We start from the raw sequence: 57671 nt of genomic DNA on the forward strand, positions 1-57671 counted from the left end.
ACAGTTACAGCCATCTGCGTTGCCATGCGGCAACTAAAGGCATATTTTTTTATCATGACGATAATTTTACATCTTGATATGCGTATTTAATTTATTTTAGTACGATGAAACTACAAATTGCCGACCTTGAATTTGAGCCGCTGATAAGTTACGAGCAGATACAACAACGCATTGCCGAAGTTGCGCAGGATATCAACAACGATTTCGAAGGAAAAGAACCCATATTTGTAGGTATACTCAACGGTAGTTTCATGTTTTTTGCCGACCTGGTGAAAGAGATCACCTTGCCCTGCCAGGTAACCTTCACCAAACTTGCTTCGTACTTCGGCGGTGTATCTACCAGCCAATCCATTCGCGACGATTTTGACCTTACGGGAGACATTAAAGGCCGCGACGTGATATTAGTGGAAGACATTATTGATTCGGGCAATACCATCCGCTACCTTATCCAAAAATTAATGGTGCGCGAGCCGGCTTCTATTACCGTTGTTTCGCTTTTGTTTAAACCCGATGCAGTAGTTTACAGCATTGAAGAACTGCGCTACGTGGCATTCCAGATACCTAACGATTTTGTGGTTGGCTACGGATTAGATTACCGTGAGCTGGGCAGGAACCTGCGGGGGATATACCGGAAGAAATAGGCTGATTACTAATGCAATAGCCGGTACCCATGGCCAGTAAACGCCGAAAGCTATTTATAGTCAGCTTAATGGTAATTGTTGTAATTGCGACATTGCCGACCTTGCTAGGCTACAATATAGTCATTCCCACCTCGGAAATGATGAATGATAAGGTTAATGGCCGCCTGCCGAAGAGAAAAACAGGCGACACACTCCAATTATTTAGGAGCTACGACTTTAGCGACGGCAAATGGGCGGCGTATTTGGTTGTAGCAGCCGATGACCGTGCTGATATTCACCCAAAGCTTGCCGGACGAACCTGCTGGAAAACCACCGATATTGCAGTTTTGAAAGAAATGCAACAGCGCTGGACATTCAAGATCAATAGCGATGCCGATATAGCAACAGTTACCAGTACCTTTTATTTGATAAGAGACGGGGTGGTGGTTTTTGATTCGGGCATTGTAGCGGATAGTGGTACGCAAGGGATTCAAATGCGTGAATATGGCTGGATGCAGCCAACAGATAAACAAGCTGTAATGGACGTTTTGACGAAATTTAAAGCGGTGAAATGGCCTGTTGTGTTTATCTGATCGGATCGGAATCGGGGACATTAGTCATCCTTAAAATATTTTTTGCAGATATCAAAAACAGCGCTACATTTACCGCGCAAATCGCATACCGGATATCTTCCCCGATCGTCCTCAAAACCCTCCCCGGAACCTACAGGCAGGCGATAAGTTCATTAAACATTTAAAACATCATGTATTTACTTATTGGTTTAGCTATCGCCATTGTGCTGATAGGAATTAGTGCGCACATTGCACAGGAGTATCAACGCGCCATTGTTTTCCGTTTGGGCCGCTACCATCGTACCGCCGGCCCCGGGCTGTATTTTATTATTCCCTTTATCGACAGGCAGATAACGGTAGACATCCGTACCCGCACTGTAGATCTGGAGCAACAGGAAACCATCACCAAAGACAGTGTAACCATAAAAGTGAACGCTGTGCTATGGTTCAAGGTAACCAACCCCGAGGATGCCATTATTAAAGTGGCCAATTACAATATGGCGGTTTACCAATTTGCGGTTACTGCCTTGCGTAATATAATAGGCCAGCACCTGCTTGATGAGGTATTGCGCGAGCGCGAAGAGATAAACGCCACTATGCAAAAAATTGTAGATGCCGCCACCGAGCCATGGGGTATTAAAATTGTGATGGTAGAGATGAAGGACGTAGAGATACCCGAATCGATGCAGCGCGCCATGGCCCGCGAGGCGGAAGCTATCCGCGAGAAACGCGCCCGCATCATAAAAGCCGAAGCTGAACTGGAAGCATCAATGAAACTCACCCAGGGCGCCAAACAAATGGAAGAAAGCCCCATAGCGCTGGAGCTTCGCCGTATGCAAATGTTATCGGAGATCGGTATAGATAATAATACCACTACCATTGTGTTAGTGCCTTCTGATTTTACCAATGCCGCTAAGAGTTTTACGGAGTTAGTGGGGAAGAAAGACAAGGGGCAAAGTACGCAGAACGAGTAGATCTGCGCTAAAAATAGATGATCGTTTCTTATATTTGTTAAGGGGAAAACATACGATTTTTCCCTTAACAAACACCACCTTATTACATTCATGAAATCAAATTCCAAGTTCGTTTGGTTGCTACTATCCGTAATTGCCCAATGTTTGAGCTTTCGCGCCTTTGCGCAAAGCCAGGATTCAACTATTTATTTATTCAGGAATGTTGGCATTGCCGAAGAGCTTGTGTCGGCGATAGATAGCGCCGATTTTTACAGGGTGATCCCTCCTTTTACTTTGGACGGCGACCTGGTTGAGGTTAACGAATATTATATCAACGGTAGATTACGTTCTGCAGGGAAAGTTAAACCGGAGACGATAAAAATGAAATATGGGAAAGGTAACTACGAGGGGACTTACATAAAATTTGATTCGATAGGCAAACGACAAGTAATAATTAACTATTCGGAAGGAGTAAAGATCGGCCTGGAATACAGATATTATCCAGATGGAAAAACTTATGCTATTATAAATAATACAGACGAGTTTGATAGAGATATGTACCGTATAGCAAAAGTTGTGGCCTTTTATGACAGAACGGGCAATCAAATTTGTACGGATGGTGAGGGAATGGGAGTTTTGTATGATAGAGATTTTAAGCCATTATGGAAGGGGCCTATCAAAAATGGAAAAATGGAAGGTAATTGGGTCATGGCGAAGCCCTTGCTCGAAGGGATTATAGTTAAGCTAATATACAAAGATGGCATTTTTCAGTCTGGGGAAACCTTAGAACCAGGAAATGCTAAGCCATATTTGTTTGATTGGCCGCTTGTGAAAGCTAAGCCCCAAATGGATCTGCTAGAGTTTGTTCAAAAATTGAAGAAGAAAATTAAGCTTTCTTCTAAGTCAGCGATAACAAGTAAAATAATAGATTCTATGTCAGTCTCGTTCGAGGTAAAACCCGATGGAGAGATAGCTGATATTGAAACAGTGACCCCGGTATCTGAAGAGCTGATGAATGCTCTGAAATTAGCCATGGGGCAAAGCACGAAATGGGAGGCTACTAAGGTGTATGGAATACCGCTAAGAACGCGGGTTACAATATCGCTCGGGTATAAAAGACAAATTTTTTATGGATATGCCAGATCAAGAGTTGTTTTTAAGACGGTAGATAACTTGCAAGAGGCTTATTACGATGGCATTGAGGTCGAGAACTTACCTGCTATTTCCAGGCGTATTAATTAAAGCCTACACGCCAACAACCATCAATTCTTCCAACACTTCCAACGCCTCGTTGATATTTCCAACCCTATCTACACTAATACGCAACGTGTTTTTAACCTCTTTAAGGTTAGTGCGCCTTGGGTTGCGTTGTACAAAATTGAGCACCTCGTGGAAGGCCGCTGTTTCGAAATAGGGCGATTGCTGGTTGCTGATGAAATAGCCTCGCAGCACATTGTTTTTGAGCGACAACTTCTCGAAGCCTATAGCCTTGGCCGCCCATTGCAGGCGCATCGAGTTCAGCAGGTCGTCTACCTGGCGGGGTACGGGACCAAACCTGTCCTGCAGTTGTTGTTTAAAGGCGGTTAACTCTGTTTCGTTCTCCAGCTTAGATAGCTCAGTGTATAGGTTATAACGCTCGCCAATATTGGTTACGTACTCATCGGGGATAAGTATTTCCTGGTCGGTATCTATTTGGGTGAAGCTGATGTATGGCTTCGGTTTCTCCTCGGGGAATACGCCTTTAAACTCATCTTCTTTGAGCTCTTGTATGGCTTCATCCAATATCTTATGATACATATCGAAACCGATCTCGGCAATAAAACCGCTTTGCTCAGCACCCAGCAGGTTACCGCTGCCTCGAATGTCCAAGTCGCGCATGGCTACGTTGAAGCCGCTGCCTAAGTCGCTAAACTCTTCGATTGCGCTCAGGCGTTTGCGCGCCTCGTTAGTAAGGGTTGATAGTGGCGGGCTCAACAAATAACAAAAAGCTTTTTTGTTGCTTCGCCCCACGCGACCGCGCATTTGGTGAAGGTCGCTAAGCCCGAACATATGGGCGTAGTTAATGATGATGGTATTGGCGTTGGGTATATCCAAACCGGCTTCGATGATGGTTGTGGCCACTAATACATCGTACTCGTGGTTCACAAATTTCAGCATCACATCTTCCAGCGCGTCGCCCTCTAACTGCCCATGGGCAATGCCTATACGTGCTTTAGGCACCAATTTGCGTATCAAGCCGCCTAATTGCGGCAGATCGGCTACGCGGTTGTGGATGAAGAACACCTGCCCGTCGCGCTCCATTTCAAACTCAACGGCTTCTTTTATCAGCGTATCGTTAAACACATGCAACTCGGTAACTACCGGCTGGCGGTTCGGCGGCGGGGTAGATATGATCGAAAGGTCGCGCGCGCCCATTAGCGAGAAGTGCAGCGTGCGCGGGATAGGCGTTGCCGTAAGCGTAAGCGTATCTACATTGGCGCGCATCTGCTTCAGCTTCTCTTTTACCGTTACGCCAAATTTTTGCTCCTCGTCAATGATCATCAGGCCGAGGTCCTTAAACTTCACGTCCTTGCTCACCAGCCGATGTGTGCCGATGATGATATCTACCTTGCCTTCCTTCAGCTTGGTAAGGGTATCCTTTATCTGCTTAGTAGTTTTAAAGCGGTTAATGTAATCGATATTGGCCGGGAAGCCCTTCAGTCGGTCGCTAAATGTTTTGTAGTGCTGGGCGGCAAGGATAGTGGTCGGTACCAATATGGCAACCTGCTTGCTATCGGCAACGGCTTTAAATGCCGCGCGAACGGCAACTTCGGTTTTGCCGAAACCCACGTCGCCGCAAATGAGGCGGTCCATTGGGTGCGGCGATTCCATATCTTTCTTGAAATCTGCCGTGGCTTTCTCCTGGTCCGGCGTGTCTTCGTACAGGAAGGAAGCCTCCAGCTCGGTTTGCAGGTAACTATCGCGAGAGAAGGCATTGCCATGCTGCGCCTTGCGTAAAGCATAAAGCTTTATCAGGTCGCGGGCTATGTCTTTAACTTTTTTTTTTGTGGTTTTCTTCAGCCGCTCCCAGGTGTCGGTGCCCAGCTTGTTCATGCGAGGCTCAGTTCCCTCTTTGCCGCTGTATTTGCTAATGCGGTTAAGCGAGTTGATGTTTACGTAAAGCAGGTCGTTATCGGCATATATCAGCCTTATCATTTCCTGCACCTTGCCGTTCACTTCCACTTTTTCCAGGCCGGCGTATTTGCCAATGCCGTGGTCAATGTGGGTAATAAAATCGCCCGGCTTCAGGTCGCGCAGTTCCTTCAAGGTAATGGCCTGCGATTTTTGGTAGCCTTTTTTAAGCTTGTATTTATAGTAGCGGTCAAATATCTGGTGGTCGGTATAGCAGGCGAGTTTTTGCTCGCGGTCTATAAACCCTTCGCGGATAGAAACGTTGATTGGCGTAAACTTTACCGTTTTATCCAAATCCTCCAAAATAGCGTAAAGGCGCTCTACTTGACGAGGCGAATCGGTAAGGATATAGTTCTCTATCTTATCTATCTCGTTGTTTTTGAAATTGTGGATAAGCAGGCTAAAATCTTTATTGAACGATGGCTGCGGGCGCATATCAAAATTGATTTGCTGGGCATCGTTATAAAAAAACTGCTTGCCAAATTCAACCAGCGGGAAATCGTGCAGTTGGTCGGCTATCAGTTTTTCGTCGGTAAAGCTAAATTTAGGGTCTATCCATTCGGGGTTCTGTTGCTTCTCTTCTGCAGAAAGCGCTTTCCACAATTGGGTAGCCTTTTTATGCCCGGTTTGGATGATATCCAGCGTGAACTGAACATCTTTTATCCACACCTGGGTGCCGGCATCCACATATTCCAATAACGAAATATTATTCTCCGTCAAAAACTTCGATTGTACGTTGGGTACTATCGTAATGTTCTTTACGCGCTCAGCAGATAGCTGGCTCTCTATCTCAAAGGTGCGGATAGATTCGATGAAGTCGCCAAAGAACTCGATGCGATAAGGCAGATCGTGCGAGAAGGAGAAGATATCAACTATACCCCCGCGGACAGAGAATTGCCCCGGCTCATACACAAAATCAACACGGTCGAAATCGTACTCAACCAAAAACTCGGCAATAAAATCGATGCTGAGTTTATTGTTCACCTCTATCTCGAGCGTGTTTTTCTCAAGAGAATTGCGGTCTATCACCTTTTCGGCAAGCGCTTCTGGGTAGGTAACGATGAGCTGCCCGTATTCGGTAGAGTGGTTAAGCTCGTTCAGTACTTCGGCGCGGGCCAAAACATTGCTGCTATCGGGTTGAGTAAATTCAAAAGGCTTGCGGTACGATGAGGGGAAAAGCAGAACATCTTTCCCGGTGAGGTTCTCCAGGTCGGCCTGGAAGTAAGCCGCTTCTTCGCGCTCAGGCAATACAAACACCATGTGCTTGTGCTGCAAAAAATACAATGCTGACGCCATGGCCGCATCGCCCGATCCGACTAACCCTCTAAGCTGTACTCTCGGGCTTTTACCTGCATTAAGCGCTTGCGCCAATGCTTTCACCCGTTCGTCGGCTTTATACTTATCTAAAATATCGCGGATATTCAAAACTGTGCAAATATAGCTAAAAATGGGCGCATGGCCGAAACCGCGCCTTTATCAAAAAATATAGCAAACAAAAAAGGGCATTGTTTACTTTCTAATGATAAATCGCCTAAGATAAATGGCGCAACAACAATTATAAACTACAGATACCAAACCATATACTACCATGAAGAACTCAGTAATATTCGGATTATTAATTGGCGTGTTAAGCCTTGTGTGGCTTTTTGTAATGCGCAGCACCGGTTATAATTTATCAGATAGTAAAGCATCGCCCATAGAATACGTCTCGGTTTTAATACCGCTTATCGGTTTATACTTCGGCGTTAAAAACTTCCGCGATGGCGAACTTAAAGGGCAGATGGGTTTTTTTGAAGCACTGATTCAAAGCTTTAAAATATTACTTGTCGGCGGTGCACTTGCCGTGTTTGCCGGCATTGTATTTATTAACTGGGGCAGCCCCGAAACCGGCGATGTTACTTTTCAGAGCTTTAGCGGGCGCATATTTGGCGCGCTGCTGGTTGGCGTAATAATGGCAATTGGCGTATCTTTACTGCTCACCACCAGGAGCAATAAAGTTGATTAAAAAGCTGTTCAATCGCTACTTCGAACTTGTTATTTGGATAACTGCATTGGCCTGCCTGGCGTTTAGTGACCCGGCGAGCCATTCGCATTTTAGCCTGTGCCCTTTAAAGCAATTGGGCTTTAGCTGGTGCCCCGGTTGCGGCCTGGGCCATTCTATTGCTTATCTCTTCCACGGCGATATTGCCAATTCTTTCCATAGTCATTGGCTGGGTATACCTGTAACCATCGCGCTGTTTTATCGCATATATACCCTTGCCCGCCCTGTAAACTACCTGCAAAAGATACAGAACGGTTAATTTACCGCCGTTTTCACCGACAGCGTTTTCCGACACCCATATTCACCGTAAAAACTACTTGGTTTACCGATGGTTTAGCTTATGCTGCCTATTATAGATTGGCGTTTTTTGCCGGCGGCTATACCTTTACATCATTAAACATCACCAACACTAAAAAATTAAGACAATGAACATGTATCAAGATCCTTATATGACTTTCTCGGACATGACCTCCGAAGAAATGAGTTTCCTGAGCCAGGCTACAAATGGGCTTAGCGACAGGCAGAAACAATACTTTTACATGGTTTATTCCGGTAAAAGGCGTACCCCGCAAGAAGTACTTATTTTTACCCTCCTTGGTTTTATATGTATCGCCGGTGTACAAAGGTTTATTACGGGCCAAACGGCAATGGGTATATTCTTTCTGTTAACCGGTGGCTTCTGCGGCATCGGTACAATAGTCGACCTGATCAACCACCGCTCAATGGCTAACGAGTACAATCAAAAAATGGCTTACGAGGCTTTCCAGATCACCAAAATGGCTGTTCAGGAATAATTAACAAAAAAGATCAACCACACATAAATATACATTACAATGAATACCTTAAATAATAACACCCAGGAGTTGACCGTAGCGTTCGATAAAGAACTATTGAACCTTTTAAAAAACGATCTGCAGGCAGCAAAAGCAAAAAAGGCATAAGCTGACAAATTATAAGGGGCCTGACGCCCCGGTAAGGCTGAAACGAGTGTAAGCATTGGGAAGGGCAAGGGAGGCCCGGGGCGATTGGCCCACCAAAGAAAATATTACATGCGTTTTGGCCTTTGTATTTGGGCGATTTGATGAGTGAACACGAATTGCACGAATCTGGTCGAATTACACAAATCGAAGCAGTAAAAATTTTAGCCAATTTTCAGGATTCGTGAAATTCGAAATAATTAGAGAAATTAGTGTTCACTCAAATAAAAACCCTGTTAATCCTTTTCTATCCTGCTAATCCTGTCCTACCTTAGCCTTTATGAAATTAGGAATGCTTACTGCATACCTGGAGAGTTTAGCTCCGCTGGCTTACCAGGAAGATTATGATAACTCGGGCCTGATAGTTGGTAACCCGGATGCTGAAGTTACCCAGGCATTAATATCGCTCGATTGTACCGAAGCCGTGGTTGACGAGGCCATTGCCACACGCTGCCAGGTGATCGTATCGCACCACCCTATAGTTTTTAAGGGGCTAAAGCGCTTCAACGGTAAAACCTACGTGGAGCGAGTGGTAGAAAAGGCCATCCGCAATAATATTGCAATCTATGCTATCCACACCAACTTGGATAGTGTTATGACGGGGGTGAACGCCCGCATTTGCCAAACACTCGGATTAAAGAATACTCGCATACTGGCACCCAAACAACACCTGCTTAAAAAGTTGGTGACTTTTGTACCGGTAGCGCAAGCCGAGGCGGTACGCAATGCTTTATTTGCCGCAGGTGCCGGCCACATTGGCAATTACAGCGAAACCAGTTTCAGTAACGAGGGCTTTGGTACGTTTAAGGGTAATGAACAAACCAACCCCTATGTCGGTGAACCCGGCAAGCGCCACCGCGAGCACGAGATACGTGTTGAAACTATTTACCCCGCCAATTTAGAAAGCAAAATTATTATGGCGCTGGTGCTGGCCCACCCGTACGAAGAAGTGGCCTATGACCTTTACCCCATAACCAACCAAAACCAACAGGTGGGCAGCGGTATGGTAGGGGAGTTGGATACTCCGCAAAATGCCGAAGCGTTTTTAGCATTAGTGAAAGAAAGGATGCGCGCAAGCGTGATAAGGCATACGGCTTTTACCGGCAAACCCATCAAAAAAGTAGCGGTTTGCGGTGGCTCGGGAGGCTTTCTTTTAAAGCATGCTATAGCTGCCGGAGCGGACATTTTTATTACCGCCGACTACAAATACCACGAGTTTTTTGATGCCGAAGGAAAGATAGTTATTGCCGACATCGGACATTTTGAAAGTGAGCAATTTACGCAACAATTATTGTATGAAATTATTCAAAATAAATTTGTTAACTTTGCGGTCCGTTTAACAACAGTGAATACAAACCCCGTCAAATATTATATTTAATGGAACAAACCGTAGAACAAAAGCTTAAAGCTTTATACGACCTGCAAACCATCCACACAAAAATTGACAGAATCCGCCAGGTACGCGGCGAGTTGCCAATGGAAGTTGCCGATCTGGAAGACGACGTTGCCGGATTGGAAACCCGCATACAAAAAATAAAAAACGAGCTTGACGACTTAGAGGACGAAATTGTAACCCGCAAAAACCTCATTAAAGAAGCGCAAGCCAACACCAAAAAATACGAAGCTCAGCTGAACGAGGTTAAAAACAACCGCGAGTACGACGCTATTTCGAAAGAGATAGAGATACAAGGCCTGGATATACAGGTAAGCGAGAAGAAAATTCGTGAGTTTGGTTTCGAGATATCATCAAAAACAGGCATTTACGACAAAGCACAAGCCGACCTTGATGCTCGCCGCGCCGACCTGGATGCCAAAAAAGAAGAGTTGGGCACCATTACTGCCGAAACTGAAAAAGAAGAAAGCGAACTGAATGCTTTAGCTGAAAAAGCTACCGAAAATATTGAAGAGCGTTTACTTACTGCTTATACTCGCCTGCGCAAAAATGCAAAGAACGGTTTGGCTGTAGTAACTATCCAGCGCGATTCATGCTCGGGCTGCTTTAACCAGATCCCGCCTCAACGCCAATCAGACATCCGCCAGCGCAAAAAGATCATTGTTTGCGAGCACTGCGGCCGTATATTGGTTGACGAGCAAATGGCTTTGGAAGAAGAACAAGCATAATAAGCAACCAACTACAAACTTATATTTGAAAGGCCCCAGCGATGGGGCCTTTTTTTGTTGGGAAAGGACTTGCGGGGAAAACTGTCCATGCACTTGCGTCCTTCGTCCATTTACAAGAGTATCCGCGTGTTGCACCTTTGTATTGTCAATAACGACAATTAAAAAACAAAGAAAATGAAAAAGCAATTTTTAGTGCCCACCCGCGACGAAGTAAGCCCGGCCAACCAGGTTATATTTGACAGCTTGAATAAAACGTTAGGTTTTGTTCCAAATTTATACGCCACCATTGCTTATTCCGATGCTGGACTTGGCCGTTACCTCGCATATCAAAACGCGAAAACCACGCTATCTAACAAAGAGAAAGAAGCAGTTAACTTAATAGTGAGCCAGGTTAATAACTGCCGGTATTGTATAAGTGCGCATACGCTTTTGGCTAAAATGAATGGTTTTACTGATGAGCAAATAGTAGATATTCGAAATGGTAAAAGTGCTACGCCCAAGCTGAACGCTTTGGTGCAATTGGCTGCAGATGTAACACGCAACCGGGGAAAGGTAGCTGACGCTATTGTTAATGAATTTTACGCGAACGGTTACACCAACGAAAATCTGGTAGATCTGATTTTACAGGTAAGCGATAAAACGGCTATGAACTACCTGCATAATTTAACCGATATTGCCATAGATTTTCCGCTGGCTCCCGAGCTTTAAAATAACTCGATCCTAATCATCTTATGATATGAACGCAGAGACAAAACGATATCCCATACCTCCATTTAATATGGAAACCGCACTGCAAAAAGTGCAAATGGCAGAAGACGCTTGGAATACCCGTGACCCTGAAACAGTTAGTTTGGCGTACACCATTGATTCGGAGTGGCGTAACCGAACTGAGTTTATAAACGGGCGGGACGAGATAAAGGCTTTTTTAACCCGCAAATGGCAGAAAGAATTGGGCTACAAGCTAAAAAAAGAACTTTGGGGTTTTAGGGAAAACCGTATGGCTGTGCGTTTTGAATACGAATGGCATGATGAAAACAACCAATGGTACCGTAGTTATGGCAACGAGCTTTGGGAGTTTGATGAGAACGGTTACATGCAAAAAAGATACGCCAGCATTAATGACATGCCCATAAGCGAAAGTGAACGTAAGCTGTAACAACATGGACGGCAAACAGAGCTTTACATTGGTAAACCCGCTAACCGGGAACCTGGCGTTCAAATTATTCAGTTTCAGCGATAATAGTTATTTTGATCATATACAGCGAAATAATTATTATTCGCTTATTTGGATAAAACAAGGGGAAGGTATCGTGAAAGCAGACTTTAGTGAATACTCTTTCATGCCCGGTATGCTTTTCGCTTTTTCGCCTTATCAACCTTTTATGATAAGTCCGCAGGATGGTATATATGGTGTAGCACTTAATTTTCACCCGGATTTCTTCTGCATTCATAAGCATCAAAAAGAAATAGCATGCAATGGGGTTTTATTCAACAATATATACGATCCGCCATTTTTGCGCCTTGATGAAGCAACCACTGCATCCCTGGAGCTGATGTTAGGGCAGATAAAAGCCGAAATGCAAAACGTAGCCCTGGCACAATACGAGTTGTTACTTTCGTACCTAAAGATTGTTTTAATAACAGCTTCACGCCTTAAAGCACGGCAACAAACAGCCGAAGGACAGATTATTACAAATGAGGTTAAGCAGCCTTTTATACTGAAAAAACTAAAAGATAATATAGAACAGCATTTTAGAACGCACCATACTGCCAGCGAGTACGCCAATCTTTTAAATATTACACCCAAAGCGTTGGCAAAAATTACAAAGGCGCATTTTAATAAAACGCTTACAGATCTTATAACAGAGCGCATAGTAATAGAAGCCAAACGCGAACTGTATCTTACCAATAAACCGGTAAAAGAAATTGCCTACGAACTTGGCTATACCGACGAGAGCTATTTTAGCCGGTTTTTTAAAACGAATGCTGATATAAGCCCGCAAATTTATCGGGATACAGTGGGTTTTAACAGGGCAAACATATCCTCCTAAAACAACCCCATCTGTTTCCCACCTTTCGGCCTGAACAAACTCAGGTCGTATTGCGGCATTTCCCTTCCTGAAAGAAAGCGTACGCAAGCCATGCGGTATAGTTGATGTATAGAGTTGGCTATGTGCCCGTCGCCGCTCATGCGTCGGCCAAAGTCGCTCTCGTTCAGGTTGCCGTTGTGGCAGGCGCGTACCATGTTCAGTACCTTCTCAGCACGGTCGGGGAAGGCTTTGTGTACCCAGTCGGTAAATATTTCGGCAATGCTGCCGTTGAGGCGTACTATCGTAAAGCCTGCAGCCAATGCGCCCCGGTCGGCAGCAGCTTTAATAATATCAGGCATTTCGTTACTGTTCAATCCGGGGATAATGGGCGCTACCATTACACGCACAGGTATGCCTTTTTCGGATAGTTTTTCTATTACAGCCAGCCGCCCGATCCCGGTTACCGTACGGGGTTCCAGTTTTTGCCGTAGCGCTTCGTTCAACGAATTGAGCGATACATTTACATGCACCAGTTTCATGGCCGCCATTTCGGTTAAAATATCCAAATCGCGTAGCACCAGGTTGTTTTTGGTGATAATACTTACCGGGTTACGATATTGCAGAAAAACCTGCAGCAGACCCCGGGTTATCTTCAGTTTACGCTCTATGGGCTGGTAACAATCGGTATTGCCCGACAATACCATGGCAACCGGCTCGTACCCTCGTTTGTTAAAATGTTTTTCGAGAAGTTCGGGCGCGTTGCGTTTTACAATTATCTTTCGCTCGAAATCGAGCCCGGCGCTAAAGCCATAATACTCGTGGGTATTGCGAGCATAACAATAAATACAGCCATGCTCGCAGCCTTGGTAGGGGTTTATAGATACAAAACGCCCGAGGTCGGGGCTGTTAGATTCGCTGACGATCTTCTTGGGGCTTTCCTCAAAAAGCTGCGTGCGGGTATCTTCCAGCAATTGTTCGTCCAGCCCCTCAACGTGGTCCAGTACGTATTTGTTCTTCAGAAATTTGTTGTGCGTGTTTACCTGCGCCCCTCTTCCCTTAAAAAAATCGGGATTCTCCTCATGTGCCATGAGAACAAATTTGCTAATTTTATTAGCAAATTACAAAGATATGAGATTGTTTTTTACCGCATAAAGTGCCAGGCCAACACGGCTTTTAATCTCCAGTTTTTCGAAAAGCTGGTCGCGGTAACCGTCAACGGTGCGGGCGCTAACGTTCATTTCGTCAGCAATTTCTTTATAGGTGAGTTCGGTTGCTGCCAGTTTTAAAAACTCGAGCTCGCGGGCATTTAGTTTAATATTGGCAGCCGAGTGGCTAAAACTATTTACAAGGTGGCGGGTAACAAAATCGGGGTAGTATATTTCGCCCTGCGCAACTTTGGTAAGGGCTGTTTCAAACTCCAGGGGTTCAGCATCTTTTAACAAATAGCCTTTTACGCCAAGTTTTACCATTGCCAAAACTTTCTCAGCATCCTCATACATCGATAGTATGATCACCGCAATATCGGGGTAATTGCTTCGCAGCCATTGGGCGGTTTCTATGCCACCCATTACGGGCATGTTTATATCTAAAATAATAATATCCGGCTTTAGCTGGGGCGATAGCTTTCGGGTAAGTTCCAACCCGTTGTCGGCCTCGAAAATGATCTTATAATTGCCCAGGCTTTGTATAAGCGATACAAGCCCGCCCCTAAAAAGGCGATGATCATCAACCAGCACTATCTCGACGGCATCCGTTGGCATACGTTTGTTGTAAGAGGGGACAATAATTATTGCATACAAAAACCTTTGCCGGTTAAGCGGACGCTACCGCCCGCTGCCATTTTAAGGCGATTATTAATTGCTAATTTTTTAACCCCTTTCTTGTTGACTATCAATATACAATAGTAAAATAAAGGAGCCGGCATTCGCGATGGTTAAATTAACTAAACATAAATGAAATTGCAATAGCATAAAACCATCAATCACCTTATACGAGGTTAACGGGTTGAGGGTTTAACGTATAAAAAACAGGCAATAAGGCAGCCGTACAATAAAACGTTTGCTATGCTGCTAACCACCATCCAAAATTGCAGGTAGGCAAAGCTGTTTTTGTAAGCCAGATAGCTAAACGATGCAAAAAATAAAAACTCGCCAAGGTAAAAGAACAATACTCCGGTATTGAGCCAAAACCCGGGCTGCTTTAATAAGTTGAACGCTTGTGCCGAGGGGAGCGATATCAGTTGGCGGAAATAGACCCCGCAGGCAACTATAATTACCAGCGTTTGCAGTAATATACCGCTGATATTGAGTTTCCAAAAACCATGTATAAGCAGCAAACTCAACACGCTATAGATTATTGAACCTACGATAGCTATTAAAATAGGCCTTTTATAGCGTGCCGTACCTAAATTAGTATAAATGCTGAACGAATAAAACATAAACTCGATGAGCTCTACTATATTAACTGCCCATAGGTTGCTATGGTTTACCGAGAATACTTTGTAAAACGAGGCTGTTTCGTAAGCAACTATAAATAACAAAAAGAGGGGGAAATACCGGTACCGGGAAGCTGAAAGCTGCTTAATTTTGATAAAGGCCGTTAGTAGGGCCAAAAGCTCAAAGCAATAATAAATTTTTATCTCCATACCACTAATACCTGCAACACGTCGCGAAGATATGTTTAACTTTCAAAATAACATACCTGTTTATGCCGGTTGTTAATGGGGCTGTGCTACTGTGCTACGGAGTTGTGTTTAGCTTTTGGTTATTAACTTTAAAAAAACAGATCGCTAAACAACTATATAAAATGGCAATAGCGATATTGGAGATGCTGGCAAACATAATGAAGTAGCTGTAATCGTTGTTGTAGGCTCCGTAGGCAAATGAGCTGTAAACCAAAAAATTAAGCAGGCAAAAAAATAACAAGCCGGTATTGAGCCAAAAGCCCGGCAGTTGAATGATAGATAAGCGCTCGTGCGAATACCGCAATAGTTCGTGATAATACAGGCCGGATAAAACGATGATGATCACATATTAAAGCAGTATAGTAGCGGTATCGAGCCGCCAAAAACCTTGAAAAAACGCCATATTAATAGCGGCAAAAGGTATGGATAGTATAATTGCGATTTTTGCGGCCTTTTTAAAACGAGGCGTTTTTAAAAGCGATGTTAAAAATAAGCTGTTAAAAAAGAAAGCAATGGATATGTTAATGTTTGCGATATACAGGTTTGAGTGGTTGATAACAAACCAATCTTGCAGGCTGCCGTACTCATAAATAACTACATATAATAGATAAGGCACGAAATATTTATAGGGAGTGCCTTGCATTTTTGGCCATCGCCACAATGCAGCCAAAAAAGCCAATACTTCAAAAATAAAATATGTGTAAACCAGCATTGTAACAAAAGTGGGTATTTGTACCGAATTAATGTGCCTGTACCGGCGAGGAAATGGTGACGGTTACTTTGCTGCCTTTACCCGGTTGGCTGTTAATTGCTGCTGTTGCGCCCACCATTGCAGCCCTGTTTTGCATATTCCGCAAGCCCGAACCGTTTGCTGTGGTAGCATTCATTTCAAAACCGGCGCCGTCATCGATAATGGCCATCTCAAATAACTCGGGCTGGTATTGCAGCGATATATTGAACTGTTTGGCGCCCGAATGTTTAAGCACATTATTAAGCGCTTCCTGAAAAATGCGGAACAATACCAACTCGCGTTCGTTGCCCAACGAGAACGAGTTGCCCTGAACATCCAGCGAGGAACCCATTATACTGCTTTTATTCAATCGCTCTACCTCTATGCCGATGGTTTTTACCAAACCTAAGTGTGCAATGTGTTCAAAACTGAGGCTTTTAGATAGGTCGCGAAGATCGGTTATAGCTTGCGAAACCAGTTTGCGGCTTTCGTCTATTTTGCTTGTTCGTGCGGTTTCACTGAGGTTGCCTGTTAAGGCCAGGTTCATTTTAACGAAAGACAATACCTGGGTTATATTGTCGTGAATTTCCTGGCTTACATAGTGCAGGGTTTGTTCCTGCATTTCTATTTGCGTTTTTAACAGCTCTTGCTTAAAAGCTGCCTGTTGTTGTTCTTTTTCGGTAATATGGTTATTGTGCTTACGCTGGTAAAAAAACAAAAAGCTGATGATAAATATGCCCAGCAACAGCAGCATTATAGTGCCTGCAATAATAATTACAATAAGCTGTTGACTTTCCGGGCGCATAAAAACGAAACTGTTAAACAGGAGTATAATATAGCAATTGCAAGGTTAGCTACAATTGTAAATAATAAATTAAACTCCATAAGTTGTTGATATGCTAAGAAAGCAAATGATGCGTAAATTAAAAAGTTAACGAGGCAGAAAAACAGTAAGCCGGTATTTAACCAAAATCCGGGTAACGAAACAATGGATAAATGCACGTGCGTATAATTCATTAATTCGTAAAAGTACACGCAGGTTATAATTACCAGTATGGCAAATTGTAATAGGATGGTTGCAGAGTCTAATTTGAAAAAGCCCTGAAAAAAAATATTGTTGATGATGGAGCAAAAAACGGATAACAGTATAGCTGCTGATACCCATTTTTTAAATACAGGTGTTTTAATAAGCCTGCGCAGAAAAAGGCTGTAGAATAGGAAAAAAATAAATAACGTGATGTTGGCCGCCCACAAATTACTTCCGTTTATGCCAAACCACCTGTTTATGGTGCCAAACTCGTAAACTAAAATAAACAGAAGGTAGGGCGCAAAGTATTTATAGGCGGTGTTTTTAAGCCTCGGCAATTGAATAACCGAAACAATAAAGGCCAGCGCTTCAAAAAATAAATATAACTGGTCGAGCATTGCCACTAATATAGGTATTAAAGGGCTATTAACAACCTATGTTGGGCGGGCACAGTTTTCCGTTATCCAACCCTTTTCCCGCTATGGAGGCATCGTCGTTAATGTTTTCTACCTGCCCGCTGGTGGTTATCAACACTACCATCAACTTGTTTTGATAATCGGTGCTATTATCATCCGGCAACGGGAAAATCTCCTTGTCGTGCAAGCCAAAATAAACCTTAAGCCCGTCGCAACCAGGATTTGCCGCAAAAAGGGCTTCTACATCTTTTCTATTAAAAATAACAGCACGGGTGTCGCCTTTTTCCGGGTGCCTGCTATCCGAACAATCTATAGAGCGGTGGCGGCCATTATCCAATACCTGAAGTTTTGAAAAGAAGTTTTTTGATAAGGCGTTCAATTGTGTTTTGGTTACCATCCCTTTAGAGAGTGGCGATAAACCGGTGTGTTTTTCTGACATGGTTGAGGGAATTTAAATTAATACAGGAAATGCGCTTTCTAAGGTAAAGGATTTCCGAACCCCGCGAGCACCGTGTTTTCACGGTATTTTATACCGCGAAAACAACGGTGCAATTGGGTGATATACCCATACCATAATGATGGGTTTCGTACGAAATTTGTTACACAGATAATTAGTTGATTGTGCCTTTGCCGGCGCTTGCCGCATCGGGAAAGAAAGTGTTAAAAATGAGTGGGCTCAAACACTCGTTTAAAGTTAATCCCTACTTCGGGGGAATTTAGGGACGGAAGGAACAGGCTGGGGGCTTTGCCCCCACCATCTCCTTCCATTTTGCATGTTAAACTATCCACATTAAATACGGCCCTGCATCTACCGGCAACAATTAAGGGCATGGCGTGTTATACAGCCATGCGCAATTTTTTGCAAAAGCTTTTATATAAGCCGGTTTTACGGCTGGCAAACAAATACTCGTCGCGGCCCAATACAGCCCGGGTAAACAAAGCACTAAACGCCCTCTATAAAAGCATCACCAATAAGCCGGGTAAAAAAGGGCCGGTAATTGCCACAGATAGCGCGAAAGACAAGTTCATTATACTATCTGACCAACACAAAGGTGCCCGCGATGGTGCCGACATGTTTGCCAATTGCGAGCGCGCCTATCTGGCTGCTCTCACTCATTATTATAAGAACGGTTTCACTTATATCAACCTCGGTGATAGCGAAGAACTATGGGAGAACACTTTTCTCACGGTAAAAAAGCATAACAAAGCCACTTTCGAACAAGAGAAGCTTTTTATTGATGCCGATAGATTTATAAAAATATTTGGCAACCACGACCTGTATTGGGGTAACGACCCATTGGCCATGGCAAGCCTGCTGCAGATATATGGTAAGGCTATCCGCATATACGAGGGGGTAATTTTGCAGGGAACCGTTAACCATAAACAACTTGCCATATTTATGACGCACGGGCACCAGGGCGATGCCCAAAGCGATGGTAATTGGTTTAGCAAATGGTTTGTATCCGATATTTGGGGACCGCTGCAGGGCTATTTGGGCATTAATCCAAACACCCCGGCTTTTAATAACCAAATGAAAACCGACCACAATCGCATTATGTACGAGTGGAGCAGTAAACGAAAAGACATGCTGCTGATAACCGGGCACACCCATCAGCCGGTGTTTCGCTCTTTAACACATCTCGAAAACCTGTATGTGGCGCTGGAGGTTGCGAAAAATGCAGAAGACACCGATAAGATAACTAAGATTGAAAACGAAATAACGGCGTTACACCTAAAAGGCAATACGCAGCCCAACTTTAATGGTTATTTGGATACTTATTTTAACACAGGTTGCTGCTGTTTTGATGACGGCGACATCACCGGGATAGAAATTGAGGGCGGCTGCATCCGCCTGATAAAATGGAGCGGCCATAAAAAAACAATAACGGAGCGAGTGGTATTAGAGGAGTGTAAACTGGACGAACTTAAGCTATCTTAAAGAATCGATGGCATCGCTGGCAATCGGTGAATAAAGAAGACCTAACCATCCAACATAAAAACGAATAGCTCTTTTGGCCCATGGGCACCCAGCACCAGTGTCTTCTCGATATCTGCAGTGCGGCTTGGGCCGGTTACCGTGGTGATCATGGAAGGGATGCTGCTGCCATATTTCTCTTTAATGAGTTTGAACCCATCCTTTAGGTCCATTACCATTTGCGAAGTGTAAGCCAAAACAATGTGCACCGGCGGATAAATACTAAGCCTGCGCCCTGCGGCATTGCCATTAGATAGCATGATGCTGCCGTTGCGGGCTATCAGCGCTTCGCAAAGCGTAAAGCCAACTTCGGCCTGTTCAAAATCTTTATCTGTCTCGAAGTAAGGGTATTCGTATGTGCTCAGAATTTGTTGCAGCGCGGGTTCCCAGCAGTATATTTTATGCCACTTGCGCTCTTCGGCAAGTTCCAACAGGTTTTCTATAAATTGTACCTCGTCTTCACAAAAAACAAATTGGCCGTTTACAGCCGTAAATTGCTCTGCAAAAACCACCTCTGGCAAGTCTTCGCTTGGCGGGTACATGGGTAGCTCTTCCAGGCTGGGGTAAGGGTTATCACGCTTCTCTAAAAGCGCCTTGCGCACTTTTTTAAGCAGTTTTTCTTTTGATGTAGTGATGTCCCTCATATAAAGCCAAAAGTAAAAAGTCTAAAGTTATAAGTCAATCCTTTATGGGATGCGCAACTTATAACTTTAGACTTTACGAACTTCTTTTTTAAAACTTATTCCGAAGCGGTGCTTCCTGTTTCTGCAGGGTTTCTGCCGAAGGTGCCCGAGTGGTCGCTAACGCCTTCGTGAATCAGGTTTTGTGCAGCAGGGTCCTGGTTGCTTTCGCCCTCGCCGTTCACAAACTCATCGTAAGTGGTGCGGTTATCAAATGGGCGTTTGCCAAGCAATTCCTCTAAGTCTGATTGGAAAAGGATCTCTTTCTCGATCAGCTTGTTGGCCAGCTTCTCTAAACCTTCGCGCTTTTCTATCAGCAGGTTTTTAGTGCGTTGGTAAACTTCGTTTATCTGGTTGCGTACCTCGGTATCAATCAGTTCAGAGGTTTTTTCAGAATACGGCTTGTTGAACTGGTACTCGCCCTGCGTATCGTTGAACGATACATTACCTACTTTATCATTCATACCATAAATGGTAACCATAGCGTAGGCCAGTTTGGTAATGCGCTCTAAGTCGTTTTGTGCACCGGTAGATATTTTACCAAAGGTGATATCCTCGGCAACGCGGCCACCTAAAGTCATGCACATACCATCAAGCAATTGCTCTGTAGTGTACAGGAACTGTTCTTTTGGTAAGTATTGAGCGTAACCCAACGCGGCAACACCGCGCGGAACGATAGATACTTTTACCAACGGATCGGCATGCTCTAAAAACCAACCAGCAATAGCGTGGCCAGCCTCGTGGTAAGCAACAATGCGTTTCTCTTCCGGAGAGATGATCTTGTTCTTTTTCTCCAAGCCGCCAATTACACGGTCAATAGCATCCTGGAAATCCTGCATATCAACAGCCTCTTTGTTTTTACGGGCTGCTATCAGTGCGGCTTCGTTACAAACGTTGGCTATTTCGGCACCGGCAAAACCAGGTGTTTGAGCTGATAGTTTTTTAGCATCAACACCATCAGATAATTTAACCGGCTTTAAGTGCACCTTGAATATTTGCTCGCGGCCAATCAAATCAGGTTTATCAATAGATACCTGCCTGTCGAAACGTCCCGGGCGCATCAGAGCACTGTCTAAAACATCGGGACGGTTGGTAGCGGCAAGGATAATGATACCGCTATCGGTACCAAAACCGTCCATTTCTACCAGTAACTGGTTCAGCGTGTTTTCGCGCTCATCGTTACCGCCTACTATATTGTTTTTACCACGTGCGCGGCCAATAGCATCAATCTCATCAATGAAAATGATACACGGAGCTTTGTCTTTTGCCTGGCGGAACAAGTCGCGAACACGCGATGCACCTACACCCACAAACATCTCTACGAAATCGGAACCCGATAATGAGAAGAAAGGCACCTGTGCTTCGCCGGCAACAGCTTTTGCCAATAGGGTTTTACCTGTACCCGGCGAACCTACTAACAGCGCACCTTTTGGTATTTTACCCCCAAGGTTGGTGTATTTTTTGGGGTTTTTCAGGAAATCAACAATTTCCATTACCTCTTGCTTGGCTTCTTCCAAACCGGCAACATCATTAAATGTAACCGAGACCTGGGCCTCTTTATCAAACAAGGTAGCTTTTGATTTACCAATGTTGAATATCTGGCCACCCGGGCCGCCACCACCGCCACTGCCCATACGGCGCATAATAAACAGCCAAACGCCAACCAGCAGCACGGCCATTATAATGCATTGCACCAACCAGTTGCTCAGCAGGTTCTCTTTGCTTTGCTGATACTCTATAGAAGTTACCTGCCCATCGCCAACAGATTTATCTGCGTTGGCTATAGATTGTTTAAGGCTTTCGTAAGATGCATCGGTGAAGTAGTATTGCGGGCCTTCGGCGCTAAGCTTCAGGTTGCTTTGGTTTTTGTTGGCATCCTGGTATTCGGGTTTGTTCAGGCTATCCTTTTTAATGTAAACCTCGGCTACTATCAGGTCGCCATTTTTGTAGGCGCTTATTTTATCAACATCGCGCGTTCTCAGCATTTTGGTAGCAAAACGCTGAAAGTTTATAGCCTTACCACTGTTGCTGCTCATAAAGGTGGGCACAACCAAAAGTCCAATAATGGCAATGGCGTAAAGCCACATCAGGTTGAACTTGGGCGGTTTAGGCGTTATTTTTTTATTAGGGATCTTCCGTATCGGTTTTTGGCCATCGGCCTTTTTATCTTTTTCCATGTTCTACAAGCTCAACATCAATATTAATGATTTTTTACAGGGCGCGTAATTCTTTTTTTGTGAGCTTTGGTTAAGCGCTTTTATAGAACTTAATTTCGGCATCGCCCCATAGGTCTTCCACCCCGTAAAACTCGCGTTTATCGGTACGGAAGATGTGTACAACTACGTCAATATAATCAAGCAGTATCCATTCGCCGTGTTCCAGCCCCTCTTTGCGCCAGGGGTCTTGTTGCAAGGCTTTGTATACTTCTTCTTCAACACTGTGTGCAATTGCTTTTACTTGTGTGGCAGAATCGGCATGGCATATTACAAAATAATCGGCCACCGAGCTCTTAATGTTCCTTAGGTCGAGCCTCACAAGTTCGTTCCCCTTTTTCTCCTGCATGCCGTGTATGGCCAACTCAGAGATGTAGGTGGATTCATTTATCACTTTACTTTTTACCATCAAAAAGAATTAGTTTTGAACGATTTGGGTTTATAAATTATTATACGTTGCAAAATAACATATTTTCAGGATTATTTGTTGGACAAAATTTAGTGACACTTAAAGAAGTAGACTCCACCAACAATTTCCTAAAAGAATCTTTGTCAAATTCCAAGCCATTTCCCGAGGGAACGGTCATTATGGCAGAGCACCAATACGCGGGCCGGGGGCAACATCAAAATGTGTGGCACGCACAGCCCGGCAAAAATTTAACTTTCAGCCTTTTATTAATGCCTCACTTTTTATCGCCCCTGCAACAATTCGGGCTTACAAGCGCCGTTAGCTTAGGAGTTTACGATGCCTTGCATCCGTTGCTTGGCGATGCGCTGAAAATAAAATGGCCCAACGATATTTATTATGGTAACCGCAAATTGGGCGGTATGCTGATTGAAAATATGATACAGGGCGGACAAATACGGAATTCTGTTATTGGCATTGGCATAAACGTTAACCAGGATAACTATCCCGAAACAGCAGGCAGCGCCATATCGGTAAAGCAGATATTACAAACCGATTATGATTTAAAAAATATATTAGCTGAAATTTGCAACCACATTGAAGGTTGGTACCTGAAATTAAAAGCAGGTAAAACAGCTGATGTAAGGAATACCTATTTGAGCCGACTATACCGCTTAAACGAATTGGCGCAATATCGGTCGAACGGGGAAACGTTCGAAGGGCGAATAACAAACGTTACCGATACCGGGTTGCTGGTTGTTGAGCGGAACGGGAGTGAGGAGTTGTATAATTTAAAAGAAATAGAGTTTATAAACACATAAAATGAAGAGAGTATTTTTAGCGATAGTGGCCATGGTTATAACCGCTGCGGCCCACGCACAAATAGAATCGCCGGTAAGATGGTCATACGCGGCAAAAAAAGTTAGCGCTACCGAAGCTATAGTATATTTAAAAGCTACTATCCAAAAAGACTGGCACATTTATTCGCAAACGGTTAAAGAAGGCGGCCCTTCTAAAACAGAGTTCACCTTTACCCCTTCTAAAGATTATGCGCCTGTGGGTAAAACTGTAGAGCCAAAACCCATTACCAAATACGAAGACGTTTTTAAAATGAACGTTGGCTATTTTGAAAAGGAAGTAATGTTTAGCCAAAAAATAAAACTGAAGTCGGCCAAAGCCAGTGCTGTTACCGGTAAGGTTGAGTTTATGGTTTGCAACAATGTAAAATGCCTGCCGCCTGATGAGGTGGAGTTTTCTATCCCATTGGCCAAATAAGCCCTATATACCGATGACGTTATTTAAAAGGCAATTTCGCCTGCGCAACACCTTATTATTGTTACTGGCGATAGTTGCCTTTTCTTTTTCGGTACCGCTTAAAGCTTTTGCTACGCAGGATGCGGCTACTGATACCGGATTAACTTTTACGGATATCCCAACAGCTGCAGATAGTATAGCCATTCGTAAGAAGGCCGATTCGGCTGCTAAGGCTAAGGTTGATATTGCAGCAAAAGCAGAAGTAGGGAAAGCTGCCGGCACAACCGGCGAATCATCTTCCGAATCGCTTTGGCAGTTGTTTTTGGTAGGCTTTTTGGGGGGGCTTGCGGCATTTTTGCTGCCTTGCGTTTACCCTATGTTGCCGCTCACCGTTAGCTTTTTTACTAAAAAGGGAGGTACCCGCGCTAAAGCTATTTGGCAATCGTGCCTGTACGGCCTGTCTATTATATTTATATATGTAGTTTTCGGCTTGCTGATAACTTTGGTTTTTGGCCCAGCAGCGCTTAATGGTTTAGCCACTAATGGCATTTTCAATTTCTTTTTCTTCCTGATGCTGGTGGTGTTCGGCGTGTCGTTCCTGGGCGCGTTCGAAATAACCTTGCCAAGCTCGCTGGCTAACAAGCTCGACGAAAACTCAGATAAAGGCGGTTTGGCCGGCATATTTTTTATGGCCTCTACTTTGGTGGTAGTGTCGTTCTCTTGCACCGGCCCTGCTATTGGGGGTGTATTAGCTAATGCGTTTTTAAAAGGCGAGCGTTTAGCACCAATAATTGTGATGTTCGGTTTCTCGCTGGCTATAGCGTTGCCTTTTACTTTATTTGCCATGTTCCCATCGGCGTTAAAGAGCCTGCCAAAATCGGGCGGCTGGCTGAACAGCGTGAAAGTTGTATTGGGCTTTCTGGAAATTGCGCTGGCGCTAAAGTTTCTTTCGAATGTTGATTTGGCCTATCACTGGAATTTGATAGACCGCGAGGTGGTTCTGTCTATATGGATAGCCATTGGCCTGTTAACCAGTTTATATCTTATCGGGAAGATAAAGTTCTCGCACGATAGCGATGTACAATACCTTACCGTAACCCGCACATTCTTTGCTATAGGAGCATTTGCGTTTACGGTTTACATGATACCCGGTTTATGGGGGGCGCCGTTGAAATCCATCAGTGCATTGTTGCCACCGTTGAGCACGCAGGACTTTGATATTTCGGGCGGTGGCAGCGCAACTGTAGCAGCACCGGCGTCGGCAGCTAATGTAGGCCCGAAAAAATACGAAGAGTTGTTTAAGCGCTTACCGAAAGTTAAAGGATTAGATGAATGGTATGATTATGACCAGGCCATGGAACTTGCCAAGCAGTTGCATAAACCGGTACTGATAGATTTTACAGGTTGGAACTGTGTTAACTGCCGCAAAATGGAGCAGGAAGTATTCCCAGATCCGGCGGTATTGAAAACCCTGCAAAGCGAATTTGTAATATTACAGCAGGTGATAGATGAAAAAACCGATTTGCCCGCAGCTGAGCAGTACACATCGAGCGTAACGGGTAAAAAAGTAACTACTATAGGCGGTAAGATGATCGACTTCGAGATATCAAAGTATAACTCAAACGCGCAGCCTTTTTATGTAATTGTAAACGAGAAAGGCGAGCAACTGGTGACACCACAAGGCGCGAGCGATATTGCCACGTTTAAAAAATACCTCGATAGCGGCATTGCCGCATACAAAGCCGGTAAATAAAGTCTATCATTTTTATCGTCAAATCGTATCATTCGAGTTTTAACCGAAGTTTCTCGTCAAAAAAGTGTAAATTCGCCCGAATTTCCGGAGCGGTATAGAAGGCTTTTACCTTCTGTACCGTTACTAACCAAAACATACAGATAAGGAAGTTCCCCCTAAAAGATGGCGCAAATCAAAAAAATAGGACTTTTTACTTCGGGCGGCGACGCACCGGGAATGAATGCCGCTATTAGAGCGGTTGTGCGTACCGCTAAATACTACAATATCGAAGTTGTGGGCATACGCCGCGGCTACGAGGGTATGATAAACGGCGAGCTTTTCCCGATGGACGTAAAATCGGTTGCCAACATTATCCAGCGTGGTGGTACCATATTAAAAACCGCACGCAGCGAACAATTCCGCACCCCGGAAGGCCGCCGTTTGGCTTACGACCAGTTAGTGAAACATGGTATTGAAGGCCTGGTAGCTATTGGTGGCGACGGTACTTTTACCGGTGCCCGTATTTTTGGCCAGGAATTCGATTTCCCGATAGTGGGCTTGCCCGGTACTATTGATAATGACCTTTACGGAACCGACTTTACTATTGGTTATGATACCGCCATCAATACGGTTATTGATGCCGTAGATAAAATTCGCGATACGGCAGAATCGCACGATCGCGTATTTATTGTTGAAGTAATGGGCCGCGATAGCGGGCTGATCGCTTTGCGCACCGGTATTGCATCGGGAGCTGAAGCAATCTTAATACCTGAAACTAAGCGTGATATTGACGCTTTGATGGACAAGCTTGAGCACGGGCGTAAGGATAAATCATCAAAAATTGTGATGGTTGCCGAGGGCGATGATGCGGGCGGTGCATTTGAAGTTGGCCGCCAGGTAAAAGAGAAATTCCCGAACTATGATACCCGCGTATCTATACTGGGCCACATTCAACGTGGCGGTAAGCCAACCTGTATGGATAGGGTATTGGCAAGCCGTATAGGTTCTGCTGCTGTTGAGGCCCTGCGCGACGGGCACCGTAACGAAATGATAGGCATCATTCACAACGAACTATCATACACACCGTTCGAACACGCCTGCAAGCACCACATCGAAATAAACGCTAACCTGTTGAAGATAGTAGAGATACTGTCGATATAAAGCAAGTTAGAATATAAACGGCCTTTGGTGAAAACCAAAGGCCGTTTGTATTACCACCATCTCGTTTCGAATCCCGAAGCGAGGGGTGGTGCGGCGGTGGGTGAGAAATCTTGTTCATCATGCAAGGCAGCTATGCTAAGCGTTAATGTAATGCGGTAGTACTAAGCCGTACAGGATATCTCGTCGCTTCGCTTCCCTCGATATTGACATCCCCCCCCAAATTAAATATTCTTCCCGTCAATTATCTTAAAGAAATCATCGCGATAGGTATCGCCCACTGGGATAATCTTATCGCCAATAAAAATGCGGCTTCGTTCGATGCTGTCGATCTTGTTAATAGCTACGATGTATGATTTATGCACCCGCATAAAATGCTTTTCGGGCAGGGCGTCTTCCATTTTCTTCATGCCTTGCAGGGTGATAATGCGCTCCGTCGGCGTGAAGATGGATACATAATCTTTTAACCCCTCTATAAACAAAATATCGTGCAGGTAAACCTTTTGTATTTTATGCTCGGTTTTCACAAAGATAAAGTCGCTTAAAAAATCATCTTGTTTGGCCGGTTCTGCAGCAACGGCCGGCTTGGCTGCAGGAGCTATAACCGCCTGGGCTTTTTGTGCCGATTTAAAAAAGCGGTCGAAAGCGATAGGTTTAAGCAGGTAGTCAATTACATCCAGTTCATAACCCTCTAAGGCGTATTGCGGGTAGGCCGTGCATAGGATCACTTTGGTTTTGCCGTTGGCTATTTTGAGGAATTGGATACCGGTAAGCTCGGGCATTTGCACATCCAGAAATACCAGCCCTATGCTGCCATCCTGCACCAGTGTAAGTGCCTCTATAGGGTTGGTAGTTGCCTTCACCAATTCGAGGAACGGTATTTTGGATATGTAATCTTCCAGTATGTGGAGGGCCAGGGGCTCATCATCAACTACAAGGCATCTGATCATGGTTATAAAACTAAAGATAATTGAACGGTATAGGTGTCGTTTTCGTCGCGAATTTCTAAATTATATTTAGATGGGTAAAGCAGGTCGAGCCTGCGTTTTACGTTCATCAGGCCAATACCACCCGATGCATCGCGGTTATGGGTATGCTTTTTATTCTGGATAAAAAAGTATAGGTGGCTTTCGCTCAGGTTTACTTTTAAAACAATGGGCGATGTGGGATCGTTGGCGACACCATGTTTAAAGGCGTTCTCGATAAATGATATTAGCAATAGTGGCGCGATATGCTGATGGGTTACTTCGCCATTCACCTCAAAATTGATGAAGGCTTTGTTACCAAAACGGATCTTCTGCAGGTCGATATAGTTTTGCAGGTATTGCAATTCCTTCTCAAGGTCTACTTTGTTGTCGTTACACTCATAAAGCATGTAGCGCATAATTTCTGATAGTTTCAGGATAGCCTCGGGCGTAGTATCCGACTTTTGGTAGGCGAGCGAATAGATACTGTTTAACGAGTTGAACAAGAAATGCGGGTTTATCTGCGATTTTAGGAAAGATAGCTCGGCCGTTAAGCGCTGGTTCTCCAGGTCGCGCTGTATTCGTTCATTCAGGAACCAATCTACCGAGAAGCGGAACACCGTGCTCAGGAAAACAAATATAATGCTGGTAAAGGCCGAACTTACGATGTATTGCCAAAAGGTTATCTCTCGCCCCATACGTACGAGGATGATGCTTTTGAAAAGTAAAGCCAGCCCGTATTTGGCTACCCCTATGGCAATTACACCTACAACAACGGTTACAATAAACTGCCAGTACTTCTTCTTATCTAGAAACCGAGGGATGAAATAAAAGTAGTTGAGGTAGAACAAGCTAATATTTACTACGCCGAAGAGAAGGAAGATAACCACCAGGCTTTCTATACTGTTGCGCCCGCCGCTATAGGCAATAAACATGAAGAAAGACATCATGCAGACCCAAAAAAACGCATGCCAGAATATTTGCCAGGCCCTTCTCATTAATTATTTAGTGTATGTGAACGTAACTAAAGTAGCACTTTGATGGTGAAAAAGCCCCTAAATTACATGATACGGCGCCGTTTTTCGACGAACGGGCAAAAATTACCGATGAACGGGCAAAAAGCTATAAATAGCCGTTCATCTACAATTGTAGCCCGTTAGTCTAGATCTTTTTAGTGCCCCGTTTTTTTACTATTTCTTTGTTGCATCAAAATCACTCACACAAAATGAAAAAGTTAGTTTCAAATTCGAACCCTTTTGTTTTATTACTGGTACCAGTATTGTTTGCCATGATAATGGGGGTTGCGTACCAGTTTGAACAAAAAACAGAACAATTTGCTGCCGCACATTCATCGGCAGTACAGGCCAAATCGCTTTTTGTTAAAGGTTTGGCCTTGGTAAAAGGTGTTGCATCGGTTTCGCAAGAGAATGTATGGTAATCCGCACTGAAGGTCTATCGTACAGCTTTGGCAGCCAGCAGGTTGTTAAGTCGCTATCGCTGCAAGTACCACAAGGAAGTATATACGGATTTTTAGGCCCTAACGGTGCCGGCAAAACCACCACCATTAAAATGCTGCTTAATCTGCTCAAAACAGGTGAAGGCAGCATTTTTGTTTTTGATAAAGAATTACAAACCAACCGCATAGCCATATTAAAAGAAATTGGCTCGCTGATAGAGCAACCCGCTATTTACGCCCACATGAGCGGCCGCGAAAACCTGCTGAACCGCGCCATGCTGCTGGGCGTTAACGATGCCCGCGTTGATGAAATGCTTGCGCTGGTGAAACTGAGCAATGCTGCCCACAAAAAAACCGGGCAATATTCGCTGGGTATGAAACAGCGCCTCGGCATTGCCCTCGCCCTGCTGAGCGATCCTAAACTGCTAATCCTCGACGAACCGACCAACGGCTTAGACCCTAACGGCATCATCGAGATACGCGAATTATTAGTTAGGCTTACACGCGAACATGATAAAACCGTTTTCATTAGCAGCCACCTGCTGGCCGAGATAGAACGTATGGCCACCCATGTTGGCATTATTAACCATGGCGAGATGCTTTTCCAGGGCAGCATTGACGACCTGCAGGCCATAAGCCAGCCTTTGGTATACATTGAAACCGATAATACAGTAGATGCCGCCAACCTGCTTACCCGCAATGGTTACGAGGTTGCGGATGTGAATAATGATAGCCTTACCGTGCCCTTCACATCCAAAAAGCAAATGGGTGTTATAAACGGTTTGCTTAACCAAAACGGCGTTACCGTATTTGCTATCAACAAACAGCAAAAAGACCTCGAGAACTTATTCCTCTCTATCACCAAAAGCAACTAAGCAGCCATGAAGGGATTTTTACTATCATTCCGCTCCGAATTTTACAAGAGCCGCAAAACCATTGGTTTTTGGGGAGCCGTACTGCTGCCATTACTAATAAGCCTTTTAGCTCTTGCTATATTTTATTTTAAAAGTGAAAAATTTATAGCCATGCCGGCCCTGGCACTTTGGATACAATTTGCGTTGGTGAGCCTTGGGGTAATGGGTACTTTGCTATTGCCCGTATTCATTATATTTATTGGCTACTCGGTAAATAGCGTGGAGCATCGAGCCGATACCTGGAAAACGCTGTTCAGCCTGCCCATTTCGCGCTGGTCGGTTTACGGGGCAAAGTTCGCCTACGCGGTGTTTTTAGTGTTTCTTTGCCTTGATCTTTTTGTGTTATTCACTATTAGTTTTGGTAACCTGCTCAGCGTAATTAAGCCTGAACTAAAATTTAACACCTACCATTTAGAGTGGGAGCTTACACAGATATATTTTAAGCTGTTCCTTTCATCGTTGGGCGTACTTTCTATACAGTTTTTAATGAGCTTGCTGTGGAGCGATTTTATGAAGCCCATGGGCATTGGGCTGGTGCTGACGATAGTGGGTATAACCGCCGCATCTAAAGATTGGGAATACGCTTACCTAATGCCATACGCCCACCCCATGGAAGCATTGCAAAGCATGTTTAGGGGGCAAAAAGGGCCGGCGCGAGACATTGTGATAAATGTGTTTACAAAAGACATTTATGTATCTGTGGCAGTAGCTGTAGTAGTATTTATTGCCGGCTACTTTATTGTGCAGCGCAGAAGCGTAAAATAAAATTTTTGATGATGCTGTAACGCTGTTCGGCCTCTGCGCGACTTCAGGATAAATAACCAATTTATGAAAACAAGAATTGCTATTATCCTGCTGGCCGCCGTTGCCTTATGCAGCTTTAAGTACGCAGAAGAGATCAAACACAAATACATTTCGTTCAACAAAGCCCGCGGCTTAAAAATGTCGGCGGCCGAGCGTTTGCCTGAAACCACTGATAAAACCCGTGCGCTGCCAACCGCCAATGGCGAGGCAAGTATTACCATACAAGATGGCTACCGCGTGCTTTATCTGAACAAAAGGAAAGCAGCTTTTGTAAACGTGAAGGTAGAGCTTTCATCTCCTTCAACTTACGAGCAAGACAAGGCTAACGTATTGGCGAATCTTAGCTACCTAAACGCAAACTCGGCAGGTATGGAAAGTAAGGAGCTATTGACATTGGATTACAATGGCTACAAAGTGTACGGCTTAAGCCGGGCAGGCATAGAGCAAGGCAGCACGTTGGGCACATTTGTGATGTTCCCCGGCGACAACACCATTGTTTATTTTTACTTCAACAATATCGAGGCCGATAAGAGGCACTTTAACACCGCAGAAGAATACAAGGGTTTCCGCAACGATTTTATTGGCGAGTATACTGCGTATTTGAAGAACGCGAAATAATGGTTTATGTAGAGACGCAAGATATTGCGTCTCTACATAAAATAGCTGCCTTACCTCACCGGCTTCGGCACAACCGGCAAGCTTTCGTGCCCGGCGGCATCAACGGATTGTACGGCAAACAGGTAATTATCCTTTGAATAGCCAATGGTAGCATTGGGCTCGGTTACATAAAATTTCTTTTCCCAGTAGGGGCTGATGGTTTCGCGCATCAATACGTAGTAACCTACAGGAGCCTTGCCTTTTGGCGCATCCCATTTCAGCTTGGTTTTGTTGGTAAGATCGCTGGTGATGATGCCAACGTTTTGCGGTTCGGCAGGGGCGGAGGCAAGGTTGGCCAGTATAGCCAAATTCATACGGGCCACCTTTTGGGTGTAATCGTAATCTGCAAAATCGGGCAGGTCGCCATAATCAACGCCGTTCTCTTTGCGCACATCTTGGTGCTGGCGTTCGAAGTTCTCGTTCATTTCGGTGAAGCGCACAGCGGTAAAGCCTTGCTCAAGGAAGGGGAGGTGGTCGCCGCCGCGCAGGTAGCGGTCGGTACGGTAAATGAGTTTTACATCCAGCTGTTCCACATAGCGCTCGCCTATCTCTTTAGCATAGCGGGCCAATTGGCGCGAGGCTCCGTCGTTTTCCCCACCAAGAGACTTTAATGCAGCAATTTCTTTTTCGGTTGCGGCGGTAGGTACACCATCGCTGAATACCCGGATGCTGCGGTTATCTTTCTGGCCTGTTTCCATGCCGTAGGTGTTGCCTACGATGTCGTTATTCAGCATCGCATCTACCTGCCAGCCTTCGGCTTTAGCACGTTTGGCCACATTGGTGGAGCCATATAAACCTTGCTCTTCGCCAACTACCGCCATAAATATAATAGTGGCCGGGAAGCTGCGTTTGGCCATTACTCTTGCCAATTCCATAGAAACCGCCGTACCCGATGCATCATCTACCGCGCCCGGTGCGAACGAGGTAGAATCCATTGCCTTGGTTGCACGTGAATCGTAATGCCCCGATACGATGTAAACCCGATGGTCGGCCGTATCTGTGCCTTTTAACACTGCCAACACGTTTTTCATTAACGTGTTTTTGCTGAGCCGCCTGCCCTGCGGTTGTACAAAGGCATCGAAACTTACCTTCATACGCCCTTTGGATGCAGCGGCATAGCGTTCGTATTCTGCTTTTATCCAATTGCGAGCTGCGCCAATGCCTTCGGTTTTACTTGTGGTATCGCTCAGCGTGTGGCGGGTTTTAAAACTCACCAGCTTGCGCACAATGGTTTCGATGTTTTTGTTAGAAACCTCGTCAACCATTTGTTTTATGGCGGCATCATGTTTTACTACAGTTTGTGCCGATGCCGCAAGGCTGAAACAAGAAAGGAAAAGGATAAAAGCTTTCTTCATAAAGGCAATTTAATTATTGGGACGAACGGCATTGCCCTGCTGTGGTGGTTTAACACACCCCTGCCCCTCTCAAGAGGGGAACCTTACCCGCGTGCCCGTTACCCGCAATTTAACTATTCCGCATCTTCCCCATCAACTGTCTCTAAAATATTACCCGGCTGTTTAAAGTTGCTTTTTACAAAGTGGCACCAATCGCATTCTTTTTTACCGCAGCCTTCGTTAAACTCGTGGCGCATAATTTTGGCGTAGGTTTCGGCTATCTGGCTGGTAACGGCATCAATATCCTGCGGGGTTATCACCACTTTTTCGCTATAGTATTCATCGTTCACGGGTTCTACAAAATCAAACACCGTGCTTACTACCTGCCAGTCGTTGGTACGGTCGTTATCCACCAGTATTTTGTAGAACACCGCCTGGCGCCAGTAATCGCCACCCGGGGTGTCGTCAGTAGGGCGTACAAATTTCTCTTTGGCATTGCGTACGCGGCCGGTTTTGTAATCCACCACGGTAACATCCTTGCCGTTAAACTCAATTTTATCCAAATTACCTTTAATAGGTACGCCGCCAACCTCAATATTTTTTATGCTGTGTTCTGTTCGTGCTATTTTATTCCAGTTTGGGGCGTTTTGCTCGTAGTAAGGTGGTAATATCTTCTCGCCATAATCTACCCGTAGTTTAAAGTCGGCTTTGGTGAACGAATCGCGATTGCGGTACATATACCATTTAAACTCCTGCATAAAATCTGCCGTGGGCATAAATTGGTTGTCGTAGTCGGACAATTTTCGATAAGCTTTATTAAGCGCCCAGTGCACGGCCTGGCCGAACGTAGCCGATGGGCTTTTACCCGACGGCACCCTGATGAGGCACTGGAAGTAAAAGCGTAGCGGGCAATCGAGGTAATTACTAAGGTGCGTAACAGAGAGCGTATAGTTTTGCAACAGTTGGTTGATATAATTCTTATCCAGCAGTTCAACCACGGGTTTGTCGGCCTCGTTGAATTGTGTGGCAAAAAAGCCGAGCATATCCTCGTCACTTACTTTCGGAAGTTGCAGCTTTAGTTCGGTATTGGCCAATATTTCGCCGATGAACTGTGAAGGCTCCTGGTCTTTACCCTTGGCATCCTGCCCGGCGTACGAAATGTACAGGCATTGCTTGGCTCGGGTAAGCGCCACGTAAAACAAGCGGCGCGATTCTTCTTTCAGTGCAATGTCATCCGCAGCCGAACTGGTAAGCGTATCCGGGTAGCTAAAGCCGTTGTTGCGCCCCTTGCTGTCCCAAGTCTTTTTGTCGCAACCAATAAAAAATACGTGCTCGAACTCGAGCCCCTTTGACCCATGGGCGGTAAGGAAGTTGATGCCGTTCTCTGAAAAGATGACTTTATTCAACTCCAGCCTGATGCCATTCTTTTTCATCAGGTCGATGGTGGCTATCAGGTCTGCCAGTTTGATCTCTGGGTTTTTGCGGCTCTCGTCCTTCAGGAAATCAAAGAAGCTGGTGAGTATCTGCATGTGCGTACCCTTATCCTGCTGCTGCATAATATATTTAAGGATGCCCATTTTGCTCACCACATCCTGAAAGAATTGCTGCAGCGTTACGCTCACCGCAGATTTCAATAACTCATCAATATCGTTAATGAGGTATTTCATTTCCAGGTTAGGCTGCTTGCCAAACAGGTCGCCCTGTTGGTTAATGCGTATCTCGTGGATGTAGCGACGCAAACTGGTAACCGGCTCGTTATTGCGGGCGGTTGCGAAGTTCTCTTTAGATACGGCTATGCTGGCTTTAGCAATTTCGATAGGGGGGATGCTGAACAGGTCGTAATGCAATATCTCGAACAACAACTCATCCCCACTGTAAGGCGAATCGAGTTCCATAGCGAGGTAGCGCAAAATGTTCATTATCTTCTCGCCAAACGGAACCGCTAGGATATCGATCTTCCGCTTGGTGTTAACGGCTATCTTTTCTGCTTCGAGGTAGGTGAGCAACTGCTCTACCTGGCTGTGGTTGCGGTATATCACTGCAATTTCGCCAGGTGCTGTGCCGCCGGCAACAAGGCTTTTTATTTGCGTAGCAACGCTAACCAACTCCTGCGCCGGGTTTTCGTATTCCTGTATCACCGGCTCTATGGCCAGTTTATCAAAGCGCGGATGCGATGCCTTTAGGTTTTTATCCAGCTGTAGCTGCGTGGTAAGGCGTTCGTTATTGTTGTTGATAAGCGCTTTTGAAATATCAAGGATGTGCTGGTTTGAGCGGTAATTGTTTTTCAACACTACGGTGCGCAGGGTACTTACGTAATCACCGGCAAAATCGAGAATGTTCTTCATGTTAGCGCCCTGGAACTTGAAGATGGACTGGTCGTCGTCGCCCACCACAAATACGTTAGGGGTATCCCAGTAATTCAACAAAAACTTCAACAGCTCGTTTTGCGAACCGCTGGTATCTTGAAATTCGTCCACCAAAATATACTGGTAGCGCTCCTGGTAGCGGCGCAAAATTTCTTCGTTCTCGCGGAAGGCTTTCAGCACCCAAATGATCATATCGTCATAATCGTACCGACCGCGGGTTTTCATTTTGGCGGCGTAGTTGTCGTACTCGCCAACGGCAGCCAGCAGCTTTTCCATGGCTTCTGTTACCTTGTCGATATCCTTTTGCTTCGGGTCGCCGATGTTGATGCCGGCTTTGGCGTTGGCGCGCTTGTAGATGAATTCCTCGCGATTTGGCAGGTCGTCGAGGTATTCCTTCACCGCGGCAACAATAAGCTCCTTGGTCCAGTTCTCACGCTTCATGGTAGAGAAGAGGCTCTTCAATCGTGGCGCATCATAATAAATATCGCCGGTAAAACGCTTCAGCAAATGGTCGTTACCAAACTCATCAACCAGTTCGCGGAAAAGCATCGCCGATTCCAGGTCAGAAAGCGACTCCAGATTCAGCTTGCCGAAATACTCGAGGTTTTCCTGTATGATCTCGTTGCAAAAAGCGTGGAAGGTGTAAATGTTAATGCGGTAAGCATCAGGCCCAATAAACTCAAAAAGGCGTTTGCGCATTGCAACCGCACCGGCATCGGTATAAGTAAGGCAAAGTATCTCGTTGGGGCGGGCATCGGTATCGGTTAGTATCTTACCTATGCGGGCAGCTAATATCTGCGTTTTACCGGTACCGGGGCCGGCAACTACCAATACCGGGCCATCCATTTGGTTTACGGCAGCAAGTTGCTCTTCGTTTAGCCCCGCAAGTGCTTCGCGGAATTTGAGATTGTATTTATTGAGGGTAGGTGATATCATGGTAAGTGTAAAATTACTAAAAATAATAGCTTTGGTGCCGCTCTGAAAATAATGTTGTAAACATTTGGTTTTATTCCCGGGAACGCTACATTTATCGCAAGAAATTAATCCTGAACTTATCCAATATGGAAACACCTTATAGCGGCCGCTCAATTGTTAACGACAATTTTGACAGTGGACGATAGGCGGCATTTTTGTTGTCCGTAGTATTCTTTTCATACTGCTGGGGCAGGAAACCATTAAAGTTAAGCATGGCGTAATTTCTATCTGCAACCGGGCGTTGTTTTTTAAAGCGCCCAAGGTTTATGATTTGAACGAAATAAAACATATACGCGCTGAAGAGGAACCCTCTTTGAATAGTGGTTTTGGAAGAGCGGGCAATAACCGCCAAAGTATTTCTAAGTTCGATACCGGCACTATAAAATTTGATTACGGCTTAAAAACCGTAAAGTTTGGCAACGATCTGGATGAGGCAGAAGCTCGGTATATAATTGAACGCCTGAAAAGCAGAAAGATGTTAACGGAAAAGAATTTTTAAAATAGCTGTGCTTTTGTCAGCGGTCAAGCCTTTATTTTATCGATGATAATACTACCGAGTAGTTCATCCGCGGTTTGACTAAAGTATAATGTTTTGGTAATACCCATTTGTTTGCTCGAGAGATAAACACTTATTATTGCTTCTTTGTCCTCTCTTTTTAAAAGATTTTGTTTGAGTTCCTCCCATCCCCGAAGTGTAAATTGCTCATTATTCGGCGACGAGTTTAGCTCGTTGTAAATACGATGAGCCTGTGCAACTGTGCGTGAACCCACGGTTTTGCTGCAATCGTTTTCAGGATCTTCTTTTTTAATAATATCCCGTATAAACGGCAACTTTAATTTAGGGTCGATCGCCTCTTGCCATGAAAGATAAAGCTGTATTACCCACTTTACGAGATCAACAGCCTCTTGTATTTCTTTAAAGCGATATTGGGATGCGTCGTTACTAAAATCAACACTTTTAAGAAGAACAGAATCGGCTTTTGATTCAGTATAAACTTTAAAAATGCAGTTATCTGTCCAGCTGCGAGAAAAGTATAAAATATCGTTCAACATAAAAATGTTCCATTTTTCGTCCATGCTGCCGGCATAAATTCCTTCCCTAAAAGGTTCAAATTGTTCTGCGGACAGCATCATGCCAAGTTCTGCCGTGGTATGCTGTGAGGGAAAAGATGCTGCTATACTTTCCTTTCTATTAAGATCCATATGGCACTTGTTTTAATAAATGTATGGAGATAATCTCAAACAAAAATAGCGATGGGGTTTCAAACCCATCGCTATTGATCATAAGCCTTTCTTGATCGCCTACTTCTGCCTGAACCACACCTGAACCGGTGCGCCGGAAAACTCGAAATGCTCGCGCAGTTGGTTCTCTATAAAGCGGTAATATGGCTCTTTCACATACTGCGGCAGGTTGCAAAAGAATGCGAACATGGGCGATGCGCCTGCTATTTGGGTAACGTATTTAATTTTTACGTATTTGCCTTTGGTTGATGGCGGCGGGAAGTTCTCGATCACCGGCAGCAACACGTCGTTCAGTTTTGAAGTTGGTATTTTGCGGGCACGGTTGTGGTAAACCTGGTTGGCTACCTCAATCACGCGCAGCAAGCGTTGTTTTTCTAACACCGAAGTAAATATGATAGGCACATCGGTAAATGGCGCAATCTTTTGTTTTATCTGCTCCTCAAAAACTTTAATGGTTTTGTTGTTCTTCTCAATCAGGTCCCACTTGTTCACTACAATAACAACACCTTTTTTGTTCTTCTCGGCCAGGTGGAACAGGTTCACGTCCTGCGATTCCATGCCCTCAACGGCATCTATCATAATGATAACCACATCTGCCTCTTCCAAAGCTTTAATGGTACGCATCACCGAATAGAATTCGATGTTCTCCTTCACCTTGGTTTTTTTACGCATACCGGCAGTGTCGATCAGCATAAAATCGTGCCCGTATTTGTTAAAGTGGATATGGATGCTATCACGGGTGGTGCCGGCAATTGGGGTAACAATGTTACGCTCCTCGCCGATAAGTGCGTTTATGATAGAAGATTTACCCACGTTAGGGCGGCCGATAATGGCGTATTTAGGGCGTTCGTTCTCTTCGAACGGAACATCTTCGAAGTGCTTAACCACTTCGTCGAGCAGTTCGCCGGTGCCACTACCTGTCATAGATGAGATGGTGAATATTTCGCCAAGACCAAGGCTGTAAAACTCCGTAGCATCCGCCATCTGAGCGTTATTGTCCAGCTTGTTTACTACTACAAAAACAGGCTTTTTGCCCTTGCGGAGGATGTTGGCTATCTCGTCATCAAGGTCGGTTATACCGGTGGTAACATCTACCATGAAAAGGATAACCGAAGCTTCCTCTATGGCAATAAGTACCTGCTCGCGGATGGCTACTTCGAACAACTCATCAGAGTTGGCTACGTAGCCGCCGGTATCAATTACGGTGAATTTTTGGTCGGTCCACTCGCTAACGCCGTAGTGCCTGTCGCGGGTTACGCCGCTAAAATCGTCAACAATAGCTTTACGGCTTTCGGTTAAACGGTTGTATAAAGTGGATTTGCCAACGTTTGGCCTGCCTACTATAGCTACTATATTACTCATGGTGTTCAGAATCAAGAATTAAGAGCCAAGAATCAAGACGATATAAAAATCGTATTTCTTCTCCTAATTCTGCATTATTATAAAAAATTGTTCTTGAATCTCGATTCTTACATCTTGATTCTGTTATGCTATTCGTACCCGAATTTTTTCAGGTAATTTTTTTTGCTGCGCCAGTCGGGGATAACCTTCACGAACATCTCCAGGAATATCTTACGCTGGAAAAACTCTTCCATATCGCGGCGGGCGTAAGTGCCAACGATTTTCAGCATTTTACCACCCTCGCCTATGATGATGTTCTTTTGCGATTCGCGCTCCACAATAATTTCGGCACTGATGCGGTAAAGCTTTTCACCCTCCTGAAAGGCTGTAACAATTACCTCGGTGCTATAAGGTATCTCCTTTTTATATTGCTTCAGTATTTGTGCGCGAATCATCTCTGAGGCGAAGAAACGGTCGTTACGGTCCGTTAAAGCATCTTTCTCGTAATAAGCCGGGTGCTCGGGCAGGTTCTCTAATACAAAGTCCATAATGGCTTTTATATTATGATCGTGCAGGGCCGATATAGCGAAGATGGCCTTGGGCTGCAATTTCTCCTGCCAATATTCTACTTTTTCTTTAACCTCGTTTTCGTCGCTTTGGTCTATTTTGTTTACCAGTACTACTAAAGGTGCGGTAGAGCCTTCTAGTTTCTTCAGTACGTCTTCCTCGTTGTATTCTTCGTGGATGTCGGTAACCAGCAGTATCAGGTCGGCATCAACTATCGAACCCTCTACCTGGTGCATCATGCTTTCGTGCAGGGCGTAGTGGGGTTTGATAATGCCGGGGGTATCCGAAAATACCACCTGGTAGTCTTCCTCGTTAACGATACCCAAAATGCGGTGGCGCGTGGTTTGGGCCTTCGGGGTGATGATAGACATTTTTTCGCCCACGAGGGCGTTCATAAGGGTTGACTTACCCGCATTGGGCTTACCAATTATACTTACAAAACCTGCCTTGTGTGCCATAGAAAAATAATTAAAATATTATTTGGACTGCAAAGAAACGAATTATATCTTTGCAGTCCAATTAAAACGGAGTGCAAAATTGCATTTTGACAATTGGAAACAACTTTCTGAGGTTATGGCAGAAAGTAATAAATACCAAAAATAGTGCGGGATGGAGCAGTTGGTAGCTCGTCGGGCTCATAACCCGAAGGTCGTAGGTTCGAGTCCTGCTCCCGCTACCGAAAAAAGAAGGCCTCAAGTCCTCGGGATTTGAGGCCTTTGATTTCTAAACGGCGGGTGCAAAAACAAAACCCGGGCTTCCTTGTAGTAAAGGAACAACATTGCAGAGGTTATGGCTGCGATGAAAATAAAAACGATGCGGGATGGAGCAGTTGGTAGCTCGTCGGGCTCATAACCCGAAGGTCATAGGTTCGAGTCCTGTTCCCGCTACATAGAAGTAAAAAGCCTCAAGTCGGAAGATCTGAGGCTTTCTTGTTTCCAATAGTTTTCTACTCGGCTATGAGCTTTACAGGCCCCAACAACCCTGATGGTAGCAATGGTGATCGCGCATTATAAAAATCCCACGTAGTATAGGTGTATTTTTTAACAGCATCCGGTTGTGCATCGCCGATGAGGCGGTTAACCCATAAGTTGGTTACTCTAACTTCCAACTTATTTTTACCCGGATGAAGCGCCGTGCTTATATCTGTAAGAAATGGTTTTTTCCAAACAATACCCATGTTTTTACCATTTACGAATACTTCGGCTAAGTTTTTCACTTCCCCAAGATCAAGCCAAATTTTGGTTTGTTTTGCCAGCCATTTTCTAGGGACTTCAATAGTTTTCCGATAAGCCGCTGTGCCCGAAAAGTAGCGTATGCCTTTGTTGGCACTGGTGGCCCACGAACTTAGGCTGTCGGTGCTGATCATTTCAGGTGCGCCACGATCTTTTTGGAAATGAATCTCCCAGTTGCCAGTAAGTGACGCTAACAGCTTTTTAGGCTTAATTGGAATAACCACCTCATTTTTTAAGGTATTATCTTTAAAAATTACGAACACGGCGTCGGCTGGCGTAAGATGCAGATCTACAGTTGTTGCGTTATTGGCTATACGATACGTAACATTTTCTGTCTTGCCTGTTTCCGGGTGCCAGATAACGGGTACCTTTCCGGTTATCCTGAAGGTAGCAGCAACGTTTACCGATGTGTCTTCACGGTTGTTTACCCAGTAAATATCCTGTCCGGGCAGTTTCCGGTGTACATAAAGTAATTGAGTATTGGCCGACGGCTTATTATACGCAAAGTCGGGTCTGATCTTTAATTGTTTAAGAACCCATTCCAGCGACTGCCCTTTAAAAACATTGGGCTTTCCAGTGTTCCAAAGTTCATCTACGATCCGTTTAAATTCATCAGCACCATCGGTCAGGCTGGGGGTGCAAACCGGAACCTCGCCGGTAACAACGGCTCCGCCGTTAATAAGCAGGCGCAGCTTTCTCAGCACCGGTAACGACATTCGTCGGGCATTTTCATCTAATACCAACACACGGTATCGCATGCCGCTTGGTGTAGCCAATAAGCCATTTTTTACCTGCAACAGGCGCATCAGGGCATCCGGGTTTATAAAATCATAATTATAACCCTCCGGTATTTCGGGCAATTTATTGCCAAAAAGCGAGGTTACATTCTCGTCTTCTCCATAGTAGTAAACAATATCGGCTACAAAACGGCCCTGCTGCAATAAGTAGGCACTTCTCGATAAGTAATCCGTCCAGGCATGTGCCTGGTTGGCCCAGGTTTGGTTACGGGTAAACCATTGCCCGCAGGGCCCGAGCGTCATTCCCGGTTTATCATCAGTGGGTTGATGTGCCGAAGTATGTATTACAAAGCGGTTGATGCCGTTGGCCAACTCCAGGTCAGCAACCGGTTTCAGGGCTTGCGGATCATATTGGTCGCCCTGTCCTTCAGAGGCAACCGTGGTAAATGATTCTGCTGCTGCTATATTTTGCCCGTATATATGCGCTACCGATGCCGATTCGCGGTCATCTATACGATGGCAATAAAACCCGCCAAAGGGCATAGGGGCGGGCATCCACATAGCCCCCATAGGTATTGCCGCACGCCGCTTCACGTCCATTCCATCCGCCAGCATCGAACGCATGAACTCGTGGGATTCGGAATAACGCTTCATGCCGTATGCCTCAAGTATATCGGTCAACTGATCATAATGATACTCCGACAACATTTGTATCAACGTTTGCCGAAAATCCCAAAGAAAGTTTTCACTCGCGCGTGCGCTTTTAATTACTTGCCCGGTAAGAACCGGCATCCACGGTATCATACTATACCCCCGGCGTTTCTCGAACTGTTTTAAAAGGCCGTCTGTCCAATTTTGCGAGCCCGCCTCCCAGCTGTCGGTTATTACATATTGCAAACTGCCCCTTACGCCCATTTGGCCACCCACAGCATTTTTATATTTATCCAGATACGTCTGGTAGTAATGTGTTATTGCTGCGGAGTCCAGTTTATCCACTTCAAGCCCGGTAGCTTCGGGTGTTGCCGGATGATTTGTTTTTCCGATAAGCGAATAGCCGAAGCGCAAAATACACCAATTGCCGGCCGGGGCGGCCCAGTTCAGGCCCCCGCTATCATCTATTTTGTCGGTAATATCCAGCACCATCTTCGGGTCTACCATACCTGTAGTATCGGACGCTGTATCTTCATAAACAGCGCCTTCAATAGAGAATGCTGCCTTCTGTTCAAATTTGTTTACGTGTGGCGAAGTGTGTAGTGCCAGCTCTGCTATTGCCGCTCCTTCGGCGTTAAAAGATAAACGGTAATAACGGGCAGTAGTGGCCGGGAAAGCAATGGTAACCTGTGCCCCGCTCGATGGCACTTTGCTTATCGATTGGAAATCGGTGCCATTGTCGCTCTTTTCCAGTACTGCGTTTTGTCCGCTAAAGGTGCCCGTAACCGCATAGATAGTTACCGGTCTTTCAAAAGCAAACCGGATCCAGGTGTGGCGGCTAATGGTGTCTTTTGGCAATATCGCAGTATTGGTAAGGTCGCCATCTGTAAGTTGCTCTAAATTAAAATTGCCCCCGCTGACAGTTACGGCTGGTTTCAGCACGCGGATGGGCAAACCGCTATCGGGTAGTTTATAGGCGATCACTTTTATATCCTTTGCATATTGAGGCGTTGGCCGATTAGTGGGGTTATCCAGCCCGGGAATCATGGTATAAGGAATATTTTGGAAAGGGCCGGTTATGGCCGGGGGCTTAGGAATAGCCTGGTGGATGGTTTTGCCACCCGTAACGAATGTTTCGCTCCACACATATTTTTTCATGCCATCTTGAGGCGGCACCCAGGGGCCGCCGCTCTGGCTCCAGCCCGGCGAACCGGCAATTGCCATTTCCAGTTTCAGGGAATCGGCAAGGCGTGTGGTGTAACGGAAGGCATCTTGCCATTCCGGCGTCATGTATATCAGGCGCTTTTCTACACGTTGCGGCGTGGTCATGGCCGCATCAAAGTTTTGAAAGCCGGCAATGCCCGCGCTTTTCATCCAGGCCAGGTCTTTATGAATACCCTCTTTTGTAATATTACCATTCATCCAGTGCCACCAAACACGAGGCTTTGCTACAGCCGGGGGGCTAACAAAGTTTTGGTACAGGGTATCTGTTTTTTGCTGCGCTTCGGCATTCGAAAAAAAGCAGGTCGTTTTCAGGAATATGATAATTGCAGTAAGGTACTTTTTCATTATTTAGGATATCATGCTAAATTAATTTAGCACGTGCGATTAGCCGTCCTGTACTGTCTGTTGCTTCGCCTGAAAATTAAGAAGCCTCAAGCCGAAAGGCTCAAGGCTTCTTGTTGGAGCAGATCTGCTTGTAAAGGGGTTTACTTAGGCAATGTTTCCATAAATTTCATTATCTCCGCGCCAATTTCTTCCACGTGAGTTTCCAGGGCAAAGTGGCCTGTGTTATAAAGTACTACTTTGGCATTGGGCAGGTCTTTTTTATACGCCTCGGCGCCTGCCGGCAAAAAGTACGGGTCTTTATTGCCCCAAACGGCTAACAATTTGGGTTGGTGCGACCTGAAATAGGCATGAAAGGCCGGGTATAGGGCAACATTGGTTCGGTAATCGCGCAGGATATCAAGCTGTATATCGGCAGCTCCGGGGCGGTCAAGGAAGTGCTGGTCAAGCGTGTAGGTTTCGGGTGCTATCGCGGTTTTATCAGCCACGCCTTCCTCATATTGCCAGCGGGTTATTTTCATGGTAAACGATTCGTGTAACGCTTCACGGTTTTCTTTGCTTGGGTTTTCCCAGTATTTTTTAATAGGGTTCCAGCCGTAGCTTAGCCCTTCTTCATACGCATTACCGTTTTGCGATATGATGCCGGTTATCTTTTCCGGGTTGGCCATAGCCAGCCTAAGTCCGGTTGGTGCGCCATAATCAAAAATATAAACCGCAAAGCGCTTAACGCCAAGTTGGTCAATAAAGGCTTGTATGGTTTTGGTGAAGTTATCGAACGTGTACTCAAATTGATCCTTCGCGGGCATATCCGAAAAACCGAAACCCGGTAGGTCGGGAGCCAGCACGTGGTATTTCTCGCTTAAAATGGGGATAAGGTTGCGGTACATGAACGACGATGTTGGGTAGCCATGCAGCAGCAGTATAACCGGTGCATTTGCCGGCCCGGCCTCTCTGTAGAATAAATTAATGCCGTTTGCCGAGATGCTTTTAAACTTTACTTGATTCGTTTTCATACTTGTCGATTTGATTTGTTTAACGTTTTGTGAATAAGCGCCCGGTATTGCTAAGAGCAGCAAAACGAGCATTCCGATAGATGATGTAAGCTGTTTCATATTTTTTTGATGATCAAAAGTATTGGCTATATTTGATTGTTAAAAACGATTTATATTGATTATATAAATCATAATTAATGATTTATGAATACAAACGATCTTAAAATATTCGAGGCGGTTATAAAGCATTATAGCTTCACTAAAGCAGCGGAGACGATGTTTACGGTACAGTCTAACGTAACTGCACGGATAAAGAATTTAGAGGAGGAGTTTGGTGCGCCGCTATTTATTCGTAACGCCCGGAAGATAACCTTAACACCTGCAGGCGAAATATTGTCGCGCTATTCGAAGCAGATGATCCATTTGGTAGAGGAGGCCCGCAACGAGATACAAAGTGCCGATTCCCTTTCGGGGCACTTAAAAATTGGCTGCATAGAAACTACTATGGTTTTGAAGGTGCCCGATCTGCTGAACCGTTTTGCAGATATCCATCCCGGGGTAGACCTCGAATTTAAATCGGCCATGCGCGCCGACCTGATAAAGGATGTGCTTAATTACACACTGGATGCGGCTTTTGTTCCGGCTCCAATAAGTATTGCCGGCCTAAACTCGGAACCGGTGAGCGAGGATGAATTAATTATTTTGGCTCCTACTAAAACCGAGAGCTTGCAAGCGGTGCAGGGGCAGCAGGCACCGGTGAAAATAATTGTATTTGACGAGGGCTGCGTTTTTAGGACGCGATTGGAATCTTGGCTGAGCGCTCATGGCATTATACAATACAAGCCACTGGTTGTAAATTCACTTGAGGGCGTTGTGAATTTTGTTGAGGCGGGGTTGGGCATAAGCTTGCTTCCGGCGGAGATAATTGAAAGGTACTACAGTGAACGAAATATAAAAACCTTTGCAATAGCCGAGGCGCTGGGCCGTATGAGCACTGTGCTCATTTCGCGTAATAACGTAGCACCTACAAAAGCGCTGAATGAGTTTATTAATGTATTCAGGGCCGGGTTAGCTTCTCTTGCCGTGTAATTTTATATAATTAAGGCTCAAACCAAAAGATCTGAGCCTTAATTATTGATGATTTGTATATGCTTTGGCTAAAATTGCCGGCTTTGACGGTTAATATTTAAGCGAAGCTATTTTAACGTTTTTGACTTTTAACCCGCTGTTTCTGAAGGTTAAGTTGTTAATTTTCAGGTTCGGCCTGAAGGATATCATGGTGCGCTCGCCGGCTATTTCGGTATCAATTAAAGTGCCGCCAAATTTATCGCTGTATTTCAAGAGCATGCGAACGGTAAATGGCTTATCCGTGTGCGATAAATTTTCAATAGCATAGTTACGCACGCTTTGCGGCGCGCCGCCTTCGCGCAAGCTTTTTTCCGCATCGGCAAAGCTGCCGGGTTTTCCAATACCATATTGTGCCCTTTTTGCACCGGGGCTAACTTGCATTTCGCAGGCTTGTGCCTCGCTGCCTGCGCCTTCCAAAAGTACGCCCAGTTTCGATGCCACATCTTCGCCCGGCTCCACATCGAAAGTGAGCATAAACGAGGGCTTATCTACAGTTACCGGAATGCCCAAACCTTCATTTATAGCCTTTGCCGACTGTGTTTGAGGAATTATCTCTTCCATCCACTTGGTGCCTATTCTTCCTTCCGGAGATTGGATCATTTCGTGAATGCCGAGGGCGCCGCCCCAGCCAGCTATCGGTATCCAACCGGCTATGATGAAGCGCCCGTCTTTTACCTGGCTTACAGCAGGCACATTCATGCCGTTATAAAAATCCAGACCGGCTTTTACGCCATCTGTAAAATCTCCTTCAGGTGCTGCGGCGGGTTTGGTCCAAAAGCCCGTAAAGCCCCCGATAACGTAATCGTATTTACCCCATCGGAAAAAGAAAGTACAATCGCCTCCGGGAGGGAAACCGGGATTGATAGAACGCCAGCCACCGGCAATGTCTTTAGATTCCCAGGTGCCCTTTGCGCCATAGTTGGCCAGCATACGCAGGCGCCCTTCCGGGTCGGTATATACGCTTGGGTTTTCGCAGGGGTGGAAAAGTATTTTGGTTTTATGGAAATTACTGATGCCGTCTTCGCTAACAGAATAGGTGGAACCAGCAGGATATACCGATAGCGTATCGTACTTAACAGTACCGGTAACGCCGTTCTTGTTGTAGTAATCCCATAGCAAAGGTAAGGCGGTTTGCTCCTTGGGGTAAAGCCTGGTGGTATGCAACCCATAGCTGATGGATAGCTTGTTGTCGAATATAAAAGGTGTTCCGGTGCCGAAGGTTTCCCATTGTTCTTCTATCGGGGTTGCGGCTTCGTGCTCGGTCCAGGTTTTAAAATCGGTTGTGGAAATGTGCTCAAAATAATGCCCGCCTTTACCGAATTTGCTGGCGTGGCCACGGCGGTCGAACAAATAAAATACATGGTACCTGCCGTTGTGGTACAGCGTGGCAACATCGCCTACCCAGGCATTGTGGTATCCGGGTGTCCAGTATTGTATTTCGGGCGAAGTACGCGGTGTTTGCAAAGCCACCTTTTCGGGTTTAAGTCCCGGGATAAATAGCTCGGCGTTTGAAACTAATGCCGGGTTAATTTTCCAGGTATTTTGGCCCTCCCATTTTGGATAACCGAGGGGGAAGTCATTATCAACAAGTTCATCGTCTACGTACAAAGTCCAGCGCACGCCCGAAAAGTCGAGCGCTATCTCGTGCTCACCGAATGGCTTTTTCAGCATAGCTAATGGTATGCCCACCACCATATCGCGCCCGGGTTCTTCTGCCTTTGGGTATAGCTTGAGTGAAGCTTCTAACACAGGTACCGTGCCATCGGGCATAGGGTAGGCGGGGTAGTTCTGCATTTTCCTGTCGGCAGGATTGGCTTTGTAGGTAGTAACCTTTAACACACCCGGGATTTCGAGAAGGGTTTTAGTAGGGTCAGTAGGTTGCAGGTTGGCCTTTAGTTTTACGGTAAAGCTGCTTTTGGCAGGCGGTACTGGGAATGCTGCGCTTGTTTTTTGTTGAGATAATTGATTTGATGCTATGCCATTAGCGAAATGCCAGGGCGTTGACTGTAAAGTGAGCTGTGCGGCTTTTTTACTGGTAGCGCAACCCTGCCAAAACAAACCGGCTGCTATCCCGGCTATCAAAAAGGACTTTTTCGCGAACGAGTGTTTCATTGTATAAGTTTAAGTGTCTATAGTATTTTAAATAGAATAAGCTATATAAACTAAGCCCCCCTTTGCCATCAAACTTAATCGTTTAAGTCGCCTTTTAAATAATACCCTTGATTCTGCGTGTGTACCCCATAAAAGGTAGTTGTTAATTATGCCTTCAAATCTCAGAATAGCGCTGTAATCCAAATGAAGCTTAAGCTAAAACGGTTAATAATTTCGGGGTGCTTTTATTTTCCGAAGGCTTATAGTACTAATTGGTCGTAGCAAATGTATCACTTTAAACGTTTAAAGCAAATGATTTATTTTGAGGTGAAAATATACCAGTGTAGGTTTCCACCCTATAGTTGTATAACATGCGCCTTATAGCATATTCCTTAAAATTAACTTAACATTGGCTCTGTACTTTTGCGGTGAGGTATGATCGAACAGCAGGTTTCAGATACGGAATTATTACTACGAATAAAGGATGGTGACCATTCGTCCTTTGATCTGCTGTTCGACCGTTATTGGGAACGCCTGTACCGCGCGGCGCTTGCTCGTGTAGATGATGATTCTGTTGCGCAGGACATTGTTCAGGAACTGTTCATTAAACTTTGGGAACGCCGCCATAAACTCACCATACAATTATCACTCGAAAATTATTTGCTTAGCGCCGTGCGTTTTAGCGTGATAAGCCACTTTCGCTCCAAGAATGTAAATGAGGTGCGGCTCGACGATGCCTTGCAGCGCGTGGAATTGCTGGAGGCATCTATCAACGAAAACGCGGGGTACTTTGAACTGGAGAAAACCCTGGAAGATGCGTTGAGTAAAATGCCTGATATGCTGCAAAAGGTTTACCAGCTGCGCAGCGAGAACAAGCCCGTGAAACAAATAGCCGGTGAACTGGGCGTGGCTGAGCAAACTGTAAAGAACTACATCTCCGAAGTGTTGCGTCGCCTGCGCATAGCCATTATTGAAAAACACCCTGAAAAGCAGGTTACCTACCTTGCACTCCTGATTGCCATCCTTAACAAATAATTAATACAAGCTTAATTGTAATTATAAGTACCTCCGGCCTTTTTCAGCGACTTACTACTGAAAAGCCCCGGGAATGGATATCAAAAAATTCAGAAATAAATTACAGCGGTATTTAAAAGGCACCTCCAACGAAACCGAGAGCGCCATAGTTGAGGCTTGGTACCGGTCGTACCAGTCGGCAGAGGAAGCGGAAATAAGCGCCCCCGAAAAGGAAGCCATTAAAAACGCCATCCGCCAAAAAATAAACGGGGCTACGGCTACGCCGGTAAAACTCAATTGGGCTCGCTATAGCATTGCCGCAAGCCTGGTGCTGGTATCGGGCATTGCCCTATTCTTCTACAATTTTAAAAAGCGTTCATCCGAAAATATCGTGTATACCACGCTGCATACCAAAGCGGGAGAGGTGAAAGAGGTTACCCTGCCCGATAGCTCGGTGATGTGGGTAAACTCGCTAAGCACAGTGCGGGTGCCGGTATCTTTTGATGGGGCCGTACGCAACGTTCTGCTTGATGAAGGCGAGGTTTTTCTGCAGGTAAAGCACAAAACAACCCAACCATTCCGGGTGAACACCGGCCTTTTGCAGGTGCAGGTATTAGGTACATCCTTTAATGTAAATGCTTATGCAGCCCTAAAGCGTACCAGCGTTGCGGTGGCAACCGGTAAGGTGGCTGTAATTGCGGGCGGCAAAACATTATCCTTTCTTACGCCCGGGCAGCAGTTAATGTTTGATAACCAAACCCAAACACACAAACTAAACAATATAGATGTCTCGGCAACGCAAAGCTGGAAAGATGGCGACACTTACCTCACACAAGCCAATTTTGATGAACTGGCCGTGGTGGTTAAAAACCTTTACGGGCTTAAGTTAAAAGCCGCTAACCCGGAGGTTGCGCGCTACCAGTTCACCATGCGCCTGCGCCGTAATGTATCGGCAGATGAGGCTTTAAAAGTTATCAGTTTAATGCACAACACACATTTCAAAAAGGAGGGGAATGAAGTAGTACTGTACTAAAAAAATAACCGGCTTCTGTTGCAGCAGAAACCGGCCTAAATTTTAAGCAAACCATGTTTTCGACGCGCGGTTTGCCCGGCTCAGCAATCAATTAATATTACAAAGCAATCAAAAATATGAATTTTCACTCACAGTTATGGAGGCAGTTTATGCGCATTTCATTTCTACTTTTTACGATATTATTTACGGGCCTGCTATCTGTGCAGGCAACCGGCCTAAATGCCCAGGGCATTAGTACGCGTATCGACATTTCTTTCGAAAACGAAACGCTCTCGGCAGTAGTTAAAAAACTCGAAAAGAAAGCTAACGTAGTTTTTGCCTACGACGAGGTTTACCTAAAACTTGCCGATAAGCAAGTGAAGCCCGCAAACTACCAGGGCCAAACCGTAGAAGCTATCCTTGCAGGGATACTTACACAGCAAGGTATCGGCTTTAAAGAACAGGGCGGCAACATTCTGTTGTTTAAACAGGCAGCCGGTAAAGTTTCCGGTAAAGTAACGGACGATACAGGTGAACCGCTACCCGGCGCCACTATACGTATTGCCGGCACTACCATTGGCGCAACTACCGATGTTAATGGTAATTACACACTAACCGTGCCCGAAGGCAATTATAAACTAACGGTTTCTTTCGTTGGTTTCAGGCAGGCGGAAGTTGATATTACCGTAAGCGGCGATCGTACCACGGTAACTAACGTTAAAATGCTTGCGGGTGCTATGTTACAGGAGGTTACCGTAAGTTACGGTAAGCAAAAATCGAGAGAGGTGACCGGCTCTATTGCGCAACTCAATGCTAAACAGCTTGATGATATGCCCGTTGTGCAATTTGCGCAGCAATTGCAGGGCAAAATTGCCGGTGTGCATATTGCGCAAACCAGTGGGCAGCCCGGCCGTGGCGTGGAGTTCAGGATACGTGGTGCGGCATCTTTTTATGCCAGCAACCAACCGCTTATTGTAATAGATGGTGCGCCTGTTACCGGCAGCATCAACAATATTAACCCATCGGAAATAGAAAGCTACAGCGTTTTAAAAGATGCTTCGGCTACCGCGCTATATGGTTCCAGGGCAGCCAATGGCGTTATTTTGATAACCACCAAGCATGCTAAACCCGGCGAAACCCAAATACAATTTAACTCTAATTACGGTGTGCAAAAAATTCCGAGCGAGCGTGTGCCTAAAATGATGGATGCCCGTGGTTTTGCGCAGTACATGAAGGAGAAATTTGAGGATGCCCGCAAATACGAGCCGGGTTATACCACCGCCACCCCGGTTGAATATCAAAACCCCGACCAATACGGCGAAGGCACCAACTGGTATAAACTGCTTACCCGCACAGCGCCTATCCAGAACTACGACCTTACGGTGCAGTCGGCCCGCGAAAACTCTTCGTCTACCGTTATTGTGGGTTACCAGGAACAACAAGGTGTGCTGATAAACACCGGTACCAAATTATACTCGTTAAGGATAAACCAGGATGTGAGCATGCTGAACAACCGCCTTAAACTGGGCTTTAACATAGCGCCAAGTTACCGCTTAGATCATAACAATCGTTTAGGTACCGATGGTGTGGGTGGTTTGTTCGAGAGGATATTCGAGGCAAGTCCGCTGAAATCGCCTTACAACGAAGACGGTACTTATAATCGGGATACGTATTCGCCGGGCATGGTTGCCTACATTAACCCATTGGCCCAGTTCAACCTTACGCAGGACGATTATAAAACCACCCGTATTTTGGGTAATGCTTACTTAAACTACGAATTTGTAAAAGGGCTTAGCCTGAAAACCAACTTCGCGGTTGATAAAGGCAACGAGAGCCGCAAGTATTATCAATCGGGCGTGGTAAGCTCAACCGTCGGCAACCCAACAGGTACCGCTACCTCTAACGATAACGGTTCTTACACCGCAGAAGCGAATTTGGTTTACAATAAAACCTTTGCTAACGACCATAACATCGAAATACTGGGGGGCTATTCTGCACAAAAATATAGCGGGTATAATAGTACGTTGACCGGTTTAGGTTTCCCGGATGATAATATCCCTTACTTAACTGCTGCTACCAGTTTATCTGCAGGTAACAGTACTTATTCGGCATACTCGCTGTTATCGAGCATTGCGCGTGTAAATTATAACTACAAAGGCAAATACATGTTACAGGGTGCTGTGCGCCGAGATGGTTCTTCGCGTTTTGGTGCCGACCAAAAGTATGGTACCTTCCCATCGGTGTCTGCCGGCTGGGTGGTAAGCGACGAAAGCTTTATGCAGAATATAAAAGGGCTCGATCTGTTCAAGATCCGCGCCAGCTACGGTATTACCGGTAACAACTTTTTTGGCAACTACGAGGCACAGGCAACGTTGGGCAAATACTACTATGGCCCGGATGCCGGCCAAAGCATCAACAGGTTGCAGAACGCCAACCTGCGCTGGGAACGTAACAAACAGTTCGATATCGGTTTCGACTTATCGTTACTGCACAACCGCCTCAACATTACCTACGATTACTACCACAAAATATCTGATGGTTTGATCATGAGCCGCCCTATTCCGCGTGCTTCGGGTTTTACGAATATTTTGGATAACGTTGGTGTGGTGGCATTATGGGGCCACGAGATATCGGTTAGCAGCACTAACTTAACCGGCAAGCTGAAATGGAATACCAACTTCAATATTTCGTTCGACAGGAATATTATTAAGGACCTGGTAGACCCGGGCTACATCCGCAGAAACAATACCGTTTCTTCCGATTACTACCGCCAGCAGGAAGGGCATCACTTAGGTGAGTTTTATGGCTTTGTGTTTTTGGGCTTATACAAAGATGCTAACGACCTGGCCAACTCTGCTAAATACGGCAGCGCATCAGATGTGGGTACCATTAAGGTTAAAGACATTAACGGTGATGGCGTGATTGATGACGTTAACGACCGTACTTTTATAGGCGACCCAACCCCAACCTTTACCGGTGGTTTAACCAATAACTTCAGCTACGGTAATTTCGACCTGAATATTCACACCGCGTTTTCTGTTGGCAGTAAAATACTCAATGCTGCAAAATGGGCCTACCAAAGCAACCTGGATGGCTCGAGGGTGATGCTTGCCGCTGCTGCAGATCGCTGGAGGAGCGAAGAGAACCCAGGTTCGGGCATATATCCGCGTACTAAAACCGGTACTACCGCCATGGGCCGACAGGTGAACTCGCAATGGGTTGAGAATGGCTCGTACCTGTCTATCAAAAACATTTCGCTGGGTTACCGCATCAATGTTAAAAATACATTGGTGAAAAGCCTGAGGGTGTACGGATCGGTACAACAGGCATTTGTAATAACCGGTTACTCGGGTTTGAACCCCGAGATCAACTTCGCCGGCCAGGACCCAACCCTGGGCATAGGCGTTGACGAGAATGCTTACCCTATTCCAAGAACCTTCTCTGTGGGCCTGTCGGCAACCTTTAAATAGTAGATACCCTTTAGCTAAAACTACATGAAAAAGATATATATCATACTTGCCCTGCTAACCGTAACGGCGGCATCGTGCAAAAAAGACTTTATAAACCTGGTGCCCGAAGATTCGTACACTGACGCATCTTTCTATAAAACGCCCGATCAATTTAAACAAGCAGTAATTGCGGCCTACGCTCCGCTTAGGGATGTATTGCTGAATGATTATTTCACTTCGGAAATGCACTCAGATAATACTATTTACCAGCCATACCCCAGCAACCGTGGTACGGCGTATATCTACCGCGAGCAGATATCCAACTTTACCAATACACCCACTAACGATTATGCCAACGCCGTTTGGCAGCACTGCTATACCGGTATATCGCGTACCAATATCGTTATCGACCGTTTACAAACTGCTACTTTCGATGCGGCTGTTAAAGCGCCATTCGATGGCGAAGCTAAGTTTTTAAGGGCATTTTATTACTTTAAGCTGGTAAGGTTATTTGGTGGCCTGCCGCTGTTTTTGAACGAAGTGAAAGGTGCCGATGATGCCTTCAAAAACCGCTCGTCGGTTGAGGAAGTGTATGCCCAGATCATTAAAGATGCAACGGATGCCGTAAGTGAATTGGCGGCACCTACCAAATTCCCGCAAACAGGTTATGCTACCAAAGGCTCGGCTACTATGCTGCTGGCCGAAGTTTATGCCACCCAAAAGAAATGGGCCGATGCAGAAACTTTGTTGAACACCCTGCCCGCTATGGGCTACGGTTTAAATGCCAATTATGCTGACGCGTTTTCGCCGGCCAACAAAAACAGCAAGGAGTCATTATTCGAAGTGCAGTACCTTAATGGTACCGTATTGGGTACAACGCCAAACCCGCTAACTTTCCACTTTTTGCCGCGCAGTACAAATACCAGCATTGTATTGGGTATAAACATTAACAACAGCTCTACCGGTGGTTGGAACACCCCAAGCCAGGACCTGATTAACAGCTACGAGCCCGATGATAAACGCCTTGATGCTTCTATAGGCATTGTAGAAGGCGCGTACAACGCAAGCGACCTGTTCGTTTATTCGGCAAACAAAAGCATTATTGGTTATACGCCAACTGCTGGTAAAATTGGTGTGCCATACATTAAAAAATATGTACACGCACCGCTTGCTACAAACCTCGGCTCCGGCGATAACTTCCCTATCTATCGCTACTCGGATGCTTTGCTATTACTGGCTGAAGCACAGAATGAGCAAGGCAAATCGCCGGTTACCGCATTAAGCGCTGTACGCGGCCGCGCCGGTTTAACCACTACTGCTGCCGACCAAAACACCATGCGCGATGTAATTGCACACGAGCGCCGCGTAGAGCTGGCCTTTGAAAACCATCGCTGGAACGACTTGGTACGCACAGGTAAAGCCATTGAAACCGTTAATGTATTTGGCGCCGTATTAAAAACACAGGTGAACTACCTTACGCCTGATGCTTATATGCTTAACCAAAACAAGCTGCTGTTCCCTATACCACAATACGAGGTAGAGTTGAACCCTGCCGGGATGATACAAAACCCGGGCTATTAATATTTCACTTAAGGGCGGGCAATTTGCCTGCCTTTAAATTTTCCTCGATACATCACTTTAAATATGAAGAATACAATAAACACGCTGACGGCTTTGCTTACGGGCTTATGCTTTACAGCGATGGGTGCGAACGCCGAATCCATAAAGGCGGATACCGTTTTGAACACTCCCGGTACGCCCGCGGTAGTAAAACCCGGCGATTTTTCGATAGCCGTCATTCCCGATACACAATACTACCTGGCGCAGGCGCAATTGGGCGGCTCCTTCGATATGTTTTTGGCGCAAATAGACTGGATAAAGAAGAACCAGGTAAAAGAGAATATTGCCTACGTAGCCCACATGGGCGATATTACGGAACATGGCGATAACCCGGTAACGGCCCGCTCGGAATGGTATCTGGCTAAAAAGGCTATTTACGGTTTAGAGAACCCGGTGAGCATCCCATACGGGTTAACTGTTGGTAACCACGACCAGTACCCATCGCAGTACCCCGTTAAAGGCAGTACCAATGGCTATAACCAATATTTCGGAGTAAAACATTTTGAAGGACGCCCGTATTACGGTGGCCACTATGGCAACAATAACGATAGCCATTACGATAAATTCACTGCCGGTGGTGTGGACTTTATTGTTGTGTTTTTAGAATTCGATTCGCATAACGAAGACCAGGCCAACCTGTACGCATGGGCCAATACTATCCTGAAAGAGAATGCCCAACGTAAAGCTATTGTAGTAAGCCATTCTATCATCCACTTTAACCCTGTTACCGGCAGCAATATCCCGCAGGCTCCTTTTAATGCCGAAGGCAAAGCCATTTACGAAGGGCTGAAAGGCAACTCCAACCTGTTTATGATGCTTTGCGGTCACGTTGGCGATAACGGCGAAGGCTACCGCGCCGATGTTTACGAGGGCAACACCGTTAAAACCTTCCTGAGCGATTACCAGAGCAGGCCTAACGGCGGCAACGGCTTAATGCGCCTTTACAAATTCTCGGTAAAAAAGAACGAGCTAAGCGTGAGAACTTTCTCGCCTTATGCCAACATCAACGAAACAGATGCCGACAGCCAGTTTACTGTTCCCCTGTTCGATAAAGCATCATCCAAATAATAAGTCAATTACCATGAACAAAATATTCAAAGGCATACTCGCCTGCCTGCTTTTAACCACTGCGGTTAAAGCGCAAAACAAACACGTAGTACTCATTAGCATAGATGGCCTGCGCCCCGAGTTTTACCTCGACCCATCGTGGGGTATGGTGAACCTGCGCCAGGGCATGCAAACCGGCTCGTATGCCGAGGGCGTTCGCGGTAGCTTCCCAACGGTTACTTATCCATCGCATACCACCATCATATCTGGCGTGCGCCCGGCCAAGCACGGTATTTATTACAACACCCCAGTAGAGCCGTTGGGTATAACCGGCAAATGGTTTTGGTATTACAAAGATATTAAAGTACCAACTTTATGGACGGCCGCCAAAAGCGCAGGCCTTGTGACTGCAGGCGTAAGCTGGCCGGTTACCGTCGGCGCGCCTATTGATTATAACCTGCCCGAATACGTAATCCTACCGAAAAATAAAGGCGAGAAAAAGGATGAGATAAAAGCACTTTACGAAGAATCGAACCCGAAAGAACTTTTCCAGGAGGTGCAGGATAATGCCATTGGCAAACTGGGCGAATTTGGCGCAACGCTGGATAATTACACTAACGACCAAAATAAATCGCGCATGGCGGCCTACATCCTGCGCAAATATAAACCGGGCTTTTTGGCCATACACATTGGCCTTACCGACCACTTTGAGCACGAGCAAGGCCGCGATGGCGACAAAGTGCGCTCAGCAGTAGTAGGGGTAGATGTTGCCCTGAAAACAATTTTCGATGCTATTGAAATGGCGGGACTAAAAGACAGCACCACCTTCATCATCACCGGCGACCATGGTTTTGTGGATATACACACCCAGGTAAATCCTAACGTAATGTTAGCGGGTTTAGGTTTGTATAACGATGCAGATAAGGCGAGCTGGAAGGCTTACTTCCAGGCAAGTGGCGGCTCGGCATTTTTACACCTGCGCGATGCTAACGATAAAGCAACGCTTGATAAAGTGAACAAAGCGCTTGCTGCCCTGCCCGATGGCGTTAAAAAACTTTACCACATAGTAAACAAAGCCGAAATAGCCACCGCACAAGGCGACCCAACCGCAGCGCTCGCATTGGCAGCCTACCAAGGCATCAGCTTTGGCGCTACGGCAAAAGGTAACTTATTAACTGCCGCGAAAGGTGGCACCCACGGATATATGCCCACCGATTTTAAAGAGATACAAACCGGTTTTGTAGTCTTCGGTAGCGGCATAAAGCAAGGCGTAGTATTGCCATTGATAGGGCAGGAGGATATTGCCCCTATCGTAGCCAAGCTGCTGAACTTGCAAATGCCTGATGTTGAGGGCGTGCTTTATCCCGGGCTATTCCTGAATAAATAAACTGCGGAAGTAACTAACAGGAAGCCTCAAATCGATAGATGTGAGGCTTCTTTGCTTTTAACTCATCCCAATTATCAAATAATGCAGCCGTTGTTTGCGGTTGTAAATTACATTTTTCAACTGCTTATCTAATAACGGGTTGCCGGTTACTATGTTTAGCTGCCGCACTTTTTTGAAAGTAACTGACGCATGAAAACGGTAACGATATACATTGCCATCGCCCATAAAAAACTCTTTCACCTGCACGGGCACTTTGGTGCTGCCGTTTATAATGATATAGCATTGGGTATGTTGCAAAGTTGCTGCTGTCATCACACGAATTGCAGCTAACGAATCGGCTAACCTGTGGTATTGAACGCTATCGA

The 57671-nt window shown here is 45.4% G+C and carries 50 protein-coding genes and 2 tRNA genes (1 of these 52 cut by a window edge); 30 read left to right on the plus strand and 22 right to left on the minus strand.

Translation table 11 applies throughout. The annotated features are described in order from the left end of the window. Positions 1 to 104: 104 nt before the first annotated feature. The 4 genes from hpt to BC343_RS05110 all read left to right on the plus strand — a co-directional run bounded on the left by hpt (position 105) and on the right by BC343_RS05110 (position 3387). The gene (gene hpt / locus BC343_RS05095) at positions 105 to 641 is read left to right on the plus strand and encodes a hypoxanthine phosphoribosyltransferase (protein WP_078346656.1); all 537 of its coding nucleotides are present in this window, start codon (positions 105 to 107) and stop codon (positions 639 to 641) included. Positions 642 to 670: 29 nt separating this feature from the next. Then, the gene (locus BC343_RS05100; RefSeq protein ID WP_143822066.1) at positions 671 to 1213 is read left to right on the plus strand and encodes a hypothetical protein; all 543 of its coding nucleotides are present in this window, start codon (positions 671 to 673) and stop codon (positions 1211 to 1213) included. Between the two features lie 170 nt (positions 1214 to 1383). After that, on the plus strand, positions 1384 to 2166 hold the full coding sequence (locus tag BC343_RS05105) for a slipin family protein (protein ID WP_078346658.1): 783 nt from the start codon (positions 1384 to 1386) through the stop codon (positions 2164 to 2166). Between the two features lie 90 nt (positions 2167 to 2256). Further along, a complete protein-coding gene (locus BC343_RS05110; protein WP_078346659.1) occupies positions 2257 to 3387 on the plus strand; it encodes a toxin-antitoxin system YwqK family antitoxin in 1131 nt (376 codons plus the stop codon). 3 nt (positions 3388 to 3390) lie between these two features. Here the strand turns inward: BC343_RS05110 and mfd are convergent, their stop codons facing one another. Continuing rightward, positions 3391 to 6741, minus strand: a complete 3351-nt coding sequence (gene mfd, locus BC343_RS05115; protein WP_078346660.1) for a transcription-repair coupling factor — start codon at positions 6739 to 6741, stop codon at positions 3391 to 3393. Between the two features lie 163 nt (positions 6742 to 6904). On the opposite strand from mfd, the gene BC343_RS05120 reads away from it, so the two are divergent. From BC343_RS05120 to BC343_RS05155, 8 genes are all read left to right on the plus strand, one after another. Further along, entirely contained in the window at positions 6905 to 7321 is a 417-nt protein-coding gene (locus BC343_RS05120) for a DUF4199 domain-containing protein (protein ID WP_078346661.1), read from the plus strand. Continuing rightward, positions 7314 to 7616 carry a DUF2752 domain-containing protein gene (locus BC343_RS05125; protein WP_238381701.1) on the plus strand — a complete coding sequence of 101 codons (303 nt, stop codon included), beginning with the start codon at positions 7314 to 7316 and terminating at the stop codon, positions 7614 to 7616. The genes BC343_RS05120 and BC343_RS05125 overlap by 8 nt, the downstream gene beginning before the upstream one ends. Positions 7617 to 7782: 166 nt before the next feature. Further along, positions 7783 to 8151, plus strand: coding sequence for a TM2 domain-containing protein (locus tag BC343_RS05130; protein WP_238381702.1), 369 nt, complete (start codon positions 7783 to 7785; stop codon positions 8149 to 8151). A 463-nt stretch (positions 8152 to 8614) separates the two neighbouring features. Further along, positions 8615 to 9712 carry a Nif3-like dinuclear metal center hexameric protein gene (locus BC343_RS05135; protein ID WP_078346662.1) on the plus strand — a complete coding sequence of 366 codons (1098 nt, stop codon included), beginning with the start codon at positions 8615 to 8617 and terminating at the stop codon, positions 9710 to 9712. Next, positions 9712 to 10455 carry a zinc ribbon domain-containing protein gene (locus BC343_RS05140; RefSeq protein ID WP_078346663.1) on the plus strand — a complete coding sequence of 248 codons (744 nt, stop codon included), beginning with the start codon at positions 9712 to 9714 and terminating at the stop codon, positions 10453 to 10455. The genes BC343_RS05135 and BC343_RS05140 overlap by 1 nt, the downstream gene beginning before the upstream one ends. A gap of 174 nt (positions 10456 to 10629) precedes the next feature. After that, positions 10630 to 11163: a carboxymuconolactone decarboxylase family protein gene (locus BC343_RS05145; protein WP_078346664.1), complete on the plus strand. Its 534-nt coding sequence runs from the start codon at positions 10630 to 10632 to the stop codon at positions 11161 to 11163. Positions 11164 to 11233: 70 nt separating this feature from the next. Next, a complete protein-coding gene (locus BC343_RS05150; RefSeq protein WP_238381703.1) occupies positions 11234 to 11611 on the plus strand; it encodes a nuclear transport factor 2 family protein in 378 nt (125 codons plus the stop codon). 4 nt (positions 11612 to 11615) lie between these two features. After that, positions 11616 to 12506: a helix-turn-helix domain-containing protein gene (locus BC343_RS05155; RefSeq protein ID WP_078346775.1), complete on the plus strand. Its 891-nt coding sequence runs from the start codon at positions 11616 to 11618 to the stop codon at positions 12504 to 12506. On the opposite strand, the gene BC343_RS05160 is transcribed toward BC343_RS05155, so the two are convergent. From BC343_RS05160 to BC343_RS05195, 6 genes are all read right to left on the minus strand, one after another. Then, positions 12503 to 13573, minus strand: coding sequence for a PA0069 family radical SAM protein (locus BC343_RS05160; protein WP_078346666.1), 1071 nt, complete (start codon positions 13571 to 13573; stop codon positions 12503 to 12505). The genes BC343_RS05155 and BC343_RS05160 overlap by 4 nt on opposite strands. 30 nt (positions 13574 to 13603) lie before the next feature. Next, positions 13604 to 14245: a response regulator gene (locus tag BC343_RS05165; protein WP_078346667.1), complete on the minus strand. Its 642-nt coding sequence runs from the start codon at positions 14243 to 14245 to the stop codon at positions 13604 to 13606. Positions 14246 to 14481: 236 nt separating this feature from the next. Next, entirely contained in the window at positions 14482 to 15024 is a 543-nt protein-coding gene (locus BC343_RS05170) for a hypothetical protein (protein WP_162276825.1), read from the minus strand. A 199-nt stretch (positions 15025 to 15223) separates the two neighbouring features. Then, positions 15224 to 15514, minus strand: a complete 291-nt coding sequence (locus BC343_RS05175; RefSeq protein ID WP_078346669.1) for a hypothetical protein — start codon at positions 15512 to 15514, stop codon at positions 15224 to 15226. 394 nt (positions 15515 to 15908) lie between these two features. Then, positions 15909 to 16703 (minus strand): sensor histidine kinase, encoded by a 795-nt coding sequence (locus BC343_RS05185; protein ID WP_078346671.1) that lies wholly within the window; start codon positions 16701 to 16703, stop codon positions 15909 to 15911. 648 nt (positions 16704 to 17351) lie between these two features. Continuing rightward, positions 17352 to 17780 carry a hypothetical protein gene (locus BC343_RS05195; protein ID WP_078346673.1) on the minus strand — a complete coding sequence of 143 codons (429 nt, stop codon included), beginning with the start codon at positions 17778 to 17780 and terminating at the stop codon, positions 17352 to 17354. Between the two features lie 390 nt (positions 17781 to 18170). Here BC343_RS05195 and BC343_RS05200 point away from each other — a divergent pair, with 390 nt between their 5' ends. Next, on the plus strand, positions 18171 to 19280 hold the full coding sequence (locus BC343_RS05200) for a metallophosphoesterase family protein (RefSeq protein ID WP_238381704.1): 1110 nt from the start codon (positions 18171 to 18173) through the stop codon (positions 19278 to 19280). Between the two features lie 41 nt (positions 19281 to 19321). Here BC343_RS05200 and BC343_RS05205 read toward each other — a convergent pair whose 3' ends face one another. The 3 genes from BC343_RS05205 to rsfS form a co-directional block, all read right to left on the minus strand. Then, the gene (locus BC343_RS05205) at positions 19322 to 19960 is read right to left on the minus strand and encodes a LutC/YkgG family protein (RefSeq protein WP_078346674.1); all 639 of its coding nucleotides are present in this window, start codon (positions 19958 to 19960) and stop codon (positions 19322 to 19324) included. A gap of 95 nt (positions 19961 to 20055) precedes the next feature. Next, positions 20056 to 22173: an ATP-dependent zinc metalloprotease FtsH gene (gene ftsH / locus BC343_RS05210; RefSeq protein ID WP_078346675.1), complete on the minus strand. Its 2118-nt coding sequence runs from the start codon at positions 22171 to 22173 to the stop codon at positions 20056 to 20058. 70 nt (positions 22174 to 22243) lie between these two features. Then, positions 22244 to 22618 (minus strand): ribosome silencing factor, encoded by a 375-nt coding sequence (gene rsfS, locus BC343_RS05215; RefSeq protein WP_078346676.1) that lies wholly within the window; start codon positions 22616 to 22618, stop codon positions 22244 to 22246. A 92-nt stretch (positions 22619 to 22710) separates the two neighbouring features. Here rsfS and BC343_RS05220 point away from each other — a divergent pair, with 92 nt between their 5' ends. The 4 genes from BC343_RS05220 (at position 22711) to pfkA (ending at position 26762) form a co-directional block, all read left to right on the plus strand. Continuing rightward, positions 22711 to 23436 carry a biotin--[acetyl-CoA-carboxylase] ligase gene (locus tag BC343_RS05220; protein WP_238381705.1) on the plus strand — a complete coding sequence of 242 codons (726 nt, stop codon included), beginning with the start codon at positions 22711 to 22713 and terminating at the stop codon, positions 23434 to 23436. A 1-nt stretch (position 23437) separates the two neighbouring features. Next, the gene (locus tag BC343_RS05225; RefSeq protein ID WP_078346678.1) at positions 23438 to 23890 is read left to right on the plus strand and encodes a protein-disulfide reductase DsbD domain-containing protein; all 453 of its coding nucleotides are present in this window, start codon (positions 23438 to 23440) and stop codon (positions 23888 to 23890) included. A 13-nt stretch (positions 23891 to 23903) separates the two neighbouring features. Continuing rightward, complete coding sequence (locus tag BC343_RS05230) at positions 23904 to 25622, plus strand: protein-disulfide reductase DsbD family protein (RefSeq protein ID WP_078346679.1); 1719 nt, start codon at positions 23904 to 23906, stop codon at positions 25620 to 25622. 162 nt (positions 25623 to 25784) lie between these two features. After that, the gene (pfkA, locus tag BC343_RS05235) at positions 25785 to 26762 is read left to right on the plus strand and encodes a 6-phosphofructokinase (RefSeq protein ID WP_078346680.1); all 978 of its coding nucleotides are present in this window, start codon (positions 25785 to 25787) and stop codon (positions 26760 to 26762) included. Positions 26763 to 26983: 221 nt separating this feature from the next. Here pfkA and BC343_RS05240 read toward each other — a convergent pair whose 3' ends face one another. Together BC343_RS05240 and BC343_RS05245 are read right to left on the minus strand one after the other, a co-directional pair. Further along, positions 26984 to 27709: a LytR/AlgR family response regulator transcription factor gene (locus tag BC343_RS05240; RefSeq protein ID WP_078346681.1), complete on the minus strand. Its 726-nt coding sequence runs from the start codon at positions 27707 to 27709 to the stop codon at positions 26984 to 26986. Between the two features lie 2 nt (positions 27710 to 27711). Then, positions 27712 to 28722, minus strand: a complete 1011-nt coding sequence (locus tag BC343_RS05245) for a sensor histidine kinase (protein ID WP_078346682.1) — start codon at positions 28720 to 28722, stop codon at positions 27712 to 27714. 227 nt (positions 28723 to 28949) lie between these two features. On the opposite strand from BC343_RS05245, the gene BC343_RS05250 reads away from it, so the two are divergent. The 4 genes from BC343_RS05250 to BC343_RS05265 all read left to right on the plus strand — a co-directional run bounded on the left by BC343_RS05250 (position 28950) and on the right by BC343_RS05265 (position 31516). Next, complete coding sequence (locus BC343_RS05250; RefSeq protein ID WP_078346683.1) at positions 28950 to 29162, plus strand: hypothetical protein; 213 nt, start codon at positions 28950 to 28952, stop codon at positions 29160 to 29162. Next, a complete protein-coding gene (locus BC343_RS05255) occupies positions 29156 to 30055 on the plus strand; it encodes an ABC transporter ATP-binding protein (protein WP_078346684.1) in 900 nt (299 codons plus the stop codon). The genes BC343_RS05250 and BC343_RS05255 overlap by 7 nt, the downstream gene beginning before the upstream one ends. 6 nt (positions 30056 to 30061) lie before the next feature. Next, complete coding sequence (locus tag BC343_RS05260; protein ID WP_078346685.1) at positions 30062 to 30859, plus strand: ABC transporter permease; 798 nt, start codon at positions 30062 to 30064, stop codon at positions 30857 to 30859. A gap of 63 nt (positions 30860 to 30922) precedes the next feature. Then, positions 30923 to 31516: a hypothetical protein gene (locus BC343_RS05265; RefSeq protein WP_078346686.1), complete on the plus strand. Its 594-nt coding sequence runs from the start codon at positions 30923 to 30925 to the stop codon at positions 31514 to 31516. A 50-nt stretch (positions 31517 to 31566) separates the two neighbouring features. Here BC343_RS05265 and BC343_RS05270 read toward each other — a convergent pair whose 3' ends face one another. From BC343_RS05270 to era, 6 genes are all read right to left on the minus strand, one after another. After that, complete coding sequence (locus tag BC343_RS05270) at positions 31567 to 32910, minus strand: M20/M25/M40 family metallo-hydrolase (protein ID WP_078346687.1); 1344 nt, start codon at positions 32908 to 32910, stop codon at positions 31567 to 31569. 113 nt (positions 32911 to 33023) lie between these two features. Beyond that, on the minus strand, positions 33024 to 36191 hold the full coding sequence (locus BC343_RS05275; protein ID WP_078346688.1) for an ATP-dependent helicase: 3168 nt from the start codon (positions 36189 to 36191) through the stop codon (positions 33024 to 33026). 136 nt (positions 36192 to 36327) lie between these two features. Continuing rightward, on the minus strand, positions 36328 to 36582 hold the full coding sequence (locus BC343_RS30700) for a hypothetical protein (protein ID WP_143822067.1): 255 nt from the start codon (positions 36580 to 36582) through the stop codon (positions 36328 to 36330). A gap of 170 nt (positions 36583 to 36752) precedes the next feature. After that, entirely contained in the window at positions 36753 to 37433 is a 681-nt protein-coding gene (locus BC343_RS05285) for a hypothetical protein (protein WP_078346690.1), read from the minus strand. Between the two features lie 99 nt (positions 37434 to 37532). Then, complete coding sequence (gene der / locus BC343_RS05290; RefSeq protein WP_078346778.1) at positions 37533 to 38834, minus strand: ribosome biogenesis GTPase Der; 1302 nt, start codon at positions 38832 to 38834, stop codon at positions 37533 to 37535. A gap of 128 nt (positions 38835 to 38962) precedes the next feature. Then, complete coding sequence (gene era / locus BC343_RS05295) at positions 38963 to 39838, minus strand: GTPase Era (protein ID WP_078346691.1); 876 nt, start codon at positions 39836 to 39838, stop codon at positions 38963 to 38965. A gap of 145 nt (positions 39839 to 39983) precedes the next feature. Here era and BC343_RS05300 point away from each other — a divergent pair. Further along, positions 39984 to 40056: transfer RNA gene (locus tag BC343_RS05300), tRNA-Met, on the plus strand. 138 nt (positions 40057 to 40194) lie between these two features. Next, positions 40195 to 40267: transfer RNA gene (locus BC343_RS05305), tRNA-Met, on the plus strand. A gap of 59 nt (positions 40268 to 40326) precedes the next feature. On the opposite strand, the gene BC343_RS05310 is transcribed toward BC343_RS05305, so the two are convergent. Beyond that, positions 40327 to 43569: a glycosyl hydrolase gene (locus BC343_RS05310; RefSeq protein WP_078346692.1), complete on the minus strand. Its 3243-nt coding sequence runs from the start codon at positions 43567 to 43569 to the stop codon at positions 40327 to 40329. A gap of 140 nt (positions 43570 to 43709) precedes the next feature. Continuing rightward, positions 43710 to 44579, minus strand: a complete 870-nt coding sequence (locus tag BC343_RS05315; protein WP_238381706.1) for an alpha/beta fold hydrolase — start codon at positions 44577 to 44579, stop codon at positions 43710 to 43712. 183 nt (positions 44580 to 44762) lie between these two features. Between BC343_RS05315 and BC343_RS05320 the strand changes: the two genes are divergently transcribed. Then, positions 44763 to 45647, plus strand: a complete 885-nt coding sequence (locus tag BC343_RS05320) for a LysR family transcriptional regulator (protein ID WP_078346694.1) — start codon at positions 44763 to 44765, stop codon at positions 45645 to 45647. 90 nt (positions 45648 to 45737) lie between these two features. Here the strand turns inward: BC343_RS05320 and BC343_RS05325 are convergent, their stop codons facing one another. After that, on the minus strand, positions 45738 to 47798 hold the full coding sequence (locus tag BC343_RS05325; RefSeq protein ID WP_078346695.1) for a glycoside hydrolase family protein: 2061 nt from the start codon (positions 47796 to 47798) through the stop codon (positions 45738 to 45740). A 414-nt stretch (positions 47799 to 48212) separates the two neighbouring features. Here BC343_RS05325 and BC343_RS05330 point away from each other — a divergent pair, with 414 nt between their 5' ends. From BC343_RS05330 to BC343_RS05355, 6 genes are all read left to right on the plus strand, one after another. Further along, a complete protein-coding gene (locus BC343_RS05330; RefSeq protein WP_078346696.1) occupies positions 48213 to 48812 on the plus strand; it encodes an RNA polymerase sigma factor in 600 nt (199 codons plus the stop codon). A 73-nt stretch (positions 48813 to 48885) separates the two neighbouring features. Beyond that, positions 48886 to 49824, plus strand: a complete 939-nt coding sequence (locus BC343_RS05335; protein ID WP_078346697.1) for a FecR family protein — start codon at positions 48886 to 48888, stop codon at positions 49822 to 49824. A gap of 116 nt (positions 49825 to 49940) precedes the next feature. Beyond that, complete coding sequence (locus tag BC343_RS05340) at positions 49941 to 53273, plus strand: SusC/RagA family TonB-linked outer membrane protein (RefSeq protein WP_238381707.1); 3333 nt, start codon at positions 49941 to 49943, stop codon at positions 53271 to 53273. 24 nt (positions 53274 to 53297) lie between these two features. Continuing rightward, positions 53298 to 54833: a RagB/SusD family nutrient uptake outer membrane protein gene (locus tag BC343_RS05345; protein WP_078346699.1), complete on the plus strand. Its 1536-nt coding sequence runs from the start codon at positions 53298 to 53300 to the stop codon at positions 54831 to 54833. A 63-nt stretch (positions 54834 to 54896) separates the two neighbouring features. Further along, on the plus strand, positions 54897 to 55940 hold the full coding sequence (locus tag BC343_RS05350; RefSeq protein WP_143822068.1) for a metallophosphoesterase: 1044 nt from the start codon (positions 54897 to 54899) through the stop codon (positions 55938 to 55940). Between the two features lie 13 nt (positions 55941 to 55953). Continuing rightward, positions 55954 to 57306 (plus strand): alkaline phosphatase family protein, encoded by a 1353-nt coding sequence (locus BC343_RS05355; protein ID WP_078346701.1) that lies wholly within the window; start codon positions 55954 to 55956, stop codon positions 57304 to 57306. Between the two features lie 57 nt (positions 57307 to 57363). Here BC343_RS05355 and BC343_RS05360 read toward each other — a convergent pair whose 3' ends face one another. Then, positions 57364 to 57671, minus strand: the 3' portion of a protein-coding gene (locus tag BC343_RS05360; protein ID WP_143822069.1) for a hypothetical protein. It continues 343 nt past the right edge of the window; the window shows 308 of its 651 coding nt (coding positions 344-651); its start codon lies beyond the right edge, outside the window; the stop codon is at positions 57364 to 57366.

The organism is Mucilaginibacter pedocola, assembly GCF_002013915.1.
Lineage (GTDB): Bacteria > Bacteroidota > Bacteroidia > Sphingobacteriales > Sphingobacteriaceae > Mucilaginibacter > Mucilaginibacter pedocola.

What these genes read in the sequence shown, in the direction of transcription:
- hpt (WP_078346656.1), top strand. Translation starts at nt 105, where the DNA reads ATGAAACTACAAATTGCCGACCTTGAATTTGAGCCGCTGATAAGTTAC.
- BC343_RS05100 (WP_143822066.1), top strand. Translation starts at nt 671, where the DNA reads ATGGCCAGTAAACGCCGAAAGCTATTTATAGTCAGCTTAATGGTAATT.
- BC343_RS05105 (WP_078346658.1), top strand. Translation starts at nt 1,384, where the DNA reads ATGTATTTACTTATTGGTTTAGCTATCGCCATTGTGCTGATAGGAATT.
- BC343_RS05110 (WP_078346659.1), top strand. Translation starts at nt 2,257, where the DNA reads ATGAAATCAAATTCCAAGTTCGTTTGGTTGCTACTATCCGTAATTGCC.
- BC343_RS05120 (WP_078346661.1), top strand. Translation starts at nt 6,905, where the DNA reads ATGAAGAACTCAGTAATATTCGGATTATTAATTGGCGTGTTAAGCCTT.
- BC343_RS05130 (WP_238381702.1), top strand. Translation starts at nt 7,783, where the DNA reads ATGAACATGTATCAAGATCCTTATATGACTTTCTCGGACATGACCTCC.
- BC343_RS05135 (WP_078346662.1), top strand. Translation starts at nt 8,615, where the DNA reads ATGAAATTAGGAATGCTTACTGCATACCTGGAGAGTTTAGCTCCGCTG.
- BC343_RS05140 (WP_078346663.1), top strand. Translation starts at nt 9,712, where the DNA reads ATGGAACAAACCGTAGAACAAAAGCTTAAAGCTTTATACGACCTGCAA.
- BC343_RS05145 (WP_078346664.1), top strand. Translation starts at nt 10,630, where the DNA reads ATGAAAAAGCAATTTTTAGTGCCCACCCGCGACGAAGTAAGCCCGGCC.
- BC343_RS05150 (WP_238381703.1), top strand. Translation starts at nt 11,234, where the DNA reads ATGGAAACCGCACTGCAAAAAGTGCAAATGGCAGAAGACGCTTGGAAT.
- BC343_RS05155 (WP_078346775.1), top strand. Translation starts at nt 11,616, where the DNA reads ATGGACGGCAAACAGAGCTTTACATTGGTAAACCCGCTAACCGGGAAC.
- BC343_RS05160 (WP_078346666.1), bottom strand. Translation starts at nt 13,573, where the DNA reads ATGGCACATGAGGAGAATCCCGATTTTTTTAAGGGAAGAGGGGCGCAG.
- BC343_RS05165 (WP_078346667.1), bottom strand. Translation starts at nt 14,245, where the DNA reads ATGCCAACGGATGCCGTCGAGATAGTGCTGGTTGATGATCATCGCCTT.
- BC343_RS05185 (WP_078346671.1), bottom strand. Translation starts at nt 16,703, where the DNA reads ATGCGCCCGGAAAGTCAACAGCTTATTGTAATTATTATTGCAGGCACT.
- BC343_RS05195 (WP_078346673.1), bottom strand. Translation starts at nt 17,780, where the DNA reads ATGTCAGAAAAACACACCGGTTTATCGCCACTCTCTAAAGGGATGGTA.
- BC343_RS05200 (WP_238381704.1), top strand. Translation starts at nt 18,171, where the DNA reads ATGGCGTGTTATACAGCCATGCGCAATTTTTTGCAAAAGCTTTTATAT.
- BC343_RS05205 (WP_078346674.1), bottom strand. Translation starts at nt 19,960, where the DNA reads ATGAGGGACATCACTACATCAAAAGAAAAACTGCTTAAAAAAGTGCGC.
- ftsH (WP_078346675.1), bottom strand. Translation starts at nt 22,173, where the DNA reads ATGGAAAAAGATAAAAAGGCCGATGGCCAAAAACCGATACGGAAGATC.
- rsfS (WP_078346676.1), bottom strand. Translation starts at nt 22,618, where the DNA reads ATGGTAAAAAGTAAAGTGATAAATGAATCCACCTACATCTCTGAGTTG.
- BC343_RS05225 (WP_078346678.1), top strand. Translation starts at nt 23,438, where the DNA reads ATGAAGAGAGTATTTTTAGCGATAGTGGCCATGGTTATAACCGCTGCG.
- BC343_RS05230 (WP_078346679.1), top strand. Translation starts at nt 23,904, where the DNA reads ATGACGTTATTTAAAAGGCAATTTCGCCTGCGCAACACCTTATTATTG.
- pfkA (WP_078346680.1), top strand. Translation starts at nt 25,785, where the DNA reads ATGGCGCAAATCAAAAAAATAGGACTTTTTACTTCGGGCGGCGACGCA.
- BC343_RS05240 (WP_078346681.1), bottom strand. Translation starts at nt 27,709, where the DNA reads ATGATCAGATGCCTTGTAGTTGATGATGAGCCCCTGGCCCTCCACATA.
- BC343_RS05245 (WP_078346682.1), bottom strand. Translation starts at nt 28,722, where the DNA reads ATGAGAAGGGCCTGGCAAATATTCTGGCATGCGTTTTTTTGGGTCTGC.
- BC343_RS05250 (WP_078346683.1), top strand. Translation starts at nt 28,950, where the DNA reads ATGAAAAAGTTAGTTTCAAATTCGAACCCTTTTGTTTTATTACTGGTA.
- BC343_RS05255 (WP_078346684.1), top strand. Translation starts at nt 29,156, where the DNA reads ATGGTAATCCGCACTGAAGGTCTATCGTACAGCTTTGGCAGCCAGCAG.
- BC343_RS05260 (WP_078346685.1), top strand. Translation starts at nt 30,062, where the DNA reads ATGAAGGGATTTTTACTATCATTCCGCTCCGAATTTTACAAGAGCCGC.
- BC343_RS05265 (WP_078346686.1), top strand. Translation starts at nt 30,923, where the DNA reads ATGAAAACAAGAATTGCTATTATCCTGCTGGCCGCCGTTGCCTTATGC.
- BC343_RS05270 (WP_078346687.1), bottom strand. Translation starts at nt 32,910, where the DNA reads ATGAAGAAAGCTTTTATCCTTTTCCTTTCTTGTTTCAGCCTTGCGGCA.
- BC343_RS05275 (WP_078346688.1), bottom strand. Translation starts at nt 36,191, where the DNA reads ATGATATCACCTACCCTCAATAAATACAATCTCAAATTCCGCGAAGCA.
- BC343_RS05285 (WP_078346690.1), bottom strand. Translation starts at nt 37,433, where the DNA reads ATGGATCTTAATAGAAAGGAAAGTATAGCAGCATCTTTTCCCTCACAG.
- der (WP_078346778.1), bottom strand. Translation starts at nt 38,834, where the DNA reads ATGAGTAATATAGTAGCTATAGTAGGCAGGCCAAACGTTGGCAAATCC.
- era (WP_078346691.1), bottom strand. Translation starts at nt 39,838, where the DNA reads ATGGCACACAAGGCAGGTTTTGTAAGTATAATTGGTAAGCCCAATGCG.
- BC343_RS05310 (WP_078346692.1), bottom strand. Translation starts at nt 43,569, where the DNA reads ATGAAAAAGTACCTTACTGCAATTATCATATTCCTGAAAACGACCTGC.
- BC343_RS05315 (WP_238381706.1), bottom strand. Translation starts at nt 44,579, where the DNA reads ATGAAAACGAATCAAGTAAAGTTTAAAAGCATCTCGGCAAACGGCATT.
- BC343_RS05320 (WP_078346694.1), top strand. Translation starts at nt 44,763, where the DNA reads ATGAATACAAACGATCTTAAAATATTCGAGGCGGTTATAAAGCATTAT.
- BC343_RS05325 (WP_078346695.1), bottom strand. Translation starts at nt 47,798, where the DNA reads ATGAAACACTCGTTCGCGAAAAAGTCCTTTTTGATAGCCGGGATAGCA.
- BC343_RS05330 (WP_078346696.1), top strand. Translation starts at nt 48,213, where the DNA reads ATGATCGAACAGCAGGTTTCAGATACGGAATTATTACTACGAATAAAG.
- BC343_RS05335 (WP_078346697.1), top strand. Translation starts at nt 48,886, where the DNA reads ATGGATATCAAAAAATTCAGAAATAAATTACAGCGGTATTTAAAAGGC.
- BC343_RS05340 (WP_238381707.1), top strand. Translation starts at nt 49,941, where the DNA reads ATGAATTTTCACTCACAGTTATGGAGGCAGTTTATGCGCATTTCATTT.
- BC343_RS05345 (WP_078346699.1), top strand. Translation starts at nt 53,298, where the DNA reads ATGAAAAAGATATATATCATACTTGCCCTGCTAACCGTAACGGCGGCA.
- BC343_RS05350 (WP_143822068.1), top strand. Translation starts at nt 54,897, where the DNA reads ATGAAGAATACAATAAACACGCTGACGGCTTTGCTTACGGGCTTATGC.
- BC343_RS05355 (WP_078346701.1), top strand. Translation starts at nt 55,954, where the DNA reads ATGAACAAAATATTCAAAGGCATACTCGCCTGCCTGCTTTTAACCACT.